Source organism: Pseudomonas sp. FR229a, from assembly GCF_030209115.1.
Classification (GTDB): Bacteria; Pseudomonadota; Gammaproteobacteria; order Pseudomonadales; family Pseudomonadaceae; genus Aquipseudomonas; species Aquipseudomonas moraviensis_A.
Genome location: NZ_JARVSP010000032.1, coordinates 172755 through 230425, shown reverse-complemented (window position 1 = coordinate 230425; position 57671 = coordinate 172755). Strand labels below are relative to the sequence as shown.

The window sequence follows — 57671 nt, the reverse complement described above, 5'->3', positions numbered from 1 at the left end:
TATCGCCACTGACCGCCTCGATGCTCCGATCGACGATCACCATATCCCCGGAATAGATGCCCGCGCCTTGCATGCTGTCGCCATCGATCCTCACCAGATACACGTGCGGCGCCCGGATATCAAACAGCTCATCCAGGGAAATGTGCTTTTCGATGTGGTCCGCCGCAGGGGAGGGAAAGCCCGCCGGTACCCTGGCGGAATAAAGGGGCAGCTTCTTGCCGCCAGTAGCGAGTGGGCCGAGAAGGATGATGCTCATGATGCAAGCCTTAGGAGGTTAACTGTACGTACATACAGTTAACGATTTGGTTCGCTTGCGGTCAATGTCATAGGCACCACAATTCGACGGGTGACAGCATGTGCGGACGCTACTCGATTTACGAATCGATGGATCACTACCTCAAGGAGCTTGCGCCAAGGCAGTTGGTGATCAATGGCTATGACCTCTGGCCCGTTGAGCGATACAACGTCGCACCGTCGACGCGGGTGGAAATCATCCGGCCGGTTCAGGAGGGCTTGAGCATTGACAAGGTCAAATGGGGTTGGGCGCCATTCTGGGCGAAGGGAAAGCGTCCTGACCCGATCAACGCAAGAGTCGAGACCGTCATCACCGGCAGGTTTTTCAATCAGCTCTGGCCAAACGGCCGCGTACTCACGCCGGCGAACGGCTGGTTCGAGTGGGTCAAGGACGAAGAGGATCCGAAGAAAAAGCAGCCGTATTTCATCACCCTGAAAGAGCAGATTCCGATGTTCTTCGCAGGGTTGGCCGAGGTGCACGAAGCTCTGGAACCGGACGAAAGGGATGGCTTCGTCATCATCACCGCGGCAAGTGATGAAGGCATGGTCGATATCCACGACCGCAAGCCCCTGGTCTTGGCGCCTGAGCATGCGCGTGAATGGATCGACCCCAATACCTCACCTGAACGCGCTCGCGAATTAGCCATGGAGCACTGCAGGCCGGCAACGGATTTCCATTGGTACAAGGTTGGCAAGGATGTGGGGAACGTGCGTAACCAAGGCCCGCAGCTCATTCAGCCGCTCTCCTTGGCCTCGGATGTCGACGATTGATAAACCAGCGGTGGAAAAATCGACGTGGCTGGCTCAGCTGCAGCAACACCGGGCAATGAGGAGGGAAGCCGCCGAGCATACGGGGAAGAGCTGCGGAAAGGGCGGTTGCCCTTCGGTGCGGAGGCAACACCGATGACGTATGTTTCTCCAAAGAGTGGCCGACAATATCTGGTCGTCAGCGCTGGCGGTAATTCGGCGACGACGCAGAAGGGTGATTACGTGGTGGCATATGCGCTGCCGCAGTGAAGGAAGGGGAAAAACTGATGGGTAAACGTTTATCAAGAGTGATCGCATTGACAGGATTACTGGCAGGACAAGCGCTGGCCGCCGAAGACAATGGCCTGGTGGTACGCATCGCGCAACTTGAAATCGACCCTGCACAGGTTGCTGCCTATCAAGCCGCAGTCAAAGAAGAGATCTCTGAGTCGACTCGAGTAGAGTCCGGCGTCATATCCATCTACGCAGTCGCCGAAGTCGACCGTCCAAACTGGTTTCATTTTTTCGAAATCTACGCCAGCGACTCGGCATATCGAAGCCATATCGAATCGCCGCACTTCAAAAAGTACGCTGTTACTACGAAGTCGATGATTCTGTCGAAGCGCCTGATTGAAACCACCCCGATCGAGCTTGGTTCACGGTCTGGCCGATAACCGGCTGCGCGCTGGTCAAGTTGATTTCTCAATGGAGCAAAGTGAATGAAAAATTTCAAGGTGATGGCGATTGCCCTGGCGGGACTGGCGTATTTTGCGGCGGGCAGTTGTCGGGTGATGGCATCGGACGCAGAGTCTGCCGCACCACCGGCCTACTATGTCGCCGAGTTTGAAGTTACCGATCCCGAGGGGATGAAGCCTTACAGTGCGCAGGTCGAATCAACTTTCAAACCCTATGGCGGACATTTCATCGTGCGAGGCGGAAAAACCATTTCGCTTGAAGGTGAAGCACCAAAGCGTCGCCGTGTGGTCATCGAGTTCGCGAGCGTCGAAAAAGCCCAGGCTTGGTACAACTCCGCGCAGTACACAGAACTGAGGAAAGTCCGCCAGCGTTCAGCCAAGACGGACGTCTACTTGATCGAGGGAGTACCGGCGCGGTAGTTCCGACTTTGTAAATTTAGGATATTGTTTAGCGGGAAGCCCCGATCAATAGCAGAAGAGAGATTTCATGTCCAAACTCGCAGAATTCCGCCAGCTCGAAAAACACCTCGCCGAACAGCTTCAGGCTCTCGAAGCCCTCAAGGGTGACGCAGGCCTCAAGAAAGAAATCGAGTTCGAAACCAAGCTGCGTGATTTGCTCGCAAAGTACGGCTACAGCTTGAAGGACGTGATCAATGTGCTTGATCCACAGGCAGGTCGCCGCGCTCCAGCTGTCGAGTCCAAAGCGGGTAGCCGCAAGCCTCGCCAGTTGAAAGTCTATAAAAACCCGCACTCCGGCGAAGTGGTAGAGACGAAGGGCGGCAATCACAAGACGCTCAAGGAGTGGAAGACAAAGCACGGCGCCGCGACCGTAGAGTCTTGGCTGACCAAGTGATTTGTTGATTGAGTAAAAAGGCCCGATAGGGCCTTTTTTGAAACTCTTATTTGGAGATCGCTGTTACCTGATCACTAATAAGCTGGGCCAAAATTCGCACAGGCTCCGTAAAACTCTGTCGAGACCGATGTACCAACCCGATATCCCGGTGAAAGGTGTGTTGTCCCAAATCGATCGCCCGTACACCTGCGGGCCATTCTTGATGGGGTTTTGTCTGCGGCACCAGAGCTACGCCTACACCCTTTTCAACCAGCTTGATGATGGCCTCCAGTTCATCCAGCTCGCAAACTTCCTGCAAGGTGAAATGCATCTGCCGCAGGAAACGGTCTACCTGCCTGCCGCCGAAGGATGATCGGTCATAGCGAATGAATGGCTGGCTGGACAGCAGTTCCGACCAGTCTTCTCCCTCTAGGTCACGTGGCACGATCAGTCGATAGGGCTCTAGCGCAAGTGTCGTCCAGCGCAGGTCACTTTGAAGGGAGAAAGGCGGGCGAATGATCACGGCCATGTCGATCTCGCCGGCGTCGACGAGGTTCACCATCTCCATTGAAAGGCCCGGGATGACACGCGTGCGGCACTGCGGACACTGTTTGTGAAACTTTGCGAGCGCATCGGGCAAATAGGAGCGCTGCACGGACGCGATCGCACCGATGTTGACCAGCACGCTGGGAGGCTCGCCCAGCGTTGTAGAGCCCAGATTGTCATAAAGTCTCAGCAGCTCTTGCGCCTGCAGAAGTATCTGGTGGCCCATTTTGTTGAGATGGGCCGAGCGTCCTTTCCTGTCGAAAATTTCGAACCCGAGCTCGGCTTCCAGGCGCTGGATTTGCGCGCTCACGGCGGCCTGAGTCAGGCCGATCTTGTTGCCGGCAGCGGCGAACGTGCCTTCACGCGCCACAGCAATGAGTGTCTTCAGTTCTTTGATCATTCACAAATATTAGTTGTGTTTCTAAGAAATATATATTGATTTTTATGTTTGGCTTCCCGTCCTACGATGTTTCCCATCCACGGCAACGGCTTAATCCAGAGAGCCAATGGCGGTGGAAATGTTCGCCAACCAACAAAAAATATTTGGAGTTCTCATGAGCCTCTCGCCATTCCACCTTGCTATCCCTGTTTACGACCTGGCTGCAGCTCGCACCTTTTACGGTGAGGTTTTTGGTCTTGAAGAAGGGCGCTCCAGCACGCAGTGGGTAGATTTCGATTTTTATGGTCACCAACTGGTGATTCACGAACATCCAAAAACCGCTTCGCAGGAAAGCGTGCATAGCAACCCGGTTGACGGACACGATGTTCCAGTTCCGCATTTCGGCATCATTTTAGGTTGGGAACAGTGGGAGGCACTGGCCGAACGTCTGAAGTCGTTTGATACCGAATTTGTGATCGAACCGTACATTCGTTTCAAAGGCCAAGTGGGCGAGCAAGCCACCATGTTTTTGTTTGATCCGTGCGGCAACGCTCTTGAGTTCAAGGCGTTCAAGGATATGAGCCAGCTCTTCGCCAAGTAACAACAGCCATGGCACAACGGCGTTGTGCCATTTGATTTCAAATGAGCTGGAAGCTCATGACTCTAGCAACTGCGAATAGACGCAGACCTTTCACTCCAACAAGAAGGCTAGACATGAAACGTATTCCCTTGGTGTGGCAAATCGTTGCCGGGCTATTGCTTGGCGTGCTTGTCGGTTGGTACTTCAATACGCATCCGCAGTATCAGGCATGGGTGAGTTCGGAGATCCTAAAACCGCTCGGAGATATCTTCATCAAGATGATGAAGATGGTGGTTGTACCGATTGTGTTCTGTTGCATGATTCTGGGCATCGCAGGCGGTGGCGATAACAAATCGTTTGGCCGCATGGGGATAAAATCGCTGGGCTACTTTTTTGCAATTACGGCCTTGGCCATTGTCATCGGCTTGTGTTTCGCCAATGTTTTCGAGCCGGGGACGGGCACCGACATTTCCGGTATTTCGCACGGCACTGCAGCGATCACTCTGGAGCCGGCCAAAGGCGCATTGGTCATCTTGCAGAACATCGTCCCTGACAATGTGCTGGTTGCTATGTCAGAAGCGAAGTTGCTGTCCGTGTTGTTTTTCGCGGTGCTGTTAGGCATGGCATTGAACGCTCTGCCGAAGGACAAAAGCGCACCCTTCATCGCGGTAGTTCAGAGCCTTTCCGATGCAATGTTCAAGGTCGTCTCAATCGTCATGGCTTATGCACCGATCGGCGTGTTTGGAATGATCGGCGCGACCGTGGCGACGTTTGGTTTCGCCTCATTGTTGCCGTTGCTCAAGCTAATCGGGGTGGTTTATCTGGCGCTGATAGTTTTCGCGTTGGTGATACTTGGCGGCATTTGCTATTTGATCGGCGAAAACATTTTCAAGTTGATCAGGTACTTTCGCAATGAGCTTATTCTGGCGTTTTCGAGTGCCGCGTCCGCCGCCGTCATGCCGCAGTTGATGACGCGATTGGAGAACTACGGTGTGCCGCGTCGGATCGTCGGTTTTGTGGTGCCAGTGGGTTATGCGTTCAACCTGGATGGCGCATCGATTTTTCTCGGTGTGGCAACGATCTTCGTGGCGCAGCTCTATGGCATCGACCTTTCTCTGTCGCAGCAGATCCTGCTGGTGGTGACGATGGTGCTGACCTCAAAGGGAGCAGCAGGGGTACCCGGTTTTGCCATCATCATCCTGTCAGCGACATTGGCGTCCGCCGGATTACCGTTGGAGGGCGTGGCGTTGATCGCAGGCATCTTCAGGATTATCGACAGTGGCACCACCACGCTGAACGTATTGGGCAATGCCATTGCACCGTTGGTTATCGCCAAGTGGGAGAAGGTTGCACTGAAACCCTCTCAGCCGCACACGGCAGCAAGGGTTTAGTCGCGTTCGTCAGATACTGGAAATGGTTACTAGGCGACCGGTCTAGTTCTGATTAGGCTGTGCTCACTATGAAAAAACCTAATCAAGACATGCGACAACACATCATCGATGTAGCGAAGGCATTGATGACCCACAAAGGCTACACCGCTGTCGGTCTTATGGAAGTGCTGAAGGCGGCGGGTGTACCTAAAGGGTCGTTTTATCACTACTTCTCCTCCAAAGAGGAATTCGGCCAGGCACTATTGGAGGAATACTTTCAGGAGTACATCGGGCGGGTGGACGTCGTTATGGCGGCGCAAGGGACGGGTGCCGAGCGGCTCCTTGGCTATTTGCGCTATTGGGCGAAGACGCAGGCGTTCGATCATCCCGAGGAGAAATGCCTGGTGGTGAAACTCGGCGCCGAAGTGTGCGACCTGTCGGAAGACATGCGCGGCGTACTGGAGGAGGGCACAGCGCTGATCATCGAGAGAATCACGCGATGTGTTCAGCAAGGAATGGCTGATGGCTCAATCACTTCGGCTCAAGACGCAGAATCACTGGCTGAATCGCTGTATCAATTGTGGTTGGGGGCATCGCTTCTGGTAAAAGTCCGCAATACGACGGCTGCCTTTGATACGGCACTGAACACGAGTAAGCGCCTGCTGGCATAGGGGCATTTTTTTTAAGCTTTTAACTAGACGACCGGTCTATTCATTTGGAGTTTTTATGATTGATGTTGCCGCAGACACCGACCTGTTTTCCCCTATGACCATGGGGGCGATACAACTGGCTAACCGAATTGTCATGGCCCCCGTGACTCGCAGCCGAATGGCCGACGACGGCGTGCCGAATGAAATGCACGCTACTTATTACGCCCAGCGTGCCAGCGCGGGCCTGATCATTGCCGAGGCCACGAACATTTCGGCTCAGGGGCGTGGCTATGCCATGACGCCGGGAATCTGGACGGAGGAGCAGGTGGCAGGCTGGAAAAAAGTCACTGACGCAGTGCATGCGGCCGGCGGAAAAATCGTCAGCCAGTTGTGGCACGTAGGTCGCTTCTCCAGCGTTGAGTTGCAGCCAAACGGCGAAGCGCCGGTCGCGCCCTCGGCAATCAAGGCCGAAGGTACCACCTATACCAACAATGGCATGGTCGAAGTGTCCATGCCTCGGGCGCTTGAGACCTCAGAGATCCCGGGGATCATCGAGCAGTACAGGCATGCGGCAGAAAATGCCAAGCGAGCCGGTTTCGACGGTGTGGAAGTCCATTCTGCCAACAGCTATCTGCTCGATCAGTTCCTGCGTGATACCACCAACCAGCGGACTGACCGGTACGGTGGCTCCATCGAAAATCGGACACGACTGACACTTGAAGTCACCGAAGCCGTGGTAGCAATTTGGGGCAGTGATCGGGTCGGCATCCGCCTTTCACCCGTAACTCCTGATGCAGGTAACACGCCTCCGGACAGCAACGTCATGGCGACCTACGGTCACCTCATTCAACAGTTGAACAGATTCAATTTGGCCTATCTGCATTTCGTCGAAGGCGCGACAGCCACCTCTCGTACCGTTCCTGAAGGGGTGGATCTGGACGCGCTGAGTGCGCAGTTCGAAGGTTCGTACATTGGCAACAACAACTATGACCTGGAAATGGCGCTGGAGCGCAGGGCGCAAGGGCGGATTGATGCCGTGGCGTTTGGGCGGTTGTTCATTGCCAACCCCGACCTGGTAGAGCGCCTGCGTCGCGGTGTCGAGCTGACCATAGCTCCGCGCGAGAGTTACTACGGCGGAGGCGCCAAGGGCTACATCGATTGGCCAACGGCCAACTCCAACTGATTAGAGATTCCCTTTGCGTCAGTTCGGCGCGGGGAGGCTTCGTCGCGAAAACATTTCGCCGCACAAGAGGTACTCAAATATGAATTATTTGCAAAACAAGGTTGCCATCGTCACTGGCGCATCTTCCGGCATTGGTGCTGCCACCACCCGCGCATTGGCCGCACAGGGCGCTCGCGTCGTGGCAGCAGCACTCGATCAGCACGGGTTGGAAGCGTTTGTTGCCGAGTTGCGTGAGGCCGGGAGCGACGTGGTCGCGTTCACTACAGACGTTACCCATCTGGATCAAACCAAAGCGCTCGCGAAGTTTGCACAAGATACCTATGGCGCAGTGGACATCCTGGTCAACAACGCCGGTCTGATGCTCTTTTCCAACTGGGTCGATCTGGCCGTGCAGGATTGGGAAAAGATGATCGATGTGAACATCAAGGGCTACCTCAACACTACTGCTGCTGTGTTGCCATTCATGCTTGGACAGAAATCCGGGCAGATTCTCAACATGGACTCCGTTGCAGGTCACCAGGTCGGCCCGGCGGCGGGTGTTTACAGCGCTACCAAGTTCTTCGTCCAGGCCATGACCGAATCCATGCGAAAGGAGTTGGGCGTGCAGCATGGCATCCGCGTCAACACTGTCAGCCCGGGCGTGATCAATACCGGCTGGGCGGACAAGGTCAGCGATCCTGAAGGGCGTAAGGCTGCCCAAGAGCTGAACCGGATTGCCATTGCGCCTGACGATGTTGCCCGCGCAGTGATCTACGCGCTCAACCAACCGGAAAACGTCACCGTCAACGATCTCATCATCTCGCCGACTCGCCAGGATTGGTGATTGTCGTTTGAGTATCCCGTGTCCGATTGACCAAAAAGTCACCGGCAACATGCAACCAGGAGTACATCATGAGTAATCCAACCTACGTCCAGGAATACGACGCGATCGTTGCTGTTCTGAGTCAGTACAACGAAGGTGGTGCCAAGGCTGACAGCACTTTGATGAAGCCCGCGTTCAACGAGCAAGCAACCATGTTTGGCGTCGACGGCGACAAGCTCGTCGGCGGCGCGATCCAGAATCTGTACGACGTCATCGACAACTCTTTCCGCCCATCTCCCGAAGCCAAAGCCGCGATCGTTCGCATCGACATCGTGGGCACTGCCGCCAGTGCGCGCGTTGATACTGACAATGTTTCGGGGTATCGATTCACCGACTTCTTCAACCTGCTGAAGGTAGAAGGCAAGTGGACGATCGTCAGCAAGATTTACCACACCCATCCGACCGCTTGAGCATTTGAGCGCGTCTGGCGGCGTGTGTTTTACGTCGCCCTAATGAAAGGAGAGAACCATGTCAAAGAACATCAAGGCAGTACCAACCTCCGAGTACAACGCTGTCATCGCTACCGCCAATCAGTACGTTGAAGGTCTGCGTGTGGGCAGTGCAGAATGCGTGGCTCAAGCTTTCCATAAAGACGCTGTGATGTACGGTTTCACAAATGGTGAATTGCTTGGCGGCCCGATCAAGAATCTGTTTGATTTCGTTCAGAAGAATGGCAGCGCCCCAGAAATTACGACTCGCCTCGATATCTTGGCAATCACACCCACGACAGCCGTTGTGCGTGTCGATATGGAAAAGGATGCGATCGGTGCCGACTACAACGACTACCTGACCCTGATCAAAATCGACGGCACCTGGAAGGTCATCGCCAAGGTTTATCACCAGTTCGAAGGTTGAGCGTTCACCGATCCCGGTTGAATCAATCCCGGGATCGGAGCTCGTTCATCGTCAAATGGAGAAGCGATCATGAGTAAGGTTTTCATCATCGGCGCCGCTGGCAAAGTGGGGCGGCGATTGGTTAAGCAGCTCGTCGGGCGAGGTCACGAAGCGATCGCACTGCATCGGAACCCGGAGCAGGAAAGTCAGCTTGCGGCCCTGGGCGCGACGCCCGTTATAGGCAATTTGCTTGAGCTGGATCCCGGGCAAATGGCGCGACTTATGTCGGGCATTGATGCCGTGGTCTTCACCGCAGGGGCAGGCGGCGCAGGTATGGATCTGACTAATGCGATTGATGGTCGGGGATTGGAGTTGGCAGTGGCCGCGACAATTCAGGCAGGTGTCCGGCGTTTCATTCTGGTCTCGGCCTTCCCCGATGCGCTGCGTGGTAGTCCGTCATCCGAAGGTTTCGAAAATTACATTGCCGTGAAAAAACGAGCTGACGCTCACTTGGTTGGGACGGGTCTGGAGTGGGTAATTGTGCGTCCAGGAACGCTTCTGGATGACCCAGGCACTGGCAGAATCCGTGCTGACGTTGCTATTCCTTACGGTGAAGTTTCGAGAGATGACGTAGCAGCGACACTTGCCGAGTTGATCGAACAGCCCAGGGTGAGTCGAGTCATTATCGAGCTTACTCAAGGTGACATGCCAGTCTCCGACGCTGTTCGCAGGCTTGGTCATGAGCGTTGCTTGCAATGAAATTAGTTTTGATTGGCGCTACGGGGCTGGCTGGACGCGAGGTTCTGAAACAGGCGCTCGACGATCCACGGATCAGCCTGGTGGTTGCGCCGACTCGCCGTGCGCTTACAGCACATATCTGAAGGGAGATACACGATGCCGATGGTTGAGTTTTCCGCTGTCTTGGACAGCAATGTTGGACATGCCTGGAGCGTGTTGAAAAAATTTGGAGAGATTCATAAATGGCATCCATCGATTGTCGAAAGCAGCATTGAGGACAACCAACCTGATGGATTGGTCGGCTGTATTCGCAGACTCACGCTGGCCGATGGCGCAGTTGTCAGGGAGCGTTTGTTATCGGTCGATGATCACAATACAACGCTATCCTACCGCTTCGAGGAGGCGCCATTACCGCTGGACAATTATGTTGCCACGGTGAAATTGGCCTCTCTCACTGGACAGCCCAAGACGTTCATCAATTGGTCTGCAAGCTTTGACCTGCAAGATTTGAATACAGCAGACGACTATCAGGAACTCATACGTGGACTGATTGTGGATGGTCACAATAGCCTTCAATTGTTTCTAAACAGGCATTGAACACTTCAAAGAATTGACGCGTACAGGCTTGGCCAGGCAAGTATTCTAAGCGTGGATACCAAAGGCCCTGGAAGCTGATGATTGTCGGCTCAAAGCAGTGCTGAAGCACAAAGCCCTCGCGTGATCAGATGGTGGAACAGGAAGCGACCGAACTCGCCGGCACCGCAGAGCGCCTGAGCTCCAAAATCTTTCGCTCATGAACAGCTCCCCATTCCCGCATGGCACTCACCAAAGGCGCGAGAGAGTTGCCTAATTCTGTCAGCGAATACTCAACCTTTGGCGGCACCTCGCGATAGATTTCGCGATGTATAACCCCATCAGTCTCCAGCTCTCTCAACTGGAGTGTCAGCATCCTCTGAGTGATATCTGGAATGAGGCGTCGGAGCTCGTTGAAGCGCTTCGTTCCAGACATCAAGTGAAACAGTATGAGCGATTTCCATTTTCCACCTATGACATCGACAGTAAACGCGACGGGACATGCGAAGGCCTCAATTTCATCCTGAGGGTTACATTTTTTCACTGAAATCACCATGGTATAAAAAGTGTGCCTACAGCACAAAATTGTGCGTACTTACACGCAAGTGGTGTGTAAGTTAGCATGATTCCATATTGACCAGTATGGAATCCGCCAGATGAGTTTGTTGTTATCCCCCCATGAAATTAAAGGCCTTAAACTGAAAAACCGGGTCGTCATGTCCCCCATGTGCATGCACATGGCAGCGGATGATGGCTTTGTCACTGATTGGCACCGCGTTCATTATGGAGCTCGCGCACTGGGTCAGGCGGCGCTGATTTTTCCCGAGACGCTGGCTATCCAGGCTGACGGTCGTATCGGGGCTGGTGACCTTGGGATCTGGAGCGATGAACACGTTGTCGGCTTGAAAGGGCTAACCGAACTGCTTCACAGCTTTGGTGCGAAAGCCGGCGCTCAGATCGGCCATGCGGGACGCAATGCCGATCTGCCCAACCTTATTCATATCCCCCCGTCGGCGACTCCGTTTACGGATTCCAGCCCTGTGCCTCGGGCACTCGCGGCTGACGAAATTCCGGGTTTGGTGAAGCTTTATGGCGAGGCCGCACGACGCGCCAGTGAAGCGGGCTTTGATGTGCTCGAAATCCATGCCGCTCACGGTTATTTGCTGAGTGAGTTCCTATCCCCACTCGCCAATACCCGCGATGACGAATATGGCGGTGATGCCAAGCGTCGCTATCGCTTCCTGCGCGAAGTGCTGGAGGAAGTCAAAACCCATTGGGGCGATCGTCCTCTGTTTGTTCGTATCTCCAGCTCTGATTACGCCGAAGGCGGAAACACACCCGAGTCATTTCTTGAATACGGTCGCTGGATGAAAGAGCAGGGCGTCGATCTGATCGACTGCAGCTCCGGTGGGATCAAAATGATCAAGGTTCAGACTTATCCAGGTTACCAAGTACCAGCCGCTGAGTTGCTACGTAAGGAGCTGCATATTGCGACGGGTGCGGTGGGTGTGATTCAGAGTGGTCGTCAAGCCGAGGAAATCCTGCAGAACGGCCGAGCTGACTTGGTGTTTGTCGGACGGCAAATGCTGCGCGATCCATTTTGGGTGCGTACTGCAGCAGATGACTTGAAAGAAGTCATTGAGATTCCTGAAGCCTACACTCGTTACGGCTCTGTATGGCTAGATACCAAGGCGTGAATTTGTCCTCGTCATAAGCGTGCCAGACCTCAATCCAATTCGACTCGATGAACCAGGAGTACACCATGAGCAAACCTACTTACGTTCACGAATACCAAGCCATTACCGAGGTGCTGAATAAGTACATTGAGGGCTGCAAGCAAGCGAAAAGCAGCATCATGAAGCCAGCTTTCGATGAGCGAGCAACCATGTTCAGCGTCGATGTAGACGGTCACTTGGCCGGTGGTGCAATTCAAATCCTTTTCAAGGGTATTGATGAAGGTTTTCGCCCGTCCCCTGATGCACCGGCAGCTATCGTCCGCGTTGAAATCGTTGGTACGGCCGCTAGCGCACGCATCGACGCCAACGACATGTCCGGCATTTCCTTCACCGACTTTTTCCACCTGTTGAAAGTCGATGGCAAGTGGACGGTCGTCAGTAAGATCTTTCACACCCACGTCGCGCCTTGACCCTCTGTCGTCTATGAGTCTGCGGCAATTGAGGCGTCCCATCACTCATCAATAGAAATGGAAGCGTCATGAAAACCCTTACATCTGCTCTCGCTCCGACGGTCGACACTCTTGCGCCCGTTAGCGCGTACGCCACCACATACCCGGGAGTAGAGCAAAACTGTGAGATTCACGGGCCATTACTCCTGCGGTGCCAGCGCAGCAATCAATTCGTGGGTGGTCACGATTGAGTGAGCGAAAGTCGGCCCGTTCAGGTCGTGGGCAGCGTGCATCATGTCCGCACGGAAAGCGGCGGTCGCGTCACGCACCAAGGTGACGTGGTAGCCCAATTCCGAGGCGTAGCGGGCGGTCGCTTCGATGCAGGTATTGGCGAGCAGGCCGACGATGATGACGTGGGTGATGGCTTTCTGCTTCAGGCGCAAATCGAGGTCGGTATTGGCAAAGCCGCTGGCGCCCCAATGTTCCTGTACGACGATGTCGCCGTCCTTCGGCGCGAAATCGGGATGCCATTCACCGCCCCATTCACCGCGTGCGAAGTGGTGCATGTGCATGATTTTGCATTGGGTCGGCGTTGGATGGCCCCAGCCTTCGTAGTCGCCGTGTTCCCAGCGGTGGTGCGGCACAATAACCACCGGAATGTTCTGCGCTCGTACGGCGCGATCGAGGGCGCGCAGGTTGTCGAGCAGACCGACCTGGTCGGCAATCGGCTTGATCAAGGGGAAGACCTTGCCGTTTTCCGAGAGGAAATCGTTGTACGGATCGACCAGCAGATAAGCGGTGCGGTTCAGCGGATAGAGGGCGTTCGACATGACGATGTACTCCACACAGGTTGAGTGACCGGTGCCGTGGGCTTGCCCGGGGCATCGTGTTGGTAAGCCGCTTTGTCAGGCTGTGGCGGACTCTCGTGCCACCTGCCTGAGGATGTGTTCGTATTCCTTGACTGAATGCGATCCAGACACCAACTGACGACCGTTCAGCACCATGGCCGGGACCGAATTAATTCCGCGTTCAAGGTAAAACCCCTCAAGTTCGCGGACCTCGCTAGCGAACGCCTCGCTAGTCAAAATCTCGCGGGCGCGGGTGGTTGAAAGTCCTGCTTCACCGGCCAGGCGCACCAATGTTTCGTGATCGCTGGGGTTCTGGCCGTGGGTGAAATATGCCTCGAGCAGGATTTTCTTCAGCGCAACCTGGCGGCCTTCCTGCACGGCCCACAGCAGAAGGCGATGGGCATCGAAGGTGTTGTAGAAATGACTGCGCTTTTCCAGGTCGAACTGAAAACCGATGGCTTTGCCGCGCGCGATGATCATTTCATTGCGCGAGGCAACTTCTTCGGCGCTGCGACCGTATTTGCGCATCATGTGCTGGATGGCGTGCTCGCCCTCGGCCGGCATGTCCGGGTTCAGTTCGAAAGGCTTGAAGGTCAACTCCACAGCAACTTCGCTGGCAACATTTGCGATGGCTTGTTCCAGCGCTGTGGCGCCGAGTGCGCACCAAGGGCACACGACATCCGACACAAAGTCGATCCTGACAGGAAAAGTCATTTTTTCAACTCCGCCAGCTGTTGGCGGTACTCAGTGGTGCTAATTCCGGCATAGCCCCAGTTATCGGTATCGACCTCTTCAATGACGATATGCGTGAGGTGCGGATCCTTGTTGAGCACTGTTTGCATGGTTCTGGTTATTTCGGCGATGACTTGGGATTTCTGTTCCTTGGTGACGCCATCGCGGGTGATACGAACGCTGATGAAAGGCATGGGGAAGTCTCCTGTTGGCGCCCCATCGACATGATGAGGTGAGCAGTGGATGGACTTTAAAGTGTCGCTTTCAGTGGATAAATCAGGGGCGGAGAACATCACTTGTGACGCTGTGTAATCAATACATCTGCAGAAGGTAAATCGCCCTCCCTGGCGGCGGCCGCAGGGGAGGGCGAATGCTACGGCAGGAGGAATGAATCAGTTCTGCGCTTTGCTCATGTGGGTGAAAAGCTCGGTGGGTACTTTCTTGCCGTTGGAAAGGTATTGGTTGCTTCTGAACTTGTAGACCTCGCCTTCAGAAAGAAAACCATCGTGGTTGGTGTCCATCGCTTGAAATTCTTCACCGCCCTGAGGTGCCACAGCCAGGAGTTCTTTAAGAGAGACGCGACCATCATGGTCGGTATCTGTGCGAGCGAAAGAGTCGTCACCACACTTGCCTTCACCGCACTTGCCTTCGGCAGTCACGGACTTGTCGCTGGCTTGGCTGGCACCGCATTTGCCTTCGCCACATTTACCTTCGCCGGCTTTATCCGCCGATGCCAATTGATAACCTTGAGGCAATGGCTCTACAGCGAATGCCGCAGACGATGCCAGGCTCATGCCACCGGCTAAAGCGATAGCGGCCAGGCCAAGACTTTTTTTGTTCGAGAAAGATTTACGGTACATGGTGATTCTCCAGATACTTTGCGCGGCCAGGCCGCGGTTCACGCCACAGGGCGAATAAACCCGCAAGGAAGCTCTAGGCGAAGTGGGAAAAGCCTTGAATTACAGGGCTAATGCGCGCAGGCGTCTTCCACTTCGACAGGGCGACCTTATTCGGGTAAGGCTTATTTAGCCGGGGTCATGTATCCACGATGTATCAAGCGAGAGATGCATTTGTAAGCCAATCCCAAGACTTCGCGTGCAGGTACATAGAGATACAAAAGCTGACCTCGGCCTTTGATCACTCGTCAGGACTACGGCCTTGAAACCGGTGTCGCTGCTACGCCGACGGCAGCTTGCTCATGCAGCTTGCGCAGCAGAACCAGTGCGTCGGCAACGAAGCCGGTCACGTCTGATGCACCAGCCTCCGCAGCCAAAGCGTGCAACTGCGCCCGTCCATCCATGTCAGGGAAGTGCTCGATCCGCTGCAACAAACGGAACGCGAGAGGGCTGACCTGGGAGAATTGCACCTGGCCACTCGGCACACGGCTGATCAGCAGCAACGTCGGTTGTTCTGGCGGTTCAGAAGGCAGATAACCTGGCCCAAGACGATGTACGGCCCAGGTGTAAGCCAACGGCCAGACGAGCGGGGAAAGCCTGAGGGGGCGGGCGAGTAACTGTTCCGCATCACTGGCTTTTAACGGCGCAGCGTCCAACTGTTGCAGCGCCATCTCCACCCACTCGTAATGGGCCAATTCAGGCAAGAACGGGTACCAGGGATGCTCAAAGCCAGGCGCGTCCTCCAGGCTCGCTACGAAGTCTACAAACTCACGAGCAATTTCTCCGAAACGTGGCGTTTGCGCGCGGTAGTCACGCAAAAAACGTCGGACCAGCGCACGCCAGCCAGCATCGCCCAACACGGCAACCAGTACCGGAAACGTTCCGCCCAGCAAACTCAGGAGATTATTGAACACCAGGTTCAGATAGACCTGTGCTCTTGCGGGATTCATCTGCGCAGGCGGCGCGTAACTGTCCGGGTCACGCAGGTAACGGGTCAACGCGAGCTGCTGACTGTGCAAACTTGCAGTGGAGTCAGCCATCGACGGTCACCCGCACCAAAGCATCGGCGTCGCGCTGCAACCGCCTGATGGTATTCAGCTCAGCCACAAGTTCGTCGTAAGACGGAAAGTTGAAATCGCGCTCCAGCAGCGTTGGCTTCACACCAAAGAGGCCATAAGCCTGTTCCAGCAATGACCAGACTACCGGTTTGACCGAAGCACCATGGGTGTCGATTATCAGGTCATCGGCTTCGTCGTAATGCCCAGCCACGTGCATGGCGACTACGCGTTCTGGTTCCACTCCGGCCAGGAAAACCGTTGGATCAAACCGATGGTTCACTGAGTTGACGTACACATTATTAACATCGAGCAACAGATCGCAATCGGCCTCGCGAAGTACTGCATTGGTGAAAGTAAGCTCGTCCATATCCTGATGAGCAGCGGCGTAATAAGAGACGTTCTCTACGGCAAGACGGCGGCCGAGGATGTCCTGTGCACGACGGATGCGCGCGGCAACGTGATGAACCGCCTCCTCAGTAAATGGCAACGGCAGCAGGTCGTATAGATGGCCATCGTCACTGCAGTAACTCAGGTGTTCGCTATAGAACGGCACGTGGTAGCGATCGAGAAATCCTCGTACTTGCTCAAGAAAAGACTCGTCCAGAGGCGCACTGCCACCTAGCGACAGTGACAGGCCATGACATGACAGCGGGTAACGTTCAGCTAGCGACTGCAGAGCATCCCCATGAGCGCCGCCGATGCCGATCCAGTTCTCTGGAGCAACCTCTAGAAAATCGAAATCCCCGGCTGGAGCGTTACGAAGCGTGTTGAGAAGCGCACGGCGCAATCCGAGGCCAACGGTCGCCTCACGAGCGGGCTGTGGAGCTAAAGATATTGATGATGAAATGTTCGTTTGCATTCGCTTGATTCTCCGACCCGATGTAACTGACGAAAGCAATGTCGATTCAGCGTGAATTCAAACGCTGGATACACCGATGGATGAATGCATCCAGGCTCAGCTTGCCGGCGCCTGTAAACAGCAGCGGCACAAGTGCTACGAGGTAGATCAAGGGCAGCTTGTAATTGCCGTAGCCTTGGTTGCTGATGGAGTAGCCTCTTGCGAGTTCGCTCAACGTCGACCAGTCTGCTGGCCAATGAACTGCGGCAGTTGCCACAACGGTGACCACGATGAGGATCAGTGCTGAAAGACGCGTTCCCAGACCTACAAGCAAAGCAATGGAACAGAGCAGTTCTGCCCACATTGATAACTGCCAATTGAACGTAGCGGGCAGCTGATTAAAGGGAAAAGGGAAGGCACCTTGAATGCTTGGGAACCAGTTCTCACCGTTCCACTTTTCCCACCCGGCCTCAAAAAACTCCCACGCCAGGAAAACGCGCAGGCTCAAAGGCGCGATCCAGTCTCCGACGCGATCGAGGTTAAGGTGCAGCCGATTCAAGACCGATGACGTGTTTGTTTGCATTGATTTAAACCTCCGACTTGTCGTCAAGAAAGTGGAAGCAGTCCAGATGCTCCCGATGAGGGGTTTCAGGCACATGAGCAACTTCGCTGGCCGTGACCGTAGTTCATCGGGTTGGTGTATCTCGCTTGTGTCTTGCGCTGCTGGAAGCTCAATGTTGTGTAACGCGTCCGCCTCTATACACACTTGGATACAGACCAATACCCGACAATGGTTGTGGCAAGGTTTGATTCATTCGAGATGTCACGTCCAGCTGAACACCGTTGTTCCAAATGCGTCGAAGAAGGCTAAGCCACTCTCGTTCCCAGCCAATGAGTTCAACTTCCTGATGCTCACCAACCTTTGGTATGTCGTCCTGCCATCCACGCAATTGACCGACGAACTTGCGGCAGTACGCTTGCTTGGTCAGCCATTCGTTGCCTTTCGTGATGACAAAGGGACGGCGCATCTTCTGTCCGATGTCTGTGTCCATCGTGGTGGCTCGCTTTCGGCCGGCGCCAAAGTCGGGGAGAGCGTGCAGTGTCCCTACCACGGGTGGCGGTTCGGAGCGGACGGCATCTGCACACATATCCCGGCACAGCCGCATGTGCGCATCCCCGCCAAGGCTCGAGTCGATGCCTATCCCACACTTGAACGCTACGGCTGGGTCTGGGCATTTCTCGGCGATCTGCCCGAGCACGAAAGGCCGCCGCTACCCGTGCTCGACTGGATAGATGACGCGAACATTCGTGTGGTTTCCGGGTATTTCGACTGGGAGGCAAGTTGGGATCGGGTCATTGAGAACGGGCTCGACTTTGCGCACGCGCCATTCGTTCACGGCAGCACGTTCGGCGACCCTGATCATCCTGAGATCGATGCGTTTGAAGTGGATGGCGATGCATGGAGTGGGCGCGCGAAGATGATCATGCGGCGCCCAAAACGCAGCGGGTTATTTCGACGTAAATCTGCGACTGAGCGGGTGAGCGTGGAGACGATTCCAGGCTTCCATCTGTCTGGCCCATGCACGACGCTGGAACTTGAATTGCCGAATGGGTGGCGAATCCACATTGTCTCGGCGCATGTCCCCATTGATGCCAACCGCACGCGAACCTGGTGGATGATGGGCCGTACATTCCTCCGATCCCGACTGTTTGACCGACGTTTTGTTGCCAGCAATATTCGGATCTTCGAGCAGGATCATGAAGTGCTGAAGAATGTCCGGCCAGAACGTGTACCGGATTCCTGGCAGAAGGAAGTGTCGTTGAAATCGGACGCGTTGCAGATTTTCTTCAGGCGTCGTGTGAAAGAGTTGGAGCAGAACGGCTGGCGTATCGATGAAGACCGACTCGGACGAGAATTCACGGGGCGAAAGGCTTGCGCGGTGCCGAGCCCAGAACGTCGGCAGGCGCGTGCCTGGGCGATTGAGACCATCCCGCTGACGCAGGTTGAAGCAGTCGAAGACGCTTCAAAGCTGTAGCCGGATTGCGCCTGAAATCACGCGCCATACCGTTTCCTATCTGTGCTGAAACAGCCTAGGGGATCAAACGCATCTCCCGCAGTTTGTCGAACACGTCAAAAAACGCCTGATCGCTCGCCTGGTAGGCAGTGAAACCCATCAGGCGGCTTTTCGACATGTCCGTGACCACTTCGATGGGTCGACCGAGATCTGCATCGGTATGCCATGGGGAAATCAGGCGACTGATATCCGATTCCTTCAAATCGTGTTCGGCAACTATTTGCGTCCATACGGCTTGATCGTCAGCCATCTGCTTTTCAAGGGGTGAGACTGAAGCGGGATAATCGGCAGGAGACAGATCGAAATATTCGGCAATTCGGCCCCACATCCATTTCCAGCGAAATACGTCGCCATTGGTGATATTGAATGCCTGGTTAGCCGCAGCCGGGGTGGTGGCCGCCCACAGTTGTTGTTTCGCCAACTGCCGCGCGTCCGTCATATCGGTGAGGCTGTCCCACTGCACCCTCGATCCGGGAAACACAAAGGGGCGATTGGTGTGTTTGCACACCGAGGCATAGACGGCGAGGGTGGTTGCCATGTTCATCGCATTGCCCACGGCCACCCCGGTGACGGTGTGCGGGCGATGGACGCTCCAGGTGAAGCCGTCCTGTTCAGCAGCGGCGAAGAGTTCGTCTTCCTGGGCGTAATAGAAATTCTCGACGTCCAGACGACCTTGCTCCTCGCGAAACGGTGTCTGCGGAAGGCTGCCTTTACCATAGGCTTCGAACGGGCCGAGGTAGTGCTTCAGGCCAGTGACCAGTGCTACGTGTTCGACGCTCTTGGCTGGGCGAACCGCGGCGAGCACGTTGCGTACCATGGCGGCGTTAACCCGAATGTTCTCGGCTTCTGTGGCTTGCCGTGACCAGGTGGTAATGAACACGTGAGTGGGTTTCAAATCCCTCAGCGCCTGTTGCAGCGACGCCGGGTCCTGAAGATCCGCGGCGATAGGGATCACGCCTTGCGCTTGCGTAGGGTGCCTCGACAACGCGGCGACCTGCCACTTGTTGTCAATCAGTAACTGAGTGATGGCGCTGCCGACAATGCCGCTGGCGCCCACGACTAAAGCTGTCTGGGTCATAGGTTTCTCCTGGATTTGAGTTTGGGAGTCGGTGTGGGCAGCAGAGGTTCAACCGGAAAATCCGTTAGAGTGTTCGCTACTCCCTGTAGAAGTCTTTGAACAATGACTCGTCCGCTGTTTGTTTCTCTGGATGGCCCCAAAGGCGTCGGCAAAACCTCGCTGTTGGAGGCGATCACTGAAGCCCTCAGGGCAGGCAACCAGAAAGTCATCCGACTGTGCGAGAAAAAAAGCGACCCGTTCAGGGGCGAGACGATGCATCTGGTGAACCGGCTCGCCCGACATCCTGACCGGGATCTGGAACTCGAAGTCTGCCAACGCCTGGCTGATAGTCGCCGCTGGATCTCCCGGCACGTGCTGCCCAGACAACCCACCGACAGCATCATCCTGATTGATCGCTGGTATCCGTCCGAGGCCGCCTTTCGCCGGACAGTCCCGTTTGCAGAAATCCTGCAGCTCAATATTGATCGCAACGTCCAAGTGCCCGACCTGCATGTCGGGGTGGTCACTGCGCCGGAGATTTCGTGGGCGAGGGCAGGGGCACGACGGCGCGGCCTGAGCAGCACTGTGCTTCGGGGGCTTGAGGAACATGCCGCTTGCACTCAGGCGTTCGAGCAAGTCGCTGCCGATCAGGGTTGGTTTTTGTGCCGGAATGAGGGAACGATCGAGGAGGCGACGAGGCGGGTGGTCGTGGAGATCAATCAGGTGATGAGCCGCCGGAATATTCCCTTGGTCTGATGCCTGAGCACGCGCGCGAATCTGCGCCGCCGACGAGCGGTGCAAATATTACAAAGTATTTCACCGCTCGGCGAGGTCAAGTAGTCAGGTTTATTCAGAGGTTTCAAGATGAGATTTGCACGTTTTTGCCAGGCACTTTCCAACTGGGCGGGTAGCCCGAAGACCTTTTTGACAGCGATCCTCCTGATCGTCGCCTGGGCGGGAACAGGGCCATATTTCCACTACAACGACACCTGGCAACTCATCATCAACACGTCGACCACGATCATTACGTTCCTGATGGTGTTCCTCATTCAAAACACCCAGAACCGCGACAACGACATTTTGCATTTGAAGATTGATGAGCTGATACGCGCCACCAATGAAGCGCAGAACGCCACGCTGGGCTTGGAGAAGATGGAGGCGCGCGAGCTGAGAAAATTGCGGGACCGGTATCGTGCGTTGGGTGAGTCGAGTGAAATTGATGTAGAGCCGATCCATGATAATGGCGCTCGTTAGGATTTCGAGTGGTGGTCTTTTTTCTGTCGATATCGTGACGGTTCACAAGCGGCAATGTTTTTGATCTTCATGATCGCTCAGTGCTTGTGGACAATCCGCGCTCTGTTCCGGGGTAGTCCAGCGTGGGCGAATCCCTCGCAAAACCATCGTTCGACTGAGCGCGGCGACCGAAAAGATTTGCAGGTGGCCTGGCGTTCAGCGGTGAGATCCAAGCCTGCCTTCACAGCCGAGTGACTGTCAGTTATGCGTTGTTAGTGCTTGTTAGCGCCCGGCTACCGAAGTATGTCGCGTGGAGACTTTTTCGCTGACCACTCAAGACTCTGCAGCGGTTTTCGATGCCCGTGGCCTGCAGGAAACGGCAGTACGATGTACGAACATTTTTGACATCCCTGTGTCTTTGCCATCGTCACGATCATGTGGGAAACGGCTGATATTTATTTCGCAGAATTCCTACATTTTGTTTGCCTCACCAGCAAAAAACGTGGTTATTATCTGCCGGCGCTTCGGGTCACAAACCCGGCGCCAGAAGATTGCCGTGTGTCCACAGACCCGGCAGTCGCAGCCGATCGGGACCACCCTGGCGCTGTCATCCCCGCGCAGGTTGTTCCTCGTCGTTGACCCTCAAAATGGAAGGCGAGGTTTCAATTGGTCACGCGGTTTGCAATCGTCGATGTAGTGAATGGGGCGACGTCTGTCGCCAATGATTCGACCCACCGTCCAGTTGCCTGCGCCGACCGCGCGGCGGCGTTCTTCTCCAGCCTGTCTCCCCCCGAATTTCTGCGTGTGCCCGCGTTCAACGCGAGTCTGCACGCGCGCGCCGTACCATCCTCCTGAATTCGAATGACCGTGCCGGCATCCGATGCCGGGGCCTGACTGGCGGGGCATGTTCTGTCCCGGCCTGATCACAACAATAAAGTAGTCATGGACGGTAGTCTCCGATGCTCGATAACACCTCCTTGCGTGGGACGAATCCAACGCAGCCCGACGTTTGCTCCTTGAAACCGTTCGATGCAGACCTGTGCGTGCACGGCCTGTTTGAGGCGCAGGTGCTGCGCAACCCTGATGCCATCGCCGCACGCTGGCAGCAGGAGGCGCTCAGTTATCGTGAACTGAACACCCGCGCCAACCGGTTGGCCCATCACCTTCGCAAGCTCGGGGTCGGGCCGGACGTGCGAGTCGGACTGTGCCTGGAGCGTTCGTTGGAAATGCTGGTCGGCGTACTCGCGGTGCTCAAGGCCGGCGGCGCCTATGTGCCGCTGGACCCGTCTTATCCGCAGGCGCGGCTGGCGCACATGCTGGCCGACAGCGCACCGCCGGTGGTGCTGACCCATGGACAGGCGCGCGTTGTTTTGCGGGCGGCGCTCGAACAGTCGGCGACCACCCCCACTCTGCTGGATCTGGCCGACGCCCGCGATTGGGCTGCGCTTGCGGCTGACAACCTTGATCCTCACGCGATCGGCCTGACACCCCGTCACCTGGCTTACGTGATCTACACCTCCGGCTCCACCGGCACCCCGAAAGGCGTGATGGTCGAGCATCGCGGGCTGGTTGCGGTGAGTGCTGACTGGGCGCAGCTCTATGAGTTGGGCGAGCCGATCAACCACCTGCAAATGGCCGGTTTTTCCTTCGACGTGTTCAGCGCCGACCTGATCCGTGCGCTGGGTTTTGGCGGCACGCTGGTGCTGTGTCCACGGGACACCCTGATGGACCCGCCGGCCCTGTATCGCTTGATACGTGACGCGCGCATCGGCTTTGCCGACTTCGTGCCGGCGCTGCTCAATCCACTGTTGGCGTGGGTCGAAGAGACCGGCCACGACCTGTCGTTCCTGCGCACCGTGGTCTGCGGCTCCGACATCTGGACCGCCCACAGCGCCCGGCAATTACGCAGGCTGTGCGGTGAGCAGGTGCAGATCGTCCAGGCGTATGGCGTCACCGAGGCGAGCATCGACAGCACCTGTTTTGAATTCACCGAAGGCAGCCAGATCGACGCGGTGTTGCCCGTCGGCCGGGCACTGCCCAATACCCGGATTTACCTGCTCGACGCCTACGGTACAGCGGTTGCCGAGGGGGGAGCCGGTGAACTGTACATCGGTGGCGTCGGCGTGGCGCGCGGTTATCTGAACCTGCCGCAACTGACCGCTGAGCGTTTCATCGACAGCCCGTTCGTGGCGGGCGAGCGTCTGTATCGCACCGGCGATCTGGCGCGTTACCGGGCCGACGGCCAATTGGAATTCCTCGGCCGCAACGATTCCCAGGCCAAATTGCGCGGGCTGCGTCTGGAGCTGGGGGAAATCGAAACCCGGCTCGCGGACATTCCGGGCGTGCGGGAAAGCGTGGTGTTGCTGCGTCAGGACAGTCCCGGTGAACCGCGTCTGGTGGCCTACTACTGCGAAAAACCAGACTCAACGCTGAGCCCGCGCGCGCTGCGTGAACAGCTGCAAACCAGTCTGCCGGACTACATGGTGCCAACCGCCTTCGTGCGTCTCGATGCGTTGCCGCTGACCGCCAACGGCAAGGTCGATCGACCAAACCTGCCGGCGCCGGACATCGAGGCGTTCGAGCAGCAGGAGTATCAGGCACCACAAGGCCCGCTGGAAACAGCGCTCGCCGCAATCTGGGCCGACGTGCTCGGCGTCGAGCAGGTCGGGCGTCAGGATCAGTTCTTCGCCCTCGGTGGTCACTCGCTGCTGGTGATGCGCGTGCTGGCGCAGGTTCGTCATGCGCTGGGGCTGGAAGTGGCACCCTCGACGCTGTTTGCCGCGCCGGTTCTGGCTGAGTTCGCCGAACGGCTGCACGCCAGTCAGGCGGCGGCTCGTCCAGCCATCACAACCCTTGAACGCTCGGGCGCGCAAACGTTGTCGTCTGCTCAGCAGCGCCTGTGGTTTTTGGCGCAAATGGAGGGTGGCAACGCCGCCTATCACATGCCGTTGAACCTGCGTTTGCGCGGTTCGCTGGACGTGGCAGCACTCGAACACAGCTTCAATCAACTGGTGGCGCGCCATGCGGCGCTACGCACGACGTTCATTGCCGATGAAGGGGAAGGGCGGCAATTGGTTTCGCCGTCTGCGCACAGTATCCGGCTGACGGTGATTGACGTGCAGGGGAACGATGCGCAAAAACGCCTGAGCCGCTTGATCGACGAGGAGGGCGCCGTACCGTTCGATCTGAGCCGCGGCCCGCTGATGAGGGTCAGCCTGGTGCGGCTGGCGGCGGATGACCATGTGCTGTTGCTGACCCAGCACCACATCATCTCAGACGGCTGGTCGATGGGCGTGCTCACCCGCGAGCTCGGCCAACTGTACGCAGCGGCGTTGCAGGATCGCGACGATCCGCTGCCGCCATTGCCGGTGCAGTACGTGGATTACGCCGTGTGGCAAAAACAGTGGCTGTCCGGTGACGTTCTGGAGCAGCAAAGCCGTTACTGGCGTGAAACCCTAAGCGGCGCACCGGTGCTGCTGGAGCTGCCGACCGATCACAAGCGCCCGCCCGTGCAGGATTACCTCGGCGGCTTTGTTCCATTGGTCTTCGACGAAGCTTTGACCGCGCGATTGAAAGCCCTGGGCATGCAGCAAGGCACGACGCTGTTCATGACTCTGCTGGCCGGTTTTTCGCTGTTGTTGTCGCGCCTGTCGGGGCAAAGCGACGTGGTGATCGGCGTGCCGTCGGCCAACCGCCCGCAACAGGAACTGGAAGGGCTGATCGGTTTCTTCGTCAATACGTTGGCTCTGCGGATGACTCAATCGGGTACGCCGTCGGTGGCGCAATGGCTGCAACAGGCGCGGCGAGTGGCGCTGGAGGCTCAGGAGCATCAGGACCTGCCGTTCGAGCAAGTGGTGGAATTGCTCAACCCGCCGCGCAGTCTGGCCCACAGTCCACTGTTCCAGGTGCTGTTTGCCTGGGAACAGGATCAGGATTCCGATCTGCTGCTGACCGGGCTTGAGGTGACCCCCGTCGAGAGCAGCCATCACGTGGCCAAGTTCGACCTGCAACTGGCCCTCAGTGAGCGTGACGGGCGGATCGTCGGCGGTCTGGAATATGCTTCGGGCCTGTTCGAGCGCGGCACGGTCGAGCAGTTCGGCGAGTACTTGCGTCGGGTACTGACGCAGATGTTCGAGAATAGCGAGCAGTCGCTGGCGGGGATCAAGCTGCTGAGCGCCGAGCAACACCAGCGCATCGTTCATGACTGGAACCGCACCGCCCGGGAAACCGCGTCGCTACCCGGTTGCGTGGCGCGTTTCGAAAGCCTCGCCCGGCAAACACCCGACGCCGTGGCGTTGCTCGCCGACCGTGAGCAACTGAGCTACGGCGAACTGAATCGCGCCGCCAACCGCCTCGCGCGTTACCTGATCGAACAAGGCGTCGGCCCCGAGCATCGCGTCGGCCTGTGCCTGGAGCGTTCGCCGCAAATGGTCATCGGCCTGCTGGCGATCCTCAAGGCCGGTGCAGCGTATGTGCCATTCGATCCGGCTTACCCGAGCGAACGCCTGGCGTTCATGTTCAGTGATGCGGCGCCTACCTTGCTGCTGACGCAATCGAGCCTGATGGCCGGGCTACCGGCTAACGAGGCGAAAATCTGCTGCCTGGACACTGACGCATCGCAATGGGCGCAACACCCGACGGATGACCCGCAGGTCACGGTGACACCGGAACACCTCGGCTACGTGCTCTACACCTCCGGCTCCACCGGACGCCCCAAAGGCGTGGCCCACAGCCGTCGTGCGCTGGACAACCTGATCACCTGGCAACTCGATCAGGCCAGGGCACCGCAGCGGGTGCTGCAATTCGCCTCGCTGAATTTCGACGTCTCGTTCCAGGAAATCTGCAGCACGCTGTGCCAGGGCGGCAGCCTGTTGCTGATGACCGAAGACAGTCGCAAGGACCTCGCCGCGCTACGCCCGACCCTGGTGGCCGAAGGTGTACAGCGGGCGTTCCTGCCGTTCGCCGTGTTGCAGCAACTCGCCGGCCTGACCGAGGCCGATGCACCGATGCCGGCCGGCGGCTGCGAGATCATCACCGCCGGTGAAGCCCTGCAAATCAATGACGAGCTGCGTGGCTTTGTCCGCGGGCTCGGCGGCGCGCAGTTGCACAACCAGTACGGGCCGACCGAAACCCATGTGGTCAGCCAATTCAGCCTCGATTGCAACGCGGCCGAATCCTGGCCGGACGCGCCGCCCATTGGCCGCCCCATCGCCAATGCGCGGCTGTACGTGCTGGACGAATATCTGAATCCCGTGCCGATCGGCGTGGCAGGCGAGTTGTACATCGCTGGCGCTTGCCTGGCCCGTGGCTATCTGAACCGCCCGGACCTGACCGCCGAACGCTTCCTGCCGGACCCGTTCAGTGCCGAGCCGGGCGGGCGGATGTACCGCAGCGGCGACCTCGCGAAGTTACAGGCCGACGGCAACGTGCAATACCTGGGACGCATCGACCAACAGGTGAAATTGCGCGGTTTCCGCATCGAGCTCGGCGAGATCGACAGCCTGTTGCATCAACAACCCGGCGTACAGGAAGCCGCCGTGTTGCTGCGTGAGGACGTGGCCGGGGACAAACGTCTGGTGGCCTATGTGGTCGGCACCGCGCCCCCTGAATGCCTGCGCGCTGAACTGCAACGCCAGTTGCCCGAACACATGATCCCGAGTGCCTGGGTTCGCCTGTCGCAATTGCCGCTGACCCGCAACGGCAAGCTCGACCGCCAGGCGCTGCCAGCGCCGGAACGCAGTGCCGGGGCGACTTACGAGGCGCCGCGCAATGACATTGAGCGTCAGATGGCCGGGATCTGGGCCGAAGTCCTCAAGTGCGAAAGGGTCGGCATCCACGACAACTTCTTCGACCTCGGCGGCCACTCGCTGCTGGCGACGCGGATGATCTACGCGATCAACCAGCGCATGGGCGCGCAACTGTCCCTGAGCAGCCTGTTCCAGACCCCGGTGTTGCTGGATCTGGCGGCGCAGGTGTCGCGTGAAGAGCAAAGCGTTGAACCGGCATTCATCCAGCTCGAGCCGGATCGCGGCAATCGACATGAACCGTTCCCTCTTACCGATATTCAGCAAGCCTACTGGTTCGGTCGCGAGGCCACGGTCAGTCTGGGCGGCGTCAGTGCCCACGGCTACGAAGAACTGCGCATTCCCGAATTCGACGCCGAGCGTTTCGAGCGTGCGCTGAACCGCATGATCCAGCGCCACGACATGCTGCGCGTGGTGTTCCTCAGCAACGGCACGCAACAGGTACTGGGGCAGGTGCCGACCTACCATATGCCGCGCAGCGACCTGCGCGGGTTGCCCGCTGATGAAGCGCAACGCGCCCTTGAGGCGACCCGCGAACGCCAGTCCCACCAGGTGCTGGACGCCAGTCGCTGGCCGCTGTTCGAGTTCAGCCTGTCGTTGCTCGACGACGGCATCACCCATCTGCACATCAGCCTCGACGCGCTGATCGTCGACGCGGCGAGCACGCAGATTCTCGCCCGCGAACTGATGGCGTTCTACGTCGATCCGACGCTGGAACTGGCGGAACCGGGCCTGACTTTCCGCGACTATGTGCTGGCCGAACAACAGCTGCGCGATGGCCGCCGCTACGAGCAGGCGCTGGGCTACTGGCGTGAGCGGGTGACCACTCTGGCCCCGGCGCCGGACCTGCCGTTGGTGCGCCAGCCGGAAAGCATCGCCAACCCGCACTTCACCCGCCGCGACCGCGACATGTCGGCGGCGCAGTGGGCGCAGCTCAAAGCCGTGGCTAAACAGTTTGCCGTGACGCCGTCGGTGATGCTGCTGACCGCGTTCAGCGAAGTGCTGGCACTGTGGAGCCGCACGCCGCGTTTCACCCTGAGCCTGCCGCTGTTCAACCGCATGCCGCTGCATCCCGATGTAGACGAAATCATCGGCGACTTCACCTCGCTGGTGCTGCTGGAAGTCGGCATCGACGGTTCGCAGAGTTTCACCGACAAGGCCCGCGCGGTGCAGGCGCAACTGTGGCGCGATATCGACCATTCGGTGGTCAGCGGTGTGCGAGTACTGCGCGAATTGTCCCAGGCCCGGGGCGTGCAGCAGACGGCGATGCCGATCGTGTTCAACAGCACACTGTCGGAAGCGGCGCCGGAACTGGCCGAGTTCAATCTCGCCGACGCGTTGAATGCCAGGCACATGCACAGCATCACCCAGACCCCGCAGGTGTGGCTCGACCACACGTTGCTGGAGCTGGAAGGACGCCTGCTGTTCAACTGGGACAGCATCGACGAACTGTTCCCGCAAGGGATGATCGAGCAGATGTTCGTCGCCTATAACACGCTGCTCGACAGCCTGTGCGAGCCGGCAGCCTGGGGCGCAAACACGCCGCAATTGTTGCCGCAGGCACGCTTGCCGGCACCGGTCGACAACCAGCACACGCTGCCGTTGATGCACGACTTGTTCGAACGTCAGGCCCTCGCCACGCCGGATGCACTGGCGGTAATCGGTGCGCGACAGCTGACGTACGCCCAGCTACGCGACGAGGCGCGGCAACTCGGCGCCCGTCTGCAAGCGCAAGGCGTGCTGCCGAACCGCTTGGTCGCGGTGGTGATGGAGCGCGGTTGGGAGCAAGTGGTCGCGACCCTGGCGATTCTGTATGCCGGCGGCGCTTATCTGCCCATCGAGCCGACTCAGCCGGCGGAACGGCTGCGGCATATTCTGGAGCGGGCCGAGGCGAGTCTGGCCCTGACCCAACCAGCGCTGCTCGACAAAATCGAATGGCCGGCGCAAGTCACGGCCATCGCGGTGAGCGATGAAGTCTCAAACGATGTACTGCCACTGCAACCGGTGCAGGTGAACGAAAGCGACCTGGCTTACGTGATCTATACCTCGGGTTCCACCGGCCAGCCCAAAGGCGTGGTGATCGATCATCGCGGTGCGGTCAACACCTTGCTCGACATCAACCGACGCTTTGCCGTCGGCCCGAACGACCGCGTATTGGCGATCTCGTCGCTGAGCTTCGACCTGTCGGTCTATGACTTCTTCGGCACCCTCGCCGTGGGCGCGGCGGTGGTCATCCTCGAACCGCAATTGTCACTTGATCCGGCGCACTGGCTGGCGTTGATCGAACGTCACCAGGTCAGCGTGTGGAACTCGGTCCCGGCGCTGCTCGGCATGCTGGTCGAGTACGTAGAGGGCGAGGGCGGCGCGTTGCCCGCCAGCCTGCGGGTGGCGATGCTGTCCGGTGACTGGATTCCATTGACTCTGCCCGAGCGGGCCTGGGCCTTGCAGCGGGATTTGCAGTTGATCAGCCTGGGCGGTGCCACCGAAGCGTCGATCTGGTCGATCTGCTACCCGGTGCAGCATGTCGACCCGGCGTGGCGCAGCATTCCCTACGGCAAGGCCCTCGATCATCAGCGCTTCTACGTGCTGGATGAAACGCTGCAGGTGCGCCCGACCTGGGTCGCGGGGCAGCTGTACATCGGCGGTATCGGTCTGGCGAAAGGTTACTGGCGCGATGACAAGCTCAGCGCCGGCAGTTTCTTTGATCATCCACTGACCGGTGAGCGCCTGTATCGCACCGGCGACCTGGGGCGCTTGCTGCCGGACGGCAACATCGAATTCCTCGGCCGCGAAGACAATCAGGTCAAGGTTCAGGGTTATCGCATCGAGCTGGGCGAAATCGAAGCCGCGCTCAATCGCCATCCCGGCGTGCAGAGCGCGGTGGTGCGGATTTTGGGCAGCGCGCTGGGCGAGAAGCGTCTGGCGGGTTATGTGCTCAAGGCCGATCCGGCGTTGCAGGCCAACGATTTCAGCGCGTACCTGAGCGACAAACTGCCGGCCTACATGATTCCGCCGTCGTTCACCTTTGTTGAAGCGTGGCCGTTGTCGTCCAACGGCAAAGTCGACAAGAAACGCCTGCCGGAACCGGAGCAGATCGAGGAGCAAGGGCCGGCGATCGAAGTCGATGGCCCGCAGGAGCAACGGCTGGTGGCAATCGTGCAGGACGTGCTCAAGCGCGATTCCATTGCCGCCAACGCCAATCTGCTGAACCTCGGCGCAACGTCGATCGATATCGTCAGGATCAGCAACGCCTTGTCCGGCGCCTTGCAGTTCCGCCCGCATGTGGCGCAACTGCTGGCCCAACCGACGTTGCTGCATCTGCTTGGCATGTACCGCCAGAACCGGGCGCGGCAGGATGTGCTCGGCAACATGCAGCAGGCCTCGGATCCCGTACAGGACATCATCGAAGATCCCCAGCAGCGGGCGCAGTTCAAGGCCGAACAACGCGGACGCCGCGACTTCGCTCAGACCCTGCCGGCGCTGGCGCTGGACCTGCCGCAAGACCCGGACTTCGCCCGACGTTTCAGCAATTACCGCTCGGTGCGCCAATACGATCGGCAACCGATCGCCACCCGGGCCTTCGCGCACGTACTGGCGGCGTTGGCCCAAGGGCAACTCGATGGCGAGGTGAAATACCAGTTCCCGTCGGCGGGCGGGCTGTACCCGATTCAGGCGTACCTCTACGTCAAGCCGGATCGCGTGCTCGGCGTGCCCGGCGGCGCGTATTACTACGATCCCCGCCAGCATCGTCTGCTGGCGCTCCAGAGCGGAGCGCTCGACCCGGACACCTATGACTATTTCGTCAACCGTCCGGTGTACGAGAACGCCGCGTTCTCGCTGTTCTTCATCGCCGACATGGCGGCGATTCGTCCGCTGTATGGCGAGCGCAGCCGCGACTTCTGCCACATCGAAAGCGGCGCCATGGCCCAGTTGCTGAGCATGACCGCCGTCGAGCAGGGCCTGGGCCTGTGCGGCATCGGCTCGGTCGAAGAACAGCAACTGACCACGCTGTTCGACCTCGGGCCGAGCCATGAATTGATCTACTCGATGATCGGCGGCCTGCGCACGGCCGATGAACGACACCGCGCGCCAGTCGAGGCGTTTGCCATCGAGCCTGTGACCGCCAGCCTGGACGATGAAGACATGGAGGAATTCGAAGTATGACTGCCGATCAATTGCTGGCGTTGTTCGCTCGCCATGGCGTGGTGCTCGAGGTTGACGGTGACAGGCTGCGCTGCAAGGCGCCGCGCGGGTTTCTCACCGAACAACTGACCCAGGCGCTCAAGCGTCACAAACAGGAACTGATCGCCTTGCTCGGCGGGCAAGATGACGCGGTAATTCCCCGTCGTGCAGGTGCGCACGGGGCCTGGCCATTGTCGTTTTCGCAACGGCAACTGTGGTTTCTTGATCAACTGGAACCCGGCAACCCGTTCTACAACGTGCCGACGGCGGTAACGCTGAAAGGGCAGTTGGACGTCGCGCAGCTGGAGCGGGCGCTCAACCAACTGGTGGCCCGCCACGAAGTCCTGCGCACGACGTTTTGCAGCGTGGACGGTGAACCGCGTCAGGTGGTGCATTCGTCGATGCCGCTGTCGTTGTCGGTGACGGATCTGCGCCAAGTGCCTGCCGACGAGCGTGAGCAGCAAGTGCGAATCGCCGTCGAACAGGATGCCCGGGCGCCGTTCGATCTGGCCGCCGGCCCACTGCTGCGGGCATCGTTACTGCACGTGGCCGACGATGAATACCTGTGGCTGTACAGCGTGCATCACATCATCGCCGACGGCTGGTCGATGGGTGTGATCCTGCATGAAATCGCCACGCTGTACGGCGATTATCTGCGTGGCGAAACCTCGACTCTTGCGCCGTTGTCGGTGCAATACGCCGATTACGCGTGCTGGCAGCAACAGCGGGTGGGTGGTGCGGCGCTGGACGCGCAACTCGATTACTGGCGCCGCACCCTGGACGACGCGCCGCTGTTATCGACCTTGCCCGCCGACCGGCCGCGACCGCTGGTGCAGCGCTTTGTCGGGGCCACGTTCAGTTCGTCCGTCGATAACGGCACCTTGCGTGAACTCACCGCGCTGGCCCGGCAGACCCAGGGCACGCTGTTCAACGTGTTGCTGGGCGCATTGGCGGTGCTGCTGTGGCGCCACAGCGGTCAGCAGGATCTGTGCATCGGCACGCCGTTCGCCAATCGCAATCGTCCGGAAATCGAGCCGCTGATCGGTCATTTCGTCAATACGCTGGTGCTGCGTCAGCGCCTGAATCCGCAGCAGACCTTCGCTGAACTGCTGCGTGAGGTGCGGGGGCAGATGTTCGACGTCCACGCCCATCAGGACGTGCCGTTCGATCGCGTGGTCGAGGCCGTCAACCCGCCGCGCGATCCCGGTCACTCACCGTTGTTCCAGGTGATGCTGGTGCTGCAGAACACCCCAGGCAACGCGGTGCAGATGCCCGCTCTGGAACTGGCGCCGTACGGCACCAGCAGTGCCACGGCCAAGTTCGATCTGGCATTCGAATGGGTCGAGCGGGCAGGGCGCCTGGACTTGCTGGTGGAATACAACACCGACCTCTACGACGTTGCGACCATCGAACGCCTGAGCGGGCACTACCGCCACCTGCTCGAGCAGATCGCCGCCGACGCCAAGCAACCGATCAATGCCTTGCCGTTGATGAACGAGGCGGAGCGTCAGCAGATGCTGGTGGACTTCAACCGCGCCGCGCCACTGACGCAAGCGGCGCCCTGCGTGCATCAACTGGTCGAATCGCAGGCAGCGAGCAACCCTCAGGCCTGCGCAGTTGTGTTCGAGGGTGAGTCGCTTGACTACGCCGAACTCAATGCCCGGGCCAACCGCCTGGCGCGGCACTTGCGCAACTTGGGCGTCGGCCCGGATGTACGCGTAGCGGTGTGCATCGAGCGCTCGCTGGAGTTGCCGGTCGCGTTGCTGGCAGTGCTCAAGGCCGGCGGCGCCTACGTGCCGCTGGATCCGGATTATCCGCTGGGGCGCCTGAGCCATATGCTCGGTGACAGCACGCCGGCGGTGCTGCTGACCCTCGGCTCGGCGCACGCTATCCTGCGGCAAGCCGTGCAAGGCTCGACCTGGGAAGCGCCGATTCTCGACCTCGAAAAAGATGCCGCGAGCTGGGCGTCATTGCCGGCGGACAATCTTGATCCGCGCCATGTCGGCGTCACCCCTGACCACCTCGCCTACGTGATCTACACCTCGGGCACCACCGGTTTGCCCAAGGGGGCGATGGTCGCCCACCGTGGCCTGAGCAACCTGCTGCTGTGGTGTTTGCAGGTCTGCGGCGAAGCGGGGGCGATGCTGCACAAGATTCCGTTCGGTTTCGATGCCTCGGCGTGGGAGACGTTCTGGCCGCTGGCAACTGGCGGGCGGCTGGTGATCGCGCGGCCCGGCGGGCATTACGAACCAGCGTATCTGGCGCGCGAGGTGCGCGAACGGAAGGTCACGGCGCTGGTGTTCGTGCCGGCGATGCTACAGCTGTTTCTGGAGGTCGACGAGGTCAGCCAGTGTGCGTCGCTGACTGACGTGTTCAGCGGCGGCGGTGAACTGCCACCGGCTCTGGCCCGTCGCTTTCAGGAGCGCCTGCCCCATGCGCGGCTGCACAACGTCTACGGCCCGACCGAAACCACGGTGATCAACAGCATCTGGACCCTGGAGCCTGGCGCCGAGGTGCCGGCCCGGCAACTGCCGATCGGCCGGCCGATTTCCAATAACCGTTTTTACGTGCTTGATGACCGCGACCAGCCGGTGCCGGTGGGCGTGACCGGACATCTGCACATCGGCGGCGTGGGCGTGGCCCGTGGCTATCTGGGACTGGAGCAGCTCAGTGCCGAGCGCTTTATCGACAATCCGTTTGTGACAGGCGATCGGCTCTATCGCAGCGGCGATCTGGCGCGTTATCGCGCGGACGGTCAACTGGAATTTCTCGGTCGCAACGACTTTCAGGTCAAGTTGCGCGGCGTGCGTCTGGAACTGGGCGAGATCGAGGCCCGGCTCGAAGCGTTTCCCGGCATTCGCAGCGCCGTGGTGCTGATGGTCGGCGAAGCAGCGCAGGATCAGCGGCTGGTGGCCTGTTGCGTGGTGGCCGAGACCGTGGACGAAGCAGCGGTGCACGCCCATCTGGCGACGACACTGCCCAGAGCGGTGATCCCCGGCAGCTACCTGTGGCTTGACGCGCTGCCACTGACCGCCAACGGCAAGGTCGACCGAACCGCGCTGACAGCGTTGGCGGATGAAGAGATGACCAACCGCCAGGTCAACCTGAGCAGCCCGCGCGATCACATCGAACTGGCGTTGTACCAGATCTGGAAAAGCCTGTTGCTGGCGCCGCAGATCGGCATTCGCGACAACTTTTTCAATGTCGGCGGCACCTCCATCGCTGCAATCAAAATGGCCCATGAAATCAGCCAGCAGTTCGCGGTCGAAGTGCCGGTGCGCGTGGTGCTCAGCTACCCGACCATCGAAGCGCTGGGCGGCTGGCTGCGGGTCGGGGCCAACCCGGCGCTGGCCCAGAGCAACCTGATCGAATTCCGACGCGGCAGCGGCCAGCACAACGTGGTGTGCATTCACCCAGCGGGCGGCACGGCGTTCTGCTACCTATCGCTGGCCAAGGTGCTGCCGGATACAACAGGCGTCTACGGCGTGCAATCGCCGGGGCTGAATCCGGGGGAAAGCACCGAGCCGACGGTCGAAGCGATGGCCGAGGCCTACTTGCGCCAGATTGAGCCGCTGACACAGCAAGCGCTGATCCTCACCGGGTTGTCGTTCGGCGGCCTCGTAGCCTATGAAATGGCGCGACGGTTGACGGCGGCGGGGCATGGTCAGGTGACGGTGGTGCTGCTTGACACCCAGGGTAGCGACGACCCCGGTTTCCGCGAGCAGATCGGCACCGTGGACATGGTCGAGTTTCGCGACAAACTGGTGCGCTTCAACGGCATGTACCCCGGCATCGAAGACGCCCAGGTCGAGCGCTATTTCAACATCTACAACCACAACCGGCTGGCCATGGCCGCTTATGAGTGCTCGCCGCGCGCCGGTCGTGTGGTGCTGATCCAGGCGCGGGAAGATTTCAGCCGCCATCAGTTGCATGAACTGCGCGGCTTCTGGCGTCGCCGCGCGGGCAGCGGCTATCTGGCGAAACTGGTCAGCGGCGGGCACTGGGACATGCTCGAAAGCGCGGAAATCCACCGGGTCTCGCAAATCATCCGTCGGGAGCTGCAACGCTTCGACGCGCAGGAGGCGAAATAATGAGTGCGTCCAATGACAGGCCGTTGCTCGCGCGTTTTGCCGAGCAGGTGGCGCGCAATCCGCAAGCCCCGGCGGTGATCGATCAGTCGGTCAGGCTGACTTACGCCCAACTGGCCAGCGCCAGCGAACGCATCGCCCGAGGGTTGCTGGCGCGCGGCGTCGAGCCCGGCCAGTCGCTGGCGCTGTGCATGCCGCGATGCTGGCAGTGGTTGGCGGCGATTATCGGCGCGTTGAAAGTTGGCGCGGTAGTAGTGCCGCTGGACCGGGCCAGCCCGCGCCAACGCCGGGAACTGATGCTGGCGGATGCGGCGTGTGTCGGCCTGATTACCCTGAATGACGAATCGTTGTGGTCGCCTTCACTGTGGCAAACCAGCGTCGAGGCCTTGCTCGATCAGCCGGACGCTGCGCCGCAAACACTGGCCGAAGACTTCGCCGAGGTGATGTTCCTGTTCTACACCTCGGGCACCACCGGCACGCCGAAAGCGGTTGAGGTTGGCGAGCGCGGCTTGCTGCGACTGGCGTCCACCGACAGCTATATCGAGATTCGCCCGACGGACCGGTTTGCCTGCCTGTCCAACCCGGCATTCGATGCGTGCAGTTTCGAACTGTGGGCGCCGCTGCTCAACGGCGGTTGCTGCGTCCTGATCGCTGACGAGGACGTGCTGGATGCGCGTCGACTGGCCGAGGTGCTGGAGCGCACGCAGGTCGACAACCTGTTCATGACGGTGTCGCTGTTCAACACGATGATTGCCGAGTGGCCGTCGTGCTTTTCCAGCATGCGTCAGGTGCTGATCGGCGGTGAGCAGATCAGCGCTGCCGCCGTGCGCGGGTGGTATCGGGCCAATCCTGAGAGCCGCTGCCGGATCTTCAACGTCTACGGCCCCACCGAATGCACCACGTTTGCCCTGTGCTGGCCGATCAGCCGCGATTTTGCCGGCGACTCGGCGCCCATTGGCCGGCCGTTGCCGGATACCGGTGTGCAGGTGTTGGATGCGCAGCAACGTCCGGTGTCGGCAGGCGAGGTCGGCGAGCTGTATTTGAGTGGCAGTGGTGTCGCCCGTGGCTACCGCAACCGGCCCGAAGAAACCGCCCGCCAGTTCGTCCGTTTGCCCGACCTCGACGGTGGCGCGCAGGTGCATTACCGCACCGGCGATCTGGTGCGGCGCAATATCCAAGGCTTGATCGAGTACCTGGGGCGGGTCGACCGGCAGGTGAAGATCCGGGGTTTCCGGATCGAGCCGGGGGAGGTGGAGCAACGGATCCTGGAGCATCCGGGTGTGGCGCAGGTGTATGTCTGCACCCGGCGGCAGGCGGCGGAAGATCATCAGTTGCTGGCGTTCATCGTGCCTCGCCGGGCTCTGGACTATCACGCTTTCGAAAACCATCTGCGGGCACAACTGCCGCCTTACATGCGGCCTAATCAGTTGTTCCTGCTGGAGCGCCTGCCGCTGACGGCCAATGGCAAGATCGATCGTGATAGCTTGCTGGCCCAAGGTTTGAGTCCGTGGCACCCAGTCCTGACGGCTCCGGATAACGAAAACGCATCACCGGCGCTGGATTGGTTGCTGAGTCAGGCCCGTTCGCTGCTCAGCCAACCCGCTCTGAGTGCGCAGGACGATTGGCTGGGCTGTGGCGGCGACTCGCTCAAGGCGATGCGCCTGCGTTCGGCGATCCGTGTCTGCTGGCAGCGCGAGATCGCGATCGATACGTTGCTCAACGAGCCTTTCTCGTCATTGGCCGTACAACTGAGCGGTGAAACGAACGGCGCGTCGATCTACCCACCCGCGCCTGCGATCAGTCGCGCAAAACGCCTACCGGCCACCGCCGAACAGCGCCGCCTATGGCTGTTGCAACAACGCTCGCCGACCTCGACCGCCTACAGCGTACCGCTGATTCTGAATCTGGCGGCAGGTGTCGAAGTCGCGGCACTGGCCGAGGCGTTGGGGCGTCTGGTGCAGCGTCATCCGGGGTTGCGCACGGCATTCGTGGCGGGTGCCGATGGACTGGATCAGGTAATCGCCGAGCAGGGCTCGACCTGTCGCATCTTTGCGGTCGGGCATTTCACCGAGGACAACTGGCAGGCCTTCGCCGACCTGGTGTTCGCCGCGCCGTTCGACCTGACCACCCCGAAGCTGTTTCAGGCTTGGCTGTTGCCGTTCGCCGATGGCAGCTGCCGGCTGTTGCTGAACCTGCATCACATCATCGTCGATGGTTGGTCTGTGAACCTGCTGTTCGACGACCTGGCGCAGCTTTACAGCGATGTCCTGCAAGGCCGCGACAGCCTGCAACCCGCGGCCCGCTTGACGACGCTGGAGTTTGGCCAGTGGCAGCGCCAGTGGAGCGTCGATCCGCATTATCGTGACCAGCGCCGCGCCCTCGCCGAATTGCATCGCCGTCAGGAAGAACCGCCTGCATTGATGCCAATGCGCGAAATCAGCCCGGACGCCCGGTTGCACCGGGAACCTTTGGGCACCCTGCGCAGCGCGGCCCTCGAACGCTTTTGCACCCAACAACGGCTGACCCGTTTCGAAGTGCTGTTCAGCGTCTTCGCCTGGAGCCTGTACGCCCTGACCGGGTGCGAACGGCCACGGATCGCCAGTCCGGTGTCCAACCGGCCACTGGCGGAGTTCGAAGATACGGTCGGCATGTTTGCCAACACCGTGCTGATCCCGACCGCCGTCGAGCAGGCATCGACCCTGGACGAACAGTTGCGCAAGCAGACCGCCACGGTGCGCGAGGTGCTGGCGTTGCAGGACGTGGCGCTGGCGGATCTGGTGGAAGACCTGCGGCTGTCGTCGAGCCCGTTACTGTTCGATTTCATGTTCGTGCTGGAGAACACCGATTACGCAGCGCTGGCCGATTCGAACCTGCACGCGACGCTGCAATTCAACGAGTACTTGCACGCCAAGTGCCCGCTGACGCTGTTGATGGTGGGCAGCGGGTCGCAACTGGAATGCTGGTGGGAATATCAGTGCAGCTACTTCGATGGCGAACAGATGCGCGCAGTGAATGCGCTGTTTCGCCGAGGCCTGGACCTGTTGCTGGAAACCCCGGCGGCCAACCTCAACGATTTGCTTGGTCCGTATCGACGTGGTTTGCCCCCGGCCAGTGAGGGCCCTGGGACTGCGCTGCCGTTCAACACACTGGCGGACGGGTTCGAGCATCAAGTGCATTGCACGCCGGATGCGGTTGCGCTGGTTCAAGGCCAGCGGCGCCTTACCTACAGCGAACTGAATGCGCTGGCCGATGCTCTGACGGCAAACCTGATCGAGTGCCATCCGTTGCCCGTCGGGAACGCGCCATTGCATGTCGTGCTGTTCCTCGATGCCTCGGTGGAACACATCGTCGCCTTGCTGGCCCTGGCCAAACTCAATCTGACGGCCGTGCCGCTGGATCCTGCCTATCCGGTGGCGATCCAGCGCCAGGTGCTGGAACAGGCGCAACCGCATTGCGTGCTGTTCAGCGATATGACGAAGTCAGCGCTGGATGACCTGAACGCCGGACGATTCGCCACCCATCGGGTCGATCTGAGCGCCAATGCCACAACGTTCGAACGTCGACGCCACGCCGGCGAACGGCCGCTGTACACGCTGTTCACCTCCGGATCGACCGGCACGCCCAAAGGTGTGCAAGTGTCGGAGCGCACCCTGTGCAACCTGCTGCAATGGCAGCGCACCGAAGGGCAGTTGCCGGCGAAAGCGGTAACCCTGCAGTTCTCGATGCTGTCGTTCGATGTGTCGTTTCAGGAGATTTTCAGCACCCTGTGCGGCGGCGGGTGCTATCACCTGATCACGCCGCGCTGGCGTCAGGACGCCGAGGCGTTGCTGGAGTACATGGTCGAGGCGCGGATCGAGCGCCTGTTTCTACCGTACGTGGCCTTGCAGCACCTGGCGCAAACCGCCGTGGCCCGGGGCATTTACCCTTCGGCATTGCGCGAGGTGATCACGGCCGGCGAGCAACTGCTTTGCACCGATGCGCTGCGCAACTGGTTCGGCGGCATGCCGCACGCCTCGCTGTTCAACCATTACGGCCCGACCGAAACCCACGTGGTCAGCGCCTTGCGCCTGCCGTCCGTGGCGCGGAACTGGTCGTTGCGCGCGCCGATCGGCCATGCCGTTGGCAATGCGCGGCTGTTGCTGGTCGATGAGCATGACCGCCCGGTGCCCAACGGCTGCCGTGGCTACCTGCTGGTGGCCGGGCCAATGGTTGCCCGGTGCTACCTGGCTGATCCAGTGTTGAACGCTGCGCGGTTTGTCGAGCTGGCAGACGGCAATTTGTACTACCGCACCGGCGATCTGGCGTGGGCCGATGCCCAGGGCTGCCTGCATTATCTGGGGCGTGACGATCAGCAGATCAAACTCAGCGGCCATCGTTTGGAACTGGGTCAGATCGAGTCGGCGCTGATGCAGGTGCCGGAAGTGGTCAACGCGGTGGTGGCGGTGCAGGCCGATCCGCCACGGCTGATCGCCTGGCTGCAGCTCGAGGGCGAACCTGCGACATCCGGTGAGCTGGATCGTCAGGTCGCACAACTGCTGCCGGCCCATGTGCGAATCGATGAATACCGGCGGATCGACCTCTGGCCGCGCACGCCCAGCGGCAAGATCGACCGCAAGGCCTTGCCGAATGTTGGCGAGGCCCTGGAGCGGCGCAGCACGCCAACACCGCTTGTTCAATTGACCGCGCTGGAACGGCAACTCAGCGAGTTGTTCCAGGCCGTGATCGGACGGGACATCGAACCGGAGCAGACCTTCTTCGAGGCCGGCGCCACCAGCCTCGGCTTGATGCGTTTGCATGGCCGTTACGCCGAAGAGCTGCCGCACAAGGTGACAATGGCCGAGCTGTTCGAATACGTCACGGTGCGACGTCTGGCGGCGCATCTGTCGACCGCGCCGGTGGACGTGGCCGAGCGTGTACGGCAGACCGATGCAGGCCATCAGCCTATGGCGATCATCGGCATGTCGGTCAATGTGGCCGGGGCGCAGAACCTGTCCGAGTTCTGGGCGCTGGTGCAAGGCAATCGGCTGGGCATTGAGCACTTTGCCGCTGACGAGGGGCTGGTCGGCGCCCGCAGTCAACTGGCGGGCATGCTCGATTTCGATGCTGAGTACTTCGGCATCAGCCGCCAGGAAGCGCGCCTGATGGACCCGCAACAGCGGCATCTGCTGATGGCGTGCGTTCAGGCCCTGCAACACGCGGCCATCGTCCCGTCGGCGAATGGCCCGCGCATCGGCCTGATCGCCAGTTGCGGCGAAGCCACTTACTTCCAGCAAATGCTGCGTGAAACCGCAGACGACGATTTGCCCGACGGCTTCCAGCTGGCGCTGCATCACGATAAGGATTTTCTGGCGACCAAAGCCGCGTATCACCTGGACCTGAACGGCCCGGCCCTGAGCGTGCAGGCTGCTTGCGGCAGCTCGCTGATCGCCGTGCACCTGGCCAGTTCGATGCTGCGCCAGGGCGACAGCGACGTGATGCTCGCGGCCGGGGTGCTGATCGACCCGACGCTGACCGAGGGCTACCGGCACCGCTCGCAGCACATTTTCTCCGCCGACGGTTTGTGTCGTCCGTTCAGCGACGACGCCAGCGGCACCCTTGGCGCCAGCGGCTACGGCGTAGTGGTGCTCAAACCGCTGGCCAAGGCGCGGGCCGATGGCGACCGGATTTACGCGCTGGTCGAGGGATCGGCGTTGAACAACGATGGCCGGGCCAAGATGAGTTACACCGCGCCGTCGGTGGCGGGGCAGAGCGCGGTCATCCGCGATGCCTTGAGCCGTGCCGGGGTAACCGGCACTGACATCGGCTACGTAGAGGCCCACGGCACCGGCACCTTGCTCGGCGATCCGATCGAGGTCGCGGCGTTAACCAAGGCTTTCGGCGATGCGCCGGCCGGCCAATGCGCGCTGGCCTCGGTGAAAAGCCAGATCGGTCATCTGGGTGCGGCGGCGGGCGTGGTCGGGCTGATTCGCGCCAGCCTCGCGGTGTTCCATGGCGTACTGCCGCCGAACCTGGGTTTTGGCCGGATCAACCCGCAGATCGACCTGGAGCATTCGCCGTTCTATGTGCCGACCACGTCCCGGCCATGGCCGCAAGGGCGGCGGCGACTGGCCGGTGTCAGCAGTTTCGGGATCGGCGGGACCAACGCGCATGTCATCGTTGGTGCTGCACCTACGGCGCAGCAAACTGTTGAGGAAACGTTGCCGCTGCTGATGATTTCAGCGCATAGCCGGGCGGAGTTGCTGCGCGATATCGCGGCGATTCGCGAATACCTGCACGCGAACCCGGAACAGCAGACTGCGTTGCTACGGCACTTGCAGTCAGGTCGCCGGCAGTTGCGCTGGCGCTTCGCGATGGTCTGCCGGCCGGGTGACGACATTCCGTTGCAGCCGACCTCGATCAAGGAAATCACCGCTTCGGGCGCGCCGTTGATCGCCCGTGATCAATCGCCGCAGGAGCTGCTGGAAGCTTGGTACGAAGGCGCGAATATCCAGTGGCCACAACGCTCGGCACCGCCGCCCTGGGATTTGCCGCCGTCGTCGTTCGATCTTCAGCCGTATCGTTTCCAGCCACCTGTAGCTGTTCAACCTGATGCGCCAACCCTTGAGCGACAACCGCTGGCGGACTGGTTCCACCAGCGACAGTGGGTGCGCACCCGGCGCCTGAGCGCGACAGCGACGGCCGGATCCCGTGAGGTGCTGATTCTGTGCAGCCATGACGCGCCCGAATCGACATTGCTGGCGAGCCTGAACGTTGTGTATCGACGCGTGATTCAAGTGCGCACCGGCAACGGTTTCAAACGCCTGAGCACGGACCGTTTCGAGCTTGATCCGCTGGACGCTGAGGCCCTGAGCTGTTTGCTCGCTGAGGTCGCAGAACCTGCACTCGGCGAGCTCGACTGGCTGCATGCCTTGCCACTGGCGGTGGCTGGTGCAGTCAACGAGCAATCGCTGGATCTGGCGCAGTGGGCCTGTCTGGACACGGTCAGTGCGCTGATGCAGGCCTGGGGGCAAACCCCGCGTACGTCCCGTCTTCGGTTGTGGTTGATGTCGTGGCAGGCATGCCCGGTGGACGGCGTGGTTCAGCGGCCCGAACTGGCAGCGCTGGCCGGCATCACTGAAGTGGTGCCGCAGGAATACCCGGTGCGTTGCCACTGGCTGGACTGGCCGTCGTCACGCCTCGGAACGTACGCGGGCGAGTTGACAGCGTTGTTGGTCGATCCGGTCTCATTGCCTCGGCGAATGGCGGTGCGCGATGGTTATCTCTGGCAGCCACGTTTAATGCCTCAGCCATTGACCGGCCCGGCAACGACATCAGGGCTTCTGCCGGAAAACGGTACGTTCCTGGTACTGGGCGGCAGCGGCGGTATCGGCCGGACCTTGTGCGAACACCTGCTGCAGGCACCTGCACGCCGGGTGGTGCTGCTCTCGCGTCAGGGGCAATTGCCGGCGTCTCTGGCGGCTTACGCTTTGCGGATCGACTGCATCAAAGCGGACATCGCCGATCTGCCGCGCTGGCCGCAGGTACTCGATCAACTGGCCGTTCGTTACGGTCGTGTGAGCGGGGTGATTCATGCGGCGGGCGTCGGTGCAGGCAGCCTGATTCGTCACCGCGATGCGCGGCAAATGGCCCAGGCCATGGCCGCCAAGACCCGCGGCATGCTGGCGGTCGAGGCCTTGATCGAGCACCTGACGCCGGATTTTGTCCTGTACTGCTCGTCGATGTCAGCACTGTTTGGCGGCGCGGGGCATCTGGACTACGCAGCGGCCAGCGGGGTGCTCGACGGCTTCACCCACTATCGCCCGAACGCGACCGACGCTTGCCTGCGCCTGGAGATCAACTGGGACATCTGGCGCGACATCGGCATGGCCACCACCAGCAACAGCGCAGACACCGCGCACCTGGAGCATCTGACGGTTGGCCTGTCCGCCGAAGAGGGCTGTCGGGTGTTCGATCTGGCGATGGCGACGCAGTTGCCGCAGCTACTGATCTCCACCACCGGCATCGACACTGCGCGGCGGTTCTATCCGGTTCGCCATGGTGCCGTGGCCGCAGTGGTCGAGGCACCGAAGGGCGTGGATCTGTCGACGCGCCTGCGTGAGTGTTTGTGCAAGTGGCTCGGTGTGGCCGAGCTGGAGGACGACGATTCACTGTACGACCTGGGCGCGGATTCGCTGACGCTGCTCGACCTGATCGACGAACTGCAAGCGGCCACTGGTGAGGTATTCCAGCTGTCGCAATTCAGCCACAAGGTCAGCCTGAGCGAAGTGCTTGGGCTGGTGTCGACCGCCACGGTTGAAGAGGTGCCCCTGGCTGCACCGCACGACTGGCACGACGCGGTGCGGATTGATCAATGGCATGCCGGTGCCGGCCGCGATTGGCTGTACCTGATCCACCCGGTGGGTGGTGATGTGCAGGCCTATCGGGAACTGGTCTCGGCATTGCCGGCGGAATTGGGCGTGTGCGTGATCGCCGACCCGGCGCTGCGTCTCCCGCAGTTGCCGAACATCAGCGTGGACGAACGTGCACGCCGGTATCAGGCGGCGATCAAGGCCCACCTTCCGCACGGCAGCACTTGGCGCCTGGCAGGCTGGTCATTTGGTGCATGGGTGGCGCAGGCTCTGTGTCATCAGGCCCAGGCTGACGGATTCAGGCAACCGTTGTTATACCTGATCGACCCGCCCGCGCCGGATGCCGGTGCGGAACTGGCCGGCATCGACGAACAGACGATCGAGCAGGTGTTCCAACGCGAGTTCGCCCAGCGCTGGCCGGAGGTTGAAGGGCAGGGCATGGCCGAGGAACGTCAGGCGTATCTGCAACGGCTGACGGTGTGCTGTCGCAACAACATGAGCAGCATGCTCGACTTCCAGCCGCCGGCGCTGGCGACCACAGCGGTGCGGCTGTTCATCGCCGGTCAGGCCAATCCTTACGGGCTGGGCAATGCCTGGAACCCGGACGACCTGCAATGCAATTGGCAGGTCTTGCTGCCGCAGTTGCGCAGCTGGCAAACCCTCGACACCGATCACTACGGCATCGTGGCGGGCCGCTGGGCGCGGTTGCTGGCCGAGGTGATCGGTACGGATGAGCCTGCGCCATGAATGATCCGATCTCGATGCCGCGATGGTGGCTGGCCTTGACCAAGGTGTTGTGCGAAGCCGATTCGAACGCGGCCTTGCGCTTGAGGCAATTGCGCAGTCAGGTGCCGTTTCAGCTGTTTCATCTCTGGCAGGCCGACGTGGTCATGCCGATGCTCTGCGAAGCCTTGCCGGAACATCAGCAGGCGCTGCTCGCGTTGCAAAGCCTGCATCAGCGGGCGGCGCTCGGCGTGATCGGGCGTCAGGGCGAGTGGCGGGCCACGCTCAAACCGGTGTTGCTGGCGCTGTACCGCAAGGCCTACCCCTACGACGCGGCGTACGCCAAGGCCCACGCCAGTGCGATGGCCTACGGCCTCGCACCGGCGAACAGCGCCACGATTTCCGAGCACTTCGGCGATGCCGAGGCGTTCGCCGAGTATTACGCACAACTCAATACCGAGGCTGCTGCCGCCGCGTTTGCCCAGGCTCATGCCAGCGCCAACGCCGAGGTGTCGGCCCGGGCCTTTGCGGACGACGATGCAGACACCTGCGCTCAGGTCTGCGGGGCGTCCGTGCGGGTTTACGTCGGGGCCTGCGCTTGGAGCGACGAACAGCGACATGCCGTATTCAACCATCTCGCCGCCGGGCTCGGGCGGAGTCTGGCCACGCTGCAATCCCGTTCAACAGGAGAACGACATGAATGACGCACACCTGCAATTCGATGTGGTGATCAACGCCCAGGGTCAGTATTCCCTGTGGCCGGCGGGCAAGCCGATGGCCAGCGGCTGGAACGAGGCGGGGATGCGTGGCGAACGCCAGGTCTGCCTGGATTACATCAACGAACACTGGATCGACATGCGCCCGCGTTCGCTGCACGAGCAATCATCGGTGTCGTTCCAATAAAAAAGGTGAGGGAACATGGATCAGTTGGCACTCAAGGCAATCGAGCGCATCGCCGCCGAACGGCGCGCGCCGTATCAGCACATCACGGTCGAGCGGATCACGCCGATCATCGGCGCCGAGATCGGCGGCGTCGATCTTTCACAGCCGCTGAGCGACGAGCAGCTCACGGAAATCCGCCGGGCCTTTCTGGAGAACCACGTGGTGGTGTTCCGCGATCAGCACCTGACGGTGGACGAACACAAGGCGTTTGGCCGGCTGTTCGGTGAGCTGCGGGCTCTGCCGGTGGAAGACATCGACGGCGATGACCCGGAGCTGGTGGTGATCCGCGCCAATGCGCAATCGCGCTACGTGGCCGGCGAAACCTGGCACACCGACGGCACCGCCGATCTGGCGCCGTCCATGGGCTCGGTGCTGTACGTCAAGGAAACCCCGGCCATCGGCACCGGCGGCGACACGCTGTTCGCCAACATGCACCTGGCGCTGGAAATGCTGTCGCCGACGATGCAGCAGTTTCTCGGCGAATTGACCGCGATCCATGACGGTGCGATTCCGTGGAAGGGCTATGAGGCGCCGGCCAATTTGCCGAAAACCGAACACCCGGTGGTGGTTCGCCACCCGGAAACGGGGCGCAAGTCGCTGTTCGTCAATTCCGGGTTCACCTCGCACATCGTCCAGTTGTCTGACGGTGAAAGTCAGGTACTGTTGAACATGCTGTTTGACCTGGTCGCCCGCGAACCGGTGGTCAGCTGTCGCGTGCGCTGGGCGCCGAACAGCCTGGTGTTCTGGGACAACCGCTGCACACAGCACCATGCGGTCTGGGATTATTTTCCGCACTCGCGGTATGGCGAGCGGGTGACGATTCTGGGGACGCAGCCCAAGGCTTGAGTCTAAAAAACCGGTGGGAGAGGGCGCCGCTCCCACCGCTCATTCACAGACCTTGTTTGAGCAGTTGCTCGACGATCAACTCGCCGAACGCCAGATTCCCGTGCAACGGGTCATCCACCTCGCAGTACGCCGGAAGCTGAAAACCCAGCTCATCATTCGCCGCCGCGCGCACGTCGATCAGCTCGATGCCGAGTCCTTGCAGGCGCTCGATCAGCAGCGCCTGCGCGGCCATGAACACGCGTGGGTCGGACAGCTCCGGCACCCGCTGCGGCGGCAGCACGGCGAACACCTTGAGGTTCAACGCCCGGGCTTGTTCATAGAACGCCAGCGCAGGCCGGGACAAGGTGTCGATGATGGACTCGAACAGCGGCCCGGTGAGAAAACCTTCGTCGAATTCGCCGTCCGGCGTCTGGTAGCAGATCCAGTTCGGCGCGGTGGCGAGATAGTGCAGGCTCAGGCCGATGGTACTCACCAGCGGCACCCCGACCTTCGCCAGTTGCGGTACTTCGAATGGCTCAAGGGCCTGGCGATACAGGCGCTCCATCTCGACGTCCCGAAACGCCACGTCATGACGGGTCAGGCTGAAAAAATCCACCGCGAAATCCCGGCCGGTGCCCAGCGGGCCGCCACCGAAAGGCAACTCGCGGGCCTGCGCCGCCTTGCCGATGACCCCGGCATGGGAATCGCCCAGCAGCAGAAAACTAGGCGTAGTAATCGAGCACGGCGTCTTCACAGACAAGCTCCTCACTGGACACGCAGGTGGAGGCAACGCTGGTCGGCGCCTGCAGCGCTTGAACCGCATCGAGCCCGGCGAAAAACTGCCGCATTACAAATGCCACGCCTTCAGGCGTGACCTCGCGCTGGTTGGGTTGGTAGAACGCGCCCTTGAAAGGTGTGCCGGTGATGATTTCGTAGGAGGGGAAATAGTCGACGTCATGCAGGTCTTCGCACAGCTGCCCGGCGACGGCGCGCAGGACTGATTTGGAATAGGTGGTGGCGCTCAACACATGCTCGCCCGTGGCGGTTGCCGTCAGGGGCACCGGTGACACGGTGAGCAGCAGAAGCAGTTGCGGGTTGATCGAACGCATCAACTCAAGCGCCCTGACCATGTCCCCATAGGTGTCCATGAAGCCGAAGTTGCAGAAGCAGTGCAGCTGCGGATCGAAGGTGCCGCGCACGGTGCCGGGGCACACGGGATATACCAGGCCGGTCTGGCGGTTCTGCCAGGCTTCGGTCAGGCCCAGGGTGAACACGAACACTTTGGCGCGGCGCAGGGCGGTGCGGATGGCATCGAGGGTGGCTCCGCGCGAGGCGAACAGTGCGTCCTCGCTGGCAAAACCGTCGGGTTCCACGGCGGGGCGGAACGGGTCGAAGAAACGCCCGTCATGGGCCCAGGTTTCGTCGGGTGGCAGGCTCACGCCGAGCGCCCATTCCAGCCATTGGCACAGCATCGCCGGAGTGTACAGATTGCCGGTGCGAAACGAGAAAACCCCATAGTTATGGGCCTTCCAGTCGGTTTCGGGCAGCCCAGGCGGGGCCGGTTCGGCATCCAGCCAGTTCATGCCGCGTTCGCCCAGCGCCCGGCCGATGTGCTGGGCGAAACACGAGCCGGCGGTGACGATGGCGTCCTTGTTGCCGATCTCGAATTGTGGCGTCCACAGTTGATCGATGTTCAGCGCGGGCTTGTCAGCCACGGCGGTGCGCCAGAAAGCGCGGGGTGGCAGGCACTGATAAGGGTTCACGAGGAGGGCCTCCTTGGCGGTCGCTGATAAAACCGGTCAGCTGATTTGATAGCGGTAGATCAGGTCGTCAAACCACCGATCTCCAATCTGATAGGCCTGGGGCACGCGGCGCTCGAATACAAAACCGCATTTCTCCAAAACCTTGCATGACGCGATATTACCGTCGGTCACGGTCGACTCCAACGAATCCAGGCCGATGTCCGCGGCATAGTCGATGATCGCCTGCCGCGACTCGGTGCCAAAGCCTTTGCCCTGATGCTCGGGCAACAGCAGGCAACCCACCTCGGCATGCCCCGGCGACAGGATGCGGAATCCGGTCACACCCAGTTCCTGCCCGCTGGCCCTGTCGATCACCACCAGACACAACCAGTGATCCGACTGCGGCCCCCAGGCCGGAAGCCGATGCTCGAAGCCTTTGCGCACCTGGTCCTCGGCGATTTCACCGAACACATACCGCATGGTTTGCGGCTCGGAATGCAGCCTGAGGAACAGCGGCCAGTCGGATTCGACCATCGTGCGCAGGTCCAGGCGTTGCGTGGTGAGCTCAAGCATCCGCAGCTCCTTGCAAGGGCGGAAAGGGAAGACAGTTTTTACTGGGTGTGGCGCGAAAGATCAATGATGCAGCGGATTTCGTGAGCGTATTCTCAGCGACATCACCGCGCTGCCCTTGACACCGTTAATAAAGCAGCTCTCAAAGGTATTGGCAGCACATGTGATAATTCGTAAATCCTGAATTGCCGTCGGAGCATCGCTGGTTTTTCCATTTTCGCCGCGGTTGCGTTCTCCACAGCCGTGATCCTGAAAGGTGCAACGCCATCAGTTCAGGCGTTCATGTATCAGGCCAGCCTACTTCTTACGTAATGCGGAGCGGATGTGACGCGCATCGGACATCTGAACGCGAATCGACCGTGTAAGGCCGTCAGATTTGAACATGGAACCCGTTAGGGCTTCAGTTATGCCTGCTAGTCGTTTATGAACTCCTCAAACTTGCGATGAAGCGTATGGCCTGGGTATCTCGAGATTTTTTCACTGCCCACCAGGTAGGATGCGATGGTTTTTGGCTCCCTTTACTCGATCCCAGATAAAACTTAATCCCGACGTACCGCTCCGCATGCGTGTTCCGGATCGTCGGCCTGGCTAGTTCATCTCCGCGGAATCCTCTCCAAAAGCCAATGGTGAGCAAGGCAATGTCGCGGTTCGCTTTGAGTGCCATCCGCACAAAAAATTTTAAAGTGTCAAGTTGTATTTGCAAGCAAAGCGAAGGTGGCAACCTTTGTCACATCGAGCCTAATTGTCCTGCTGCGAAGCTAATTGCTAGAAATTGATCCATATTGGCCGCGCAGCAATTGGAAGCGGAAGCTAGAGAGGCTAGTAATGTCCTGTCCGAGGTCGCCGCAGGGTGGTCGAGGGAAGCTGAGTTGATGCAGAAGCTTGCCAATGTAGAAGTCCACCTCGAAAAAATGGGCGACGGATTGTAGGAGAGTAGTGCTATCGCTATTCCTCTCTTTACGACTCCAGAGTAAGGAGTCGAGCTGTGGTGACCGCGGCTTGGAGATCAAGATGACTCGAGGCAAACGACTTCATGAGGAGCGAGCGGGGAAGGGCCCAATCCCACTTCTCTCGGATCATGTTTTCGACATTTTCCAAGATCGGCTCTACATCTGAGATGTCCATCTGGCCGACGACGCCCAACGCTCGCAACGTGTCATCCCCGCCAAATGCAACTTCCAAGAATAGCCCGGTGTTTTCACACTGAATGCCCACATGCCTGAGCAATAAGGCCAGCGCATCGTTGGTGTAGTCCCCTCGCCAGGTTGCCACATGACTTACGCTGGCAGAGCCAATAATCGCCGCGTCAGCCAAGCCGAGGGCACGGAAGTTACTCCGAGCCTCATCGAGGAGCGCTTGAGCGTGTTTGTCCAAGAAAGGACAAGATGCGGTTTCCATCAACACGTTTCGCATTTCAAGCCTGACACGATCATCGACCTGGGCACCAAGCCCATCAAACTGAGGGGGCTCGCCGCCCCGCGCCGGTGTGACCACGATCACCTTTGCTTCGAGGTCGACATCCTGAACCTGCCAACGCCTTCCGCCGAAGATGATGCGCTGTCCCTTGGTCAGGGGTTTGCTGACGGGCAGCGAGCCAAGTGGCTTCCCATCCCGGAGCAAACGAAACTCTTCATCGCTTGTGAAGGCGGTGTAGAACTCATAGTGGTTGATCAACCGCTCCCCGAGTTCGCCTGGTAGCAGAAGTCCTGAGCTGTCCTGGACGATCAATTCCTTCTCACCCATACCCTTGAGCAAACCCAGGAAATCAGGCTTGGTGACGCTCGCAAAACTGCCGCTTGCGATGAGATTTCCCCATAATTGCGCCGCAGAAGCACCGCCGAGCTGAGCAATTGAGGATAGGCACTGTTGCACCAGTGTCGAAGCGTGTAGGCCTCCCGATCGAGGCGGCTCAAACCATCCACTGATCAGCAATCGGATCATGGCGACTGTTTGGACAAGGCCCTCACGTAACTGATCGGAGAGATCCGACTTATCTGTTAAAGGGCGCTCCCGGCAGTACGTCCTGAGCATCGCAGGCTCACCGGCGCGGCGACCCGAGCGGCCAAGCCTTTGCCTGAGACTAGCCACAGAGGGTGGACAGCCGATCTGTGCGACCGTCCTGATGCTACCGATGTCTATACCCAGTTCCAGGGTGGTAGTGCATACGGCAGAAGCTGGAGGATCTCCCGCTTTCAACGCCCGCTCGGCATCCTGGCGTAGCTCCTTGGACAAGCTACCGTGATGCGGCCAGAACTCGTTCGGAACACCATCGTTCTCGCACAGTGAGCGCAGACGGTCGGCAAACCATTCAACCTCTTGGCGCCTGTTGGGGAAGATCAGGTTGTTATGCCCCCTCAGCACCTTGTACAGGTGACCTGCGATAGCCACTTTGGTACCTGAGGTGTCTTCCTTCTCTGCGCCTTCATCTGTTGACGCATTCCCCGGGTGTTCCACCACCGGCTGCTGCATGGGCTGCTCAATGTAGCCACGCACCTGTACCTGGAGCTCTTGGCCAGAGGACTTTGACTCAATAACCGTGATGCCATCCGGGCACGCCGGCCTCAGGAACTTGCGGGCCAGCGACATCTCCCCAAGCGTCGCCGAAAGCCCTACACGGGGCAGCGTTCTACCCACGACGATTTCAACCCGTTGCATTAGCGATTGCAGCTGCTTTCCACGCTCACTTCCGATGAAGGCATGAAGCTCATCGACGACGATGTAGCGAAGGTTCTGAAAAGCCCCTGGTAAGCCTGAGCCTCTGTTTACGAACAGGGCTTCTAGGGACTCCGGAGTGATCAGCAAGATGCCCTCAGGCGATTTCAAAAACCGTTGTTTCTTGCTTGCTGTCACATCGCCATGCCAAGCAACGACGGGCAGTTCGAGCCTCTCACATAACCGGCTAAGCCTGTCCCACTGGTCGTTGATCAGCGCCTTGAGCGGGCTGATATACAGCACCGCGCCGGCTGGATCACTGTTGTTGAGCAGGTTGGTAAGGATCGGCAGGAATGCGGCCTCTGTTTTACCTGCGGCAGTGGACGCTGCAATGATCACATCGCGATCGGCGCCCACCAATGCCGGTACCGCCCACTCCTGCGCATCACGTAGGGACGTCCACCCCTGTGACCAGATCCATTGCTGAACCTCCGGGTGTAAACGCTCGAACGAAGAAGAGTCAGAGCTTGAAGCTGGCGAGCTCATCGTCGGCCTCAACTTCTAGATCTTGCTGCCCGGCCTCATCCTTGGTCAGCTCCACGGCGCCCAATAAGGTTCGCCAATCCGCGGTAGGGTTTTGCTCGATCACCGCGAGCAAGTTGATGAAAGCCGTAATGGTCGTGCGCGGCGTCCGGAAATATGCCTCGCCCAAGCGCTGATTACAGTGCGCCATGAAAGCGGGGATGGCTTCATCCGGCAGCAAAAACTTCTCAGGCTCACCGTAGGCGTAAACATTGCGCAGCTTCTGCAAAAGCACGTAGAAGTCTTCAGGTGTCAGGCTGCTGAGTCGAATGACAGGCCCAGAAAGGTCGACCAGGCCAGACTTAGCAAAGCTGTTTTCAGCGAGGCGGGATTGCAGGGCAGGGTAGCTGTAGAGCCCCCGACGAGTGTCCATCAGAAACTCTGGTGTGCCGCCCAATACAAAACCCAGGCCTTCAGCGGAACCCTGCAACGAATCGTTGAGGATGCGCAGAATCTGTTCGTAATTGGCGTTACGGGCCTGGGTGTTTGCCAGTTTGTACAGGTTGACCAGTTCATCCAGGCATACCATCAAACCGCCGAAACCAGCCAGGCGTACGAATCGTGACAGCAATTTCAGCTGGTCGTAGACAGAAGCATCATCGACGATCGTCCGCACGCCCAGAGCAGCGCGGGCGTCAGTCTTGGTGGAGAATTCCCCGCGTAGCCAACGAATGGCGTCAGCCTTGAGCTGCTCGTTACCTTCCTCGAAGCCGCGGCAGTAGGCGGCAATGACGTCGGCAAAATCATACCCATTGACCATCTCGGTGAGCTCTGCCAGGTACTCACGAATGACCGCCTCACTCTCGACACCTTTGGTCTTGGCTTCCGTTTTAGCCTGGGAGATGAACTTCTCAACGATACCCTGCAGAGCGCCGCCTTCTGGCTTGGTGCGGGTGGCCATGTTTTTGGCCAGCTCCGAGTAAAGTGAGCGCGCTTGGCCACCTGAAGCGTGAAGCCGGCGGTCTGGATTCAAATCGGCGTGCATGGTGACAAGCTTGCGCTCCATGGCGATGCCGCGTACTAGGTTCAGGAAGAAGGTTTTGCCCGCGCCGTACTCGCCAACGACGACGCGAAAAGCCGAGCCGCCATCCGCGAGACGATCCACATCTTTGAGCAGCGAATCGAGTTCACCCGCTCGACCTACCTGGATGAGATGCTGCCCAACACGGGGCACTACGCCCGCACGCAGCGATTGAATGACCGCGTCGCGATCCTTGGCTCGTATCTTACTCATAGGGCTAGCTCATCCAGAATGTCGGGGTTGATTTCGATGGGATCATCACCTTCGGTTACGGGCATGTCGAACAGCTCGAACGCTGTCTCGTTGATCCGCTCCAAGGCGCCATCCAGCATCAGTTCCATATCACTGGCTGCGTCTTCCAGCTCGGCACGACTCCACTCAGCCCGTGACACCAGAAGCCGAAGGAACGCTGAATGCTCGACGTCCAGGCCATGTACGGTAGCAAGCTGTTCGGCGGTACTTTCTTCCTGCCGTTGGGGCTCCTCTGGCTCCAAGGCGCTAGGCGTCTCAGTCAGCGATTCTTCATTGAAGACGCTGGCCAGGAGCGCCGACACCTCTGCCGTTTCTTGTTGCAAGCGAGCGACCTTGTCCATGTCCAGTGCAAAGCCAGAGCCAGTGCTTTCTGATGTCTGTGTCGCAGTGGCCAGCGCGGCATTCGCAGTCAGTGCCTCCACTCCATGGGAGGGACGAACAGCTGCACTGTGGAGGTCGCTGTAGACGAACTGCGGATCGAGGGCGAGCGACTTGTATACGCGCTCAAGGAGCTTAACTTCCTGTGGCGTCACCTCGCCATCCGCTTGTGCCAGGTGGGCCAGGAAGCTGGCAATTTTCCGCTTGGCCTCGATCGTCAGCGGCTCAAGCTTCTTCTTGAGGCTTGCCAGTGTCGGCGGTTGCTTCAGTTGAATCTGGAGGTGCGCCTTCAAGCGTTTTCGATGCGCGACGCAGAGGTGATCCCATGAGTCAATGTGGCCGGACAGCAGACTCACCTCTTCTAGCGAGGTGTCACCGTCTGCCGCAGCCACTGCACTGGCCAGGTCTAAAGTAACTGCTGCAGCGCTGTAAGCATCGGTCGAACGAAGAGTACCTTCATCAGAGTCCGCTGCGAACAGTGCGATGGTGTCTTCAGCCTTGGGCGTACGGCTGCCAGAAAGCACATCGGGCTCTAATCCGATCCGCTTGCTTTCCAAGGCCCGTGCGAGTGCCACGACTTTGTCGCGGGAAAGCGCCCCGGCGGATTTGAAACGGCCTGCCAGCTCAGCGAAACTCATGCAGATAGTTTCGCCGCCGACGCGTTGTGCCAACTGTTCGAGTTCGGCTTTTGCTTCAGCAGGCCAGAGTTCTGTTGGCAACTGCAGGATGGCTTCCAGACTATCTCCAGCGTCTGGGTTGCGCCCCAGATATCGACTGTAAGCGTCTAGAACGGTGGTGCATTCTTCCACTATAACCTGCAGCTTGTTACGCGTTCCTGAGGTTGCGGCGACATCGGGGAGGTCGCCCACGGCTGCTGCCGGGATGCTCAATCCGGAAGAAGCGGGGCGATAGGCAATCTTCAGCTTGGTCTTGTTCTGAGGAAGCACAATGCCGTTGGGATAACGTTTTGCGAATTGGTTTTTGAAGAGCGCTGCGAATTGCTCAGGACAACGGGTCACAGGTGTGCGTCTGGAAATGTTGGGCTCTGCGAGCGCCCAGGCCAATGCCCAGCTCGGATTGAGAGGGTATTTATCCACGGCCATCTGACCCAGCGCGACTCTCAGTGACATGGGCAGCTCGTACCCATCTGCGGCACTGGCAATCGGTTCACTCATATAGCTCTGAGGCTGAACAGAACCCGCGTCGATATGGGCGAGAAAGCGGCTAGCGTAGCCGCGGAAAGAATGGTTGTCGCCGTAGAGACCAAGCAAGCGTTCGACCTCGGCCTTGATGGCAGCAATCTCTACCTTAGCCTGAGGATCGCTCGGTGCATCGATCAGCGCGCGGCGTTCCAGCCCGTAAAAAAACAGGAACACGTATCCCGCATCCGCAGGCTGGCGGCGACCTCCTGCCAACCATTGCAGATACGCTCGCCGCGCCTCAGGCGTGATGCTTCGGTAACTTGGCCAATAGGGCATCTGCCGCTCGGTAAGGCTCATAGGTGAGCGTGCGACTCGAAGCGTTGCATCAATCAGGGACGGTTCAGTCTGACCGAACTGGGTTGCCCGCTCGGTGATGTAGAGCATTCCACCCGGGATAGCCAATCCGGCCACGGTGATGGACTCACCTTCTGCAAGCCAGCGAACGCCCATGGGCTTTGCACTTGGCTTTGGGATGGCGTAGTTCTGACTATCGCTGGACGAACCGACTTGGACAGTATGGAAGTCTCGCTCGCGGGTACTGGTGCCGAACTGGACGGTGAGACTGGGGGAGGTTGCCTGTCGAGATTCAGCGGCGATCTCCGCAACAATGTCATCTTCAGGCGCGTAACGCTTTGCCTGGGTGGCGCGTCTGACGGCCCATACCAACGCACTTACGCCCAAGATAACTCCAAGGGCGATCCACGCTTGCTTTGGAACTTGCGCCAAAAGGGCAACAACGAATAACAAGGCGTACAGAGCGATCGGCCCGCCGCCGCTCCCTTTGCGCTTCCGTGGCATATTAGTGTTCCGCACAGTTGATAATGGCCAGATGACATTCTTACGGATTTTACGAGGCGGGCCAAGCGGAACAGACGAAGGGAGCGCTGGGGCAAGATTACTGAAATGGATCCCCGACAGAGCTATCTGCTTTCAAGGCTATGTCAGGGCTGTGTTGCGGGAGGTGAAAGGATCGAGGCGCTGCTCTTCATACGCCTAACTTTCAGTGAGACCATAAGATACCCATCAGCGACCCTGGACTGTGGGTCTTGAGTCTCGTTAAGTGGGAACAGCATCCATTCATCAAGAAACTTGGCGAGGTTACGAACGTCGTTGTCGGCCATTCTTTCAATCACGTCCGCGAGCGCTTTGCGATGCGGTGCGGTGCGTCATGAATGGCGTGTGCTGTCCACGGCCGAACAGAAGCCAGTCGGCGTTGACGTTCAGCTCGATGTCGAAGTTCTACATAGAAAGCTTCAGCAGTCCACAGCCTCTCCGGGTTTAAGGCCGGTGAAGCCCCCAAGAGCGAATCGAGTGTGGTAACTGACAGCCGGCAGCGCGCCAACGATTGCTCTCGGCCATGCTAAAGACGAACTCATGTGCCGTGATATGAACTTTGACGACTGAGAGCTAAGGTAGGTGTCCGGCCAAGGAGGTTAGAGGTGAAGGTGGGGGAAAAGCGACGCTGATAAGCTTAAGTCCAGACGATGCTGCATACCTCATTTAACAAGTGGGCGATGTCAGATGTTCATAACCAGATCAGCAGCCCAATAATACTGGCTCAGTGACCCTTAAATGAACGCAACTGTTCATCGCTTGGTGTTCATAGACCTAGCTTTCCCGTCATTATTCTCGTCACCCCCGAGCTTTATCCGTCCATCCAGTGATGGTGGAGGTATGCTCGACGGCGGCACGGGATGCGCTTGCTTGGTGTTTCGTGATCGAATATGTCATATAGCCGCTATTGGATTTTTTTGCAGAGCCACCGCTGCATCGATTGGGCTAATAGCGGTCATTCGCCTGCTCACTTGAAACGAACCGAAGCAAGGTGCAGCGCCTCAAAACGGCGGGCTTCCGGCAGATCGTATCCATGGGGTACGGAAGTGAAGTGTCTACGAAACTAAGAGCGATTCAACACACCCGTTTGCCTATCCCTTGTCTCAAAGGGGGGAACGGTGTCCTGTCTTTCAATGGGGCTCGTTCAATGGATAACCCGTTGTTGAGGCTGTGGGGATTTTTCGGTGCGTTCATTCAACTAGCTTCCTGCTGGTGTTTTTGCGTAACCCCAGCCGTTCCGACCTTCGTACGTTTCGGCTTCAACGGAGAAAATCGGGAGGGTAGGGTTCAATTAGCCCAAGCTCAGAAATCAAATTTGCTGATCAAGCTTATCCGACGCGCGCTTTCTCAGCCCGTTCAAGGCGGTGCGGATGGCGTTCTCATCGGTGCATACAGATAAGTCCAAAGCCTCTGCGTAGGCGCGATAGCCAGGATTGCCATCACATTCGAGTACCTCTCCCATTGCTGGATAGTACGTCAGGTCCCAGACCTGGCTACGCCAGTTGTATGGCCCTTTGTGGGGTTCCAGGCATTGGAAGATATAGATGCGCAACTCGCTTCGGCTGTTCTCGACGATTGATGCTTCTTCGGCGTTTTCACCATTGCCGGTGTCGTTCCGGACCCAAACGTCGAACAACAGATCACCCTTTTCATGGCAGTGCTCAGGATCTTCCTGCCCGCCGTTACGAAGCCATAGCACGGAGATGTCGTTAAACGGTAGAAAGCGTTGCCCTGCGCTGTTGCTGACCTCTAGCCCGTCCAGGCTCCGGGGCACACGATTTCGCGTTATCTGAGAGTAGTAATCGGCGCCCAGATCTTCACGTATAAAGCCCAATAGCTCAAGAATCCGCTGTTGATAATCCGCCAGCAGGCGATAGGCCTTGCGAACATCCAGAAGCGCGTTGTCGATTGAGGTTGCAGTGGTCAAGTTAGTCAGCTCCAACGTGCAATGGGGAATTGGGTAATTTGAATAGAAGGTGCAGAAAGGTTGGATAGGAAGCTGGATGTCGCTCCGCGGCTCGGGACTCGCTTGGCGCTAACGGTTGCGGGCGCGAAGATAGGGGCGCGCGTGGAGTTGATCGATACCGAGGCCAGTTGACCCAACCAGCGCCGGGGAAGAATGCGCAGCCCATGCCATTCGTAAGCGGCGGCAATATCATCCAGCAGACGCTGAAGGCCTGGCGATGAGTCCGTTGATGCATTTGAAATCGCTGCCTCTAGAGCCTGGAACAACTGATACCAACTGCAGCACGCCAACTCGTAATCTGAGCCTGCCCCGCACAGTTCTCTCTCGATTTGGGATTCCAGCTCAAAAGTGCTTTTCTGCGTGTAGCTGTGAAGGCCACCAATGGTAAGGAGTATCGGGTCTTCACCCAGGTGTT

At 59.5% G+C, this 57671-nt stretch carries 43 protein-coding genes (2 of these 43 cut by a window edge); 24 read left to right on the top strand and 19 right to left on the bottom strand.

The window, feature by feature from the left end; genetic code table 11:
* A protein-coding gene (locus tag QRN33_RS24475; protein ID WP_064362391.1) for a LexA family protein crosses the window boundary here: on the bottom strand, nucleotides 1-256 show its 5' portion. 176 nt of this gene lie to the left of the window's left edge; the window shows 256 of its 432 coding nt (coding positions 1-256); it begins with the start codon at nucleotides 254-256; its stop codon lies off the left edge, out of view.
* A gap of 98 nt (nucleotides 257-354) precedes the next feature.
* On the opposite strand from QRN33_RS24475, the gene QRN33_RS24470 reads away from it, so the two are divergent.
* From QRN33_RS24470 to QRN33_RS24455, 4 genes are all read left to right on the top strand, one after another.
* On the top strand, nucleotides 355-1065 hold the full coding sequence (locus QRN33_RS24470; RefSeq protein WP_285410641.1) for an SOS response-associated peptidase: 711 nt from the start codon (nucleotides 355-357) through the stop codon (nucleotides 1063-1065).
* A gap of 263 nt (nucleotides 1066-1328) precedes the next feature.
* A complete protein-coding gene (locus QRN33_RS24465) occupies nucleotides 1329-1715 on the top strand; it encodes a putative quinol monooxygenase (RefSeq protein WP_285410639.1) in 387 nt (128 codons plus the stop codon).
* Between the two features lie 45 nt (nucleotides 1716-1760).
* Nucleotides 1761-2156, top strand: coding sequence for a DUF1330 domain-containing protein (locus QRN33_RS24460; protein WP_123419567.1), 396 nt, complete (start codon nucleotides 1761-1763; stop codon nucleotides 2154-2156).
* A 67-nt stretch (nucleotides 2157-2223) separates the two neighbouring features.
* Nucleotides 2224-2589, top strand: a complete 366-nt coding sequence (locus QRN33_RS24455) for a histone-like nucleoid-structuring protein, MvaT/MvaU family (RefSeq protein WP_042609978.1) — start codon at nucleotides 2224-2226, stop codon at nucleotides 2587-2589.
* 46 nt (nucleotides 2590-2635) lie between these two features.
* Here the strand turns inward: QRN33_RS24455 and QRN33_RS24450 are convergent, their stop codons facing one another.
* Nucleotides 2636-3514, bottom strand: coding sequence for a LysR family transcriptional regulator (locus QRN33_RS24450; protein ID WP_285410637.1), 879 nt, complete (start codon nucleotides 3512-3514; stop codon nucleotides 2636-2638).
* Between the two features lie 154 nt (nucleotides 3515-3668).
* Here QRN33_RS24450 and QRN33_RS24445 point away from each other — a divergent pair, with 154 nt between their 5' ends.
* From QRN33_RS24445 to QRN33_RS24405, 9 genes are all read left to right on the top strand, one after another.
* Nucleotides 3669-4094 (top strand): VOC family protein, encoded by a 426-nt coding sequence (locus QRN33_RS24445; RefSeq protein ID WP_003181718.1) that lies wholly within the window; start codon nucleotides 3669-3671, stop codon nucleotides 4092-4094.
* 113 nt (nucleotides 4095-4207) lie between these two features.
* Nucleotides 4208-5464: a cation:dicarboxylate symporter family transporter gene (locus QRN33_RS24440; RefSeq protein WP_285410635.1), complete on the top strand. Its 1257-nt coding sequence runs from the start codon at nucleotides 4208-4210 to the stop codon at nucleotides 5462-5464.
* A 68-nt stretch (nucleotides 5465-5532) separates the two neighbouring features.
* A complete protein-coding gene (locus tag QRN33_RS24435; protein WP_285410633.1) occupies nucleotides 5533-6114 on the top strand; it encodes a TetR/AcrR family transcriptional regulator in 582 nt (193 codons plus the stop codon).
* Nucleotides 6115-6169: 55 nt separating this feature from the next.
* Nucleotides 6170-7276, top strand: a complete 1107-nt coding sequence (locus QRN33_RS24430) for an alkene reductase (RefSeq protein ID WP_285410632.1) — start codon at nucleotides 6170-6172, stop codon at nucleotides 7274-7276.
* 79 nt (nucleotides 7277-7355) lie between these two features.
* Nucleotides 7356-8099 carry an SDR family oxidoreductase gene (locus QRN33_RS24425; RefSeq protein ID WP_065617354.1) on the top strand — a complete coding sequence of 248 codons (744 nt, stop codon included), beginning with the start codon at nucleotides 7356-7358 and terminating at the stop codon, nucleotides 8097-8099.
* Between the two features lie 68 nt (nucleotides 8100-8167).
* Entirely contained in the window at nucleotides 8168-8548 is a 381-nt protein-coding gene (locus QRN33_RS24420) for a nuclear transport factor 2 family protein (protein WP_064362371.1), read from the top strand.
* A 58-nt stretch (nucleotides 8549-8606) separates the two neighbouring features.
* Complete coding sequence (locus QRN33_RS24415) at nucleotides 8607-8993, top strand: nuclear transport factor 2 family protein (RefSeq protein ID WP_285410629.1); 387 nt, start codon at nucleotides 8607-8609, stop codon at nucleotides 8991-8993.
* A gap of 69 nt (nucleotides 8994-9062) precedes the next feature.
* Nucleotides 9063-9731 carry an SDR family oxidoreductase gene (locus QRN33_RS24410; RefSeq protein ID WP_285410627.1) on the top strand — a complete coding sequence of 223 codons (669 nt, stop codon included), beginning with the start codon at nucleotides 9063-9065 and terminating at the stop codon, nucleotides 9729-9731.
* Between the two features lie 135 nt (nucleotides 9732-9866).
* Nucleotides 9867-10307, top strand: coding sequence for an SRPBCC family protein (locus QRN33_RS24405; RefSeq protein ID WP_064362367.1), 441 nt, complete (start codon nucleotides 9867-9869; stop codon nucleotides 10305-10307).
* A 124-nt stretch (nucleotides 10308-10431) separates the two neighbouring features.
* Here QRN33_RS24405 and QRN33_RS24400 read toward each other — a convergent pair whose 3' ends face one another.
* Complete coding sequence (locus tag QRN33_RS24400) at nucleotides 10432-10827, bottom strand: winged helix-turn-helix transcriptional regulator (RefSeq protein ID WP_064362365.1); 396 nt, start codon at nucleotides 10825-10827, stop codon at nucleotides 10432-10434.
* Nucleotides 10828-10939: 112 nt separating this feature from the next.
* On the opposite strand from QRN33_RS24400, the gene namA reads away from it, so the two are divergent.
* Nucleotides 10940-11980 carry an NADPH dehydrogenase NamA gene (gene namA, locus QRN33_RS24395; protein ID WP_285410625.1) on the top strand — a complete coding sequence of 347 codons (1041 nt, stop codon included), beginning with the start codon at nucleotides 10940-10942 and terminating at the stop codon, nucleotides 11978-11980.
* A gap of 65 nt (nucleotides 11981-12045) precedes the next feature.
* Nucleotides 12046-12429, top strand: coding sequence for a nuclear transport factor 2 family protein (locus QRN33_RS24390; RefSeq protein ID WP_281921094.1), 384 nt, complete (start codon nucleotides 12046-12048; stop codon nucleotides 12427-12429).
* A gap of 179 nt (nucleotides 12430-12608) precedes the next feature.
* Here QRN33_RS24390 and QRN33_RS24385 read toward each other — a convergent pair whose 3' ends face one another.
* The 7 genes from QRN33_RS24385 to QRN33_RS24355 form a co-directional block, all read right to left on the bottom strand.
* Nucleotides 12609-13238, bottom strand: coding sequence for a cysteine hydrolase family protein (locus QRN33_RS24385; RefSeq protein WP_285410622.1), 630 nt, complete (start codon nucleotides 13236-13238; stop codon nucleotides 12609-12611).
* Nucleotides 13239-13313: 75 nt separating this feature from the next.
* Nucleotides 13314-13970, bottom strand: coding sequence for a DsbA family oxidoreductase (locus QRN33_RS24380; RefSeq protein ID WP_285410621.1), 657 nt, complete (start codon nucleotides 13968-13970; stop codon nucleotides 13314-13316).
* Nucleotides 13967-14182 (bottom strand): tautomerase family protein, encoded by a 216-nt coding sequence (locus QRN33_RS24375; protein WP_285410619.1) that lies wholly within the window; start codon nucleotides 14180-14182, stop codon nucleotides 13967-13969. The genes QRN33_RS24380 and QRN33_RS24375 overlap by 4 nt, the downstream gene beginning before the upstream one ends.
* A gap of 198 nt (nucleotides 14183-14380) precedes the next feature.
* Complete coding sequence (locus QRN33_RS24370) at nucleotides 14381-14848, bottom strand: HvfA family oxazolone/thioamide-modified RiPP metallophore (protein ID WP_065617351.1); 468 nt, start codon at nucleotides 14846-14848, stop codon at nucleotides 14381-14383.
* A 290-nt stretch (nucleotides 14849-15138) separates the two neighbouring features.
* The gene (locus tag QRN33_RS24365) at nucleotides 15139-15924 is read right to left on the bottom strand and encodes an HvfC family RiPP maturation protein (RefSeq protein ID WP_285410617.1); all 786 of its coding nucleotides are present in this window, start codon (nucleotides 15922-15924) and stop codon (nucleotides 15139-15141) included.
* Nucleotides 15917-16801, bottom strand: coding sequence for an HvfB family MNIO-type RiPP peptide maturase (locus tag QRN33_RS24360; protein ID WP_285410616.1), 885 nt, complete (start codon nucleotides 16799-16801; stop codon nucleotides 15917-15919). Before QRN33_RS24360 ends, QRN33_RS24365 begins: the two co-directional genes overlap by 8 nt.
* A gap of 46 nt (nucleotides 16802-16847) precedes the next feature.
* The gene (locus tag QRN33_RS24355) at nucleotides 16848-17363 is read right to left on the bottom strand and encodes an HvfX family Cu-binding RiPP maturation protein (protein ID WP_123419580.1); all 516 of its coding nucleotides are present in this window, start codon (nucleotides 17361-17363) and stop codon (nucleotides 16848-16850) included.
* A 325-nt stretch (nucleotides 17364-17688) separates the two neighbouring features.
* Here QRN33_RS24355 and QRN33_RS24350 point away from each other — a divergent pair, with 325 nt between their 5' ends.
* Nucleotides 17689-18816, top strand: a complete 1128-nt coding sequence (locus QRN33_RS24350) for an aromatic ring-hydroxylating dioxygenase subunit alpha (protein ID WP_285410614.1) — start codon at nucleotides 17689-17691, stop codon at nucleotides 18814-18816.
* 55 nt (nucleotides 18817-18871) lie between these two features.
* Here QRN33_RS24350 and QRN33_RS24345 read toward each other — a convergent pair whose 3' ends face one another.
* Nucleotides 18872-19933, bottom strand: coding sequence for an SDR family oxidoreductase (locus QRN33_RS24345; RefSeq protein WP_285410612.1), 1062 nt, complete (start codon nucleotides 19931-19933; stop codon nucleotides 18872-18874).
* 102 nt (nucleotides 19934-20035) lie between these two features.
* Between QRN33_RS24345 and QRN33_RS24340 the strand changes: the two genes are divergently transcribed.
* From QRN33_RS24340 to QRN33_RS24305, 8 genes are all read left to right on the top strand, one after another.
* Nucleotides 20036-20668: a dTMP kinase gene (locus tag QRN33_RS24340; protein WP_285410611.1), complete on the top strand. Its 633-nt coding sequence runs from the start codon at nucleotides 20036-20038 to the stop codon at nucleotides 20666-20668.
* A gap of 108 nt (nucleotides 20669-20776) precedes the next feature.
* On the top strand, nucleotides 20777-21166 hold the full coding sequence (locus QRN33_RS24335) for a low affinity iron permease family protein (protein WP_042609968.1): 390 nt from the start codon (nucleotides 20777-20779) through the stop codon (nucleotides 21164-21166).
* Between the two features lie 938 nt (nucleotides 21167-22104).
* Nucleotides 22105-31113, top strand: coding sequence for a non-ribosomal peptide synthetase (locus QRN33_RS24330; protein ID WP_285410610.1), 9009 nt, complete (start codon nucleotides 22105-22107; stop codon nucleotides 31111-31113).
* Nucleotides 31110-35222, top strand: a complete 4113-nt coding sequence (locus tag QRN33_RS24325) for a non-ribosomal peptide synthetase (RefSeq protein ID WP_285410608.1) — start codon at nucleotides 31110-31112, stop codon at nucleotides 35220-35222. Before QRN33_RS24330 ends, QRN33_RS24325 begins: the two co-directional genes overlap by 4 nt.
* Nucleotides 35222-44314, top strand: coding sequence for a hybrid non-ribosomal peptide synthetase/type I polyketide synthase (locus QRN33_RS24320; protein ID WP_285410606.1), 9093 nt, complete (start codon nucleotides 35222-35224; stop codon nucleotides 44312-44314). Before QRN33_RS24325 ends, QRN33_RS24320 begins: the two co-directional genes overlap by 1 nt.
* Nucleotides 44311-44994, top strand: coding sequence for a hypothetical protein (locus QRN33_RS24315; RefSeq protein WP_285410605.1), 684 nt, complete (start codon nucleotides 44311-44313; stop codon nucleotides 44992-44994). The genes QRN33_RS24320 and QRN33_RS24315 overlap by 4 nt, the downstream gene beginning before the upstream one ends.
* A complete protein-coding gene (locus QRN33_RS24310; protein WP_039762895.1) occupies nucleotides 44987-45193 on the top strand; it encodes an MbtH family protein in 207 nt (68 codons plus the stop codon). The genes QRN33_RS24315 and QRN33_RS24310 overlap by 8 nt, the downstream gene beginning before the upstream one ends.
* A gap of 15 nt (nucleotides 45194-45208) precedes the next feature.
* On the top strand, nucleotides 45209-46078 hold the full coding sequence (locus QRN33_RS24305) for a TauD/TfdA dioxygenase family protein (RefSeq protein ID WP_285410603.1): 870 nt from the start codon (nucleotides 45209-45211) through the stop codon (nucleotides 46076-46078).
* A gap of 43 nt (nucleotides 46079-46121) precedes the next feature.
* Here the strand turns inward: QRN33_RS24305 and QRN33_RS24300 are convergent, their stop codons facing one another.
* From QRN33_RS24300 to QRN33_RS24265, 8 genes are all read right to left on the bottom strand, one after another.
* Nucleotides 46122-46811: a hypothetical protein gene (locus tag QRN33_RS24300; protein WP_285410602.1), complete on the bottom strand. Its 690-nt coding sequence runs from the start codon at nucleotides 46809-46811 to the stop codon at nucleotides 46122-46124.
* Nucleotides 46780-47820 carry a GSCFA domain-containing protein gene (locus QRN33_RS24295; protein ID WP_285410601.1) on the bottom strand — a complete coding sequence of 347 codons (1041 nt, stop codon included), beginning with the start codon at nucleotides 47818-47820 and terminating at the stop codon, nucleotides 46780-46782. Before QRN33_RS24295 ends, QRN33_RS24300 begins: the two co-directional genes overlap by 32 nt.
* Before the next feature lie 36 nt (nucleotides 47821-47856).
* The gene (locus QRN33_RS24290) at nucleotides 47857-48372 is read right to left on the bottom strand and encodes a GNAT family N-acetyltransferase (RefSeq protein ID WP_285410600.1); all 516 of its coding nucleotides are present in this window, start codon (nucleotides 48370-48372) and stop codon (nucleotides 47857-47859) included.
* Nucleotides 48373-49326: 954 nt separating this feature from the next.
* Nucleotides 49327-51498, bottom strand: a complete 2172-nt coding sequence (locus tag QRN33_RS24285; protein WP_285410673.1) for a DEAD/DEAH box helicase — start codon at nucleotides 51496-51498, stop codon at nucleotides 49327-49329.
* 43 nt (nucleotides 51499-51541) lie between these two features.
* Nucleotides 51542-52837, bottom strand: coding sequence for an ATP-binding protein (locus tag QRN33_RS24280; RefSeq protein ID WP_017135672.1), 1296 nt, complete (start codon nucleotides 52835-52837; stop codon nucleotides 51542-51544).
* A complete protein-coding gene (locus QRN33_RS24275) occupies nucleotides 52834-55254 on the bottom strand; it encodes a tellurite resistance TerB family protein (RefSeq protein WP_285410596.1) in 2421 nt (806 codons plus the stop codon). The genes QRN33_RS24280 and QRN33_RS24275 overlap by 4 nt, the downstream gene beginning before the upstream one ends.
* A 1345-nt stretch (nucleotides 55255-56599) precedes the next feature.
* The gene (locus QRN33_RS24270) at nucleotides 56600-57217 is read right to left on the bottom strand and encodes a PM0109 family protein (RefSeq protein ID WP_285410595.1); all 618 of its coding nucleotides are present in this window, start codon (nucleotides 57215-57217) and stop codon (nucleotides 56600-56602) included.
* A 5-nt stretch (nucleotides 57218-57222) separates the two neighbouring features.
* Nucleotides 57223-57671, bottom strand: the 3' portion of a protein-coding gene (locus tag QRN33_RS24265; RefSeq protein WP_285410593.1) for a hypothetical protein. It continues 367 nt past the right edge of the window; only the last 449 of its 816 coding nucleotides appear in the window; its start codon lies off the right edge, out of view — the gene reads right to left on this strand; it ends in the stop codon at nucleotides 57223-57225.

Bases quoted from the DNA above. Each gene is read 5' to 3' on its own strand.
- QRN33_RS24470 (WP_285410641.1), top strand. From the start codon at position 355: ATGTGCGGACGCTACTCGATTTACGAATCGATGGATCACTACCTCAAG.
- QRN33_RS24465 (WP_285410639.1), top strand. From the start codon at position 1,329: ATGGGTAAACGTTTATCAAGAGTGATCGCATTGACAGGATTACTGGCA.
- QRN33_RS24460 (WP_123419567.1), top strand. From the start codon at position 1,761: ATGAAAAATTTCAAGGTGATGGCGATTGCCCTGGCGGGACTGGCGTAT.
- QRN33_RS24455 (WP_042609978.1), top strand. From the start codon at position 2,224: ATGTCCAAACTCGCAGAATTCCGCCAGCTCGAAAAACACCTCGCCGAA.
- QRN33_RS24450 (WP_285410637.1), bottom strand. From the start codon at position 3,514: ATGATCAAAGAACTGAAGACACTCATTGCTGTGGCGCGTGAAGGCACG.
- QRN33_RS24445 (WP_003181718.1), top strand. From the start codon at position 3,669: ATGAGCCTCTCGCCATTCCACCTTGCTATCCCTGTTTACGACCTGGCT.
- QRN33_RS24440 (WP_285410635.1), top strand. From the start codon at position 4,208: ATGAAACGTATTCCCTTGGTGTGGCAAATCGTTGCCGGGCTATTGCTT.
- QRN33_RS24435 (WP_285410633.1), top strand. From the start codon at position 5,533: ATGAAAAAACCTAATCAAGACATGCGACAACACATCATCGATGTAGCG.
- QRN33_RS24430 (WP_285410632.1), top strand. From the start codon at position 6,170: ATGATTGATGTTGCCGCAGACACCGACCTGTTTTCCCCTATGACCATG.
- QRN33_RS24425 (WP_065617354.1), top strand. From the start codon at position 7,356: ATGAATTATTTGCAAAACAAGGTTGCCATCGTCACTGGCGCATCTTCC.
- QRN33_RS24420 (WP_064362371.1), top strand. From the start codon at position 8,168: ATGAGTAATCCAACCTACGTCCAGGAATACGACGCGATCGTTGCTGTT.
- QRN33_RS24415 (WP_285410629.1), top strand. From the start codon at position 8,607: ATGTCAAAGAACATCAAGGCAGTACCAACCTCCGAGTACAACGCTGTC.
- QRN33_RS24410 (WP_285410627.1), top strand. From the start codon at position 9,063: ATGAGTAAGGTTTTCATCATCGGCGCCGCTGGCAAAGTGGGGCGGCGA.
- QRN33_RS24405 (WP_064362367.1), top strand. From the start codon at position 9,867: ATGCCGATGGTTGAGTTTTCCGCTGTCTTGGACAGCAATGTTGGACAT.
- namA (WP_285410625.1), top strand. From the start codon at position 10,940: ATGAGTTTGTTGTTATCCCCCCATGAAATTAAAGGCCTTAAACTGAAA.
- QRN33_RS24390 (WP_281921094.1), top strand. From the start codon at position 12,046: ATGAGCAAACCTACTTACGTTCACGAATACCAAGCCATTACCGAGGTG.
- QRN33_RS24385 (WP_285410622.1), bottom strand. From the start codon at position 13,238: ATGTCGAACGCCCTCTATCCGCTGAACCGCACCGCTTATCTGCTGGTC.
- QRN33_RS24380 (WP_285410621.1), bottom strand. From the start codon at position 13,970: ATGACTTTTCCTGTCAGGATCGACTTTGTGTCGGATGTCGTGTGCCCT.
- QRN33_RS24375 (WP_285410619.1), bottom strand. From the start codon at position 14,182: ATGCCTTTCATCAGCGTTCGTATCACCCGCGATGGCGTCACCAAGGAA.
- QRN33_RS24370 (WP_065617351.1), bottom strand. From the start codon at position 14,848: ATGTACCGTAAATCTTTCTCGAACAAAAAAAGTCTTGGCCTGGCCGCT.
- QRN33_RS24365 (WP_285410617.1), bottom strand. From the start codon at position 15,924: ATGGCTGACTCCACTGCAAGTTTGCACAGTCAGCAGCTCGCGTTGACC.
- QRN33_RS24360 (WP_285410616.1), bottom strand. From the start codon at position 16,801: ATGCAAACGAACATTTCATCATCAATATCTTTAGCTCCACAGCCCGCT.
- QRN33_RS24355 (WP_123419580.1), bottom strand. From the start codon at position 17,363: ATGCAAACAAACACGTCATCGGTCTTGAATCGGCTGCACCTTAACCTC.
- QRN33_RS24350 (WP_285410614.1), top strand. From the start codon at position 17,689: ATGCTCACCAACCTTTGGTATGTCGTCCTGCCATCCACGCAATTGACC.
- QRN33_RS24345 (WP_285410612.1), bottom strand. From the start codon at position 19,933: ATGACCCAGACAGCTTTAGTCGTGGGCGCCAGCGGCATTGTCGGCAGC.
- QRN33_RS24340 (WP_285410611.1), top strand. From the start codon at position 20,036: ATGACTCGTCCGCTGTTTGTTTCTCTGGATGGCCCCAAAGGCGTCGGC.
- QRN33_RS24335 (WP_042609968.1), top strand. From the start codon at position 20,777: ATGAGATTTGCACGTTTTTGCCAGGCACTTTCCAACTGGGCGGGTAGC.
- QRN33_RS24330 (WP_285410610.1), top strand. From the start codon at position 22,105: ATGCTCGATAACACCTCCTTGCGTGGGACGAATCCAACGCAGCCCGAC.
- QRN33_RS24325 (WP_285410608.1), top strand. From the start codon at position 31,110: ATGACTGCCGATCAATTGCTGGCGTTGTTCGCTCGCCATGGCGTGGTG.
- QRN33_RS24320 (WP_285410606.1), top strand. From the start codon at position 35,222: ATGAGTGCGTCCAATGACAGGCCGTTGCTCGCGCGTTTTGCCGAGCAG.
- QRN33_RS24315 (WP_285410605.1), top strand. From the start codon at position 44,311: ATGAATGATCCGATCTCGATGCCGCGATGGTGGCTGGCCTTGACCAAG.
- QRN33_RS24310 (WP_039762895.1), top strand. From the start codon at position 44,987: ATGAATGACGCACACCTGCAATTCGATGTGGTGATCAACGCCCAGGGT.
- QRN33_RS24305 (WP_285410603.1), top strand. From the start codon at position 45,209: ATGGATCAGTTGGCACTCAAGGCAATCGAGCGCATCGCCGCCGAACGG.
- QRN33_RS24290 (WP_285410600.1), bottom strand. From the start codon at position 48,372: ATGCTTGAGCTCACCACGCAACGCCTGGACCTGCGCACGATGGTCGAA.
- QRN33_RS24280 (WP_017135672.1), bottom strand. From the start codon at position 52,837: ATGAGTAAGATACGAGCCAAGGATCGCGACGCGGTCATTCAATCGCTG.
- QRN33_RS24275 (WP_285410596.1), bottom strand. From the start codon at position 55,254: ATGCCACGGAAGCGCAAAGGGAGCGGCGGCGGGCCGATCGCTCTGTAC.